The sequence below is a fragment of the Aureimonas fodinaquatilis genome (assembly GCF_008369445.1).
GTDB classification, from domain to species: Bacteria; Pseudomonadota; Alphaproteobacteria; order Rhizobiales; family Rhizobiaceae; genus Aureimonas; species Aureimonas fodinaquatilis.
Genome location: NZ_VTWH01000002.1, coordinates 802192 through 856569, shown reverse-complemented (window position 1 = coordinate 856569; position 54378 = coordinate 802192). Strand labels below are relative to the sequence as shown.

Sequence of the window (54378 nt, the reverse complement as noted above, 5' to 3'; positions counted from 1 at the left end):
TCGCTTTCCTCTTCTAATTGTTGAAATATGACTATCGGAATTTTGGGCTTATGCAAACCTTCAACCTCGCCGAGCTCGTTTCTGATCGTCGCCGGTCATCAGTCATTCTGCCGCCCATCGCCGACAGCCAAGGCGCACAGTTGGAGTATCTGAGGGAGCTCAGAACAATGCTTCGGGGCATTGCAGCAGAGGTGAAGCAAAACATTCTGCCGGCAGCAGAGACTGAGTTGGCCACAGCGCGCGATCGGTTGCAGCGGGATATGAACATTCGCGCATTTGACCTGCTGGCTGCTGTGGCTCGCGGACTGGCAAACATCGCTGAGCAGCTGGTTGAACGCATTTTGCGAGCGGAAACCCGGAGACATCGCCGCAAGTGGTTACAGTCTGTGCGCTCTGCACTGGGCATCGATATTGCTGCAGTGGTGCGAGAGGAAGATCTGGAGTGGTTTCTGGAAACTTCGGTAACCAGAAATGTCGGCCTGATCCGAAGGCTGGCAGACGACACCGTCGCCGCCGTGCAGACGGCAGTGACAAACGCAATCTTGCGGGGAAGAACAGCACCTCAACTTCGCAAGGATCTGACTGGCCTATTCGGGATCAGCGACCGGCGCGCCAAGACAATTGCGCGGGATCAGATTTCGAAGGTTACGTCTGATCTGAACCGCAAGCGGCATGAGCAGGCGGGCATCACAGAATATGTTTGGATGACCAGTCAGGATGAGAGGGTCAGATCACTGCATCTCTCGCTTGAAGGCAAGGAATACAAATACGCTGAGCCGACTGGGGCAGAGCAGGGGCTTCCACCAGGTCAGCCGATCAACTGCCGATGCATAGCCAAAGGCATCATACGCTTTAACGGGATCAGGATTTAAATCTGGCCAGAACGTTGCTGAGATCAGCCGGCGTATTGATCTCTTCGTAGTGCAGCGCTTCGAGAGATTGCTTGTAGCTGGACGGCGCGCACCATTCGTAAAGCAGCAACTGCCGTTGCGTGGCCGTGTCTTCATGCCGCTTCAATGTGCTTTCAACGGCCATGACGCGCATCATCAGGTCCAACTGATGCTGGCGGATATCGCGCAGCAACTTTTCAATGCGGTCGAGCTGATCGTTTGACATTGGCCTCATCATACAGAGAAGCGAGGGCTTCGGCCATGAATTTTATCGATGCGGCGCCGATCGATGGCGTCCGGCTGACCGGTGACGGCTACCTCGTGGCTGAAGCTCGTGCCGTGCGTACCGGCATCCAGATTTACACTGGTGCTGAGGTCGGGAAGCCTGAGCTTGATAGGGTGCGGGTGTATCGCCCGGAAGCCGAAGTCTTCTCAGACCGCAGCCTTGCCTCCTTCTCGCACATTCCGGTCACGGATGATCACCCGAGTGTGGCCGTCACGTCTGAAAACTGGAAAGATTTGGCGGTCGGTGAGACTGGTGGCGAAGTCCTTCGCGACGGTCACCGAATGCGTATCCCACTTATAGTCAAAGATGCCGGCGCAGTTCTCAAAGTCAAAGGCGGCAAGCGTGAGCTATCTGCCGGGTACACCTGCGACTTGGCCTTTGAAAGCGGCACCACGCCCTCAGGTGAGGCCTATGACGCGGTTCAAAGAAACATTCGAGCCAACCACCTCGCCATTGTCCATCGCGGGCGGGCGGGAATGGAATGCCGCATCGGAGACGGTGCGGTTGCATGGGGCATTGCCCCGATTTTTGACAATGCACCAAAGGAGGGCCGTATGGCCGATCTACGTAAGGTGATGGTCGACGGGCTCCAGGTCGAGACGACCGACGCGGGCGCTGCTGCCATCGACAAGCTCCAGAATGACAAGCAGGCTATCGAGGCCAAGCTGTTGGATGCGGAAATCAATCATGCTGCGGCACTCGCCAGCAAGGATGCCGAACTCGCGAAGGCGCACGCTGAGCGCGATGATGCCAAGGCTAAGATCGTTGACGCCAGCGCCCTCGACGCGCTCGTACAGGGGCGGGCTGACCTCATCGATGCCGCCAAGAAGGTCGCTCCCAACATTGAGATCAAGGGACTCTCCGACGCCGCAATTCGTCGCGCTGCCGTAGTTGCAGTACGTGGCGAAGACGCGATCAAGGACAAGTCCGAGGCTTACATCGACGCTGCTTTCGATCTTCTACGGGAAGTCGAGCCAGCAGACGGCATGCGTGATGCCCTGCGCGGCGGCGTGAAGACCACCGACAGCCTCACTGTCAACGACGCATATGCACAGATGCTGGAGCGTGATCGCAACGCCTGGCAGGGCAAGAAGGAGTCTGCATAATGGCCATCCCGCCTGTCTCTTACAGCCGCGACACGCCTAAGGGTTATCCCGGCATGATCGCAACGACCGAACCGCACCACATCATCTCGATGGTCGTGGCGCAGGCTTCGGCGAATATCCCCTTTGGCCGGGGTGTGCTGTTCGGCACTGTTGAAGACACCGTTGCGCTGCCGACTGCCATTGGCAAATTCGCTGGCGTTGCTGTCGTCGACCGGACTATCCCGCATGAGCAGGGCGAGGCCTACAAGCCGTTTGACCAGATCAGCGTGATGAAGAATGGCACCATCTGGGTCACGGCGCTCGTCGCAGTCGCTCAGGGTGACGACGTCTACATGACGCCGACCGGAACCTTCACCAACGTGTCGAACTCCGACGCCAACCAGCTCCTTGTCGGCGCTGAGTGGGCCACGGTTACGTCCGGCGCAAATCAGCTCGCTAAGCTCCGCCTCGGCGTGACCAAGTAAGGGAACATCATCATGTTCGTCAATGACGCGCCCGCACTGGCGCTTAACTTCCTGCGCACTGCGCAGAACTACATTGAGCCGGGCATTTACGCCCGCGCTTACCCGGATTTTCAGTACCGCGAACTGGTGCCGGTCGACAACTCGGCGCCAGAGTGGACCACGGCCATCGACTTTTTCTCCATGGGGGATGACGTCGGCGAGGCTCGTGAGTTCGCGCCGGACGGCGACGATATCAACTTTGTCGATTTCAAGCTCGACAAGGGCTCAAGCCGTGTCGTCATGGTCGGCATCGGTTATCGCTACAACCTTCAGGAACTCGCCCATGCACAGGCATACGGTATTCGCCTGAAGGACGAGCGCGCCGATGCTGCCCGCCGCAAGTATGAGCAGTTCATCGATAACCTCGCGTTCGTTGGTCGTCCAAAGCTCGGAATGGCGGGTCTGATTAACACAACGAGCATTACGGCGCTCACCGCGGCGAACGGTGCTGCCGGCACCGCGACGTGGCCGACCAAGACTCCGGATGAGGTCGTTGCCGATTTCAACCGTGTTCTCGGTGTGATCTTCACTGAATCGAACGGCATCGAGACGGCTGACACGGTCCTGATCAGTCAGGATCGCTATAATTACCTGATCGGCCGTCGCCTCGACCCAACATCCGAGACGAACCTCTTGGATTACATCCTGCGAGCCAACGTCTACACGGCGCGCACCGGTCGCCCGCTGACCATCCGAGCAGTGTTCGGGCTGGAAACGGCTGGCGCTGGCGGCACTCAGCGTATGATGGCGTACCGTCGCACGCCTGACGTCGTGAAGATGCACGTCCCCATGCCGCTACGCTGGCTTCAGGCAGAGCAGCGTCTCCTGAAATTCGAGGTTCCGGGCATCTTCCGCACCGGCGGCGTGGAAGTACGCCGTCCGGGCGCCGCTCGCTATCTCGACGGCATTTGAGGAGGGCAATATGTCCAAACAGGTCACTCTCGAAAACCTGCTGCCGGGAGGCTTCGGCCTTCCGACGGGGCAGGTCATCCCAGGGCGCGGTTCCATCGTCGTAGAGCCGGAAATCTGGGAGGCGTCCAAGGATCATCCTGTGGTCGCGGCTCAGGTGAAGGCCGGCGCCATCATCGTCGACGGCAAGGGCAGGAAGCAGCCTGAAGCATCGGACGTTAGGGATGAGAACGGCGACACGCCGGAAATGGCTGAGATGCGGAAGCGTTTTGACGCCTCATTCGCCGCGTTGACAACCGAGTTGCAGGCCGAGAAATCTAAGGTCGGCGATCTCGAAGCGCGGCTTGCTGTCGGCCAATCTGAGCAAGACGGTCCGAAAGCACCGGCCAACCAGGCTGGATGCGGCTACGCCATTGCCGAGAGAGGACCGGGCTGGTTCTCCATCACGTTTGACGGCAAGGAAGTCACCAAGGGCCTCCGCAAGGATGCCGTCGAACGCTTCGAAAAACTGTCTGACGCGGATAAGAAGGCCTTTGTTCAGGCGAACAAGGCGGAGGCCTGACCCATGGCAAACGTCAAAAACGGCACCGATCGACCTTTGGCGCTTCCAACCGGTGGGATCATTCCCGCCGGTCGCGCTGTGAAGGTCAAGAACTGGGACACGTTGAAGTCTCACCCGACCATCAAAGGCTGGCTTGCTGCCAAGGCTGTGGAAGTCGAGGTCGAACGGTTCACTCCTGAAACCAAGATTGAACGGCCTCGGAAAGGCTCTTGATCTATGCCTTATATCATCCCGACCTATGAGCAATTCCTCACGCGCTATCCACGATTTGCGACTGTCTGTCAGGATCAGATCGATGCCGTGATGGAAGAAGCGGTCGGGGTGATAGGCCAGCCGGATCATACTCGGTGGGTCGAACGCGATTATCAGCCGGCGATCATGCTCCTCACTGCTCACCTGTTGACGGTTGAAGGCATGTTGCCGGGCAATCCCGGCGCTGTGGGTGGCGAATATGCTGGCCCAATCACCAGAGAGAAGGTCGGCGAGGTCGAGACGACTTACGGCGGCGCTGGTGCCGGTAGCTCTGGTTCTGACCTATACGATCCATGGGGCTATTCCAGCACTGTTTATGGGCGGCGGTTTCTGCTGCTGATGCGAGCAAACTTCGCCGGGCCATTGGTGGTGTGACGTGTTCAATGTTCAAGTTGAGCGGCGAGAGCACCACAATATCTTGCACCGGGTGTTTGCACATTCGTTTCGTGGGTCGCATGTAAAGGTTGGATTTCCTGCCGGGGAGGCAGGAAATGACACCATTCAAAAAGCGATCTGGAATGAGTTTGGCACACGCGGTGGCGGGTGGGGCGGGCCGATTCCGGAACGACCGTTTCTGCGTAATGCTATGCGCGCCAACCAGAACCGATATCGCGAGGCTATGCGTCACGCTGCATATGAACTGCTGCATGGCGGCACCAGCCTGCATGCCATATTGGCGCGGCTTGGCGGCATGGCCCAAGGCGATATTCAGTCCGAGATCACTTCGCTATCCAGTCCGCCGAACAGCCCAGTCACGGTCAAGCTCAAGGGCTCCAGCAATCCGCTTATAGACACGGGCGCCATGCGTCAGGGAGTCACGTGGAAGGTCGACAATGCTTAATGTTCGGCGATCCATAAACCTGCGCACAGGCACTATGCTGGTTCACATACGCCGTTTCGGCGGCGGATATGTTGACGGTTACTTTGTGGACGGTCCCGAAGTCAGAGAAGAAATCATCGGCTCTCTGCAGCCGCTGTCCGGCGATGAGTTTCGCAATCTGCCTGAAGGGTTGCGAAACGAGGCAAAGGCCAAGATTTTCACAGAGGCAGGGCTGCAATCCGACGATGAGATTGTTGATGGAGTTCGCCGCTACAAGGTTTTGTCAGTCGATGACTGGCAAGCATTGGGCGGCTACACCAAGGCGATACTTGGTGAGCTGAGGGCATCCGCATGACGGAAAAAGAAGTCCGCGATGCTCTCCAGCGGTGGCTATTTTCAATCATGGGTGTCACCGTCATCCATACCTACCAAGGCGGGACGGAGCCGGCAGAACCATATGGGGTTCTAAATCTGACCATGAGCGATGCGCTTCATCCTCATGCGATTGTCGATGAGTTTCGACAGATTGATGATCAGGCCTATCAGGCGCCGGTGCGCGACTGGTACTGGCGCTTTTCCATCAACGTTTACGGCCCGGAAGCAGCCACCATCCTTCGCAGGGTGAAGACGGCCGAAAAGATCGAGACAGCGACCGCGCCCATACGCCCGCTTATCGTGCATGAAACAAGCCAAATCCGCGATGCCACAGAGCTTCTCAATGAAGAATGGCAAACGAGGGCTCAGATGGATATCGAGATCCGAGGCATCCATCGTGATGCCCTGCCGATCGATACGATCGAAGAATACAGCTTCAGCGTAGATCGCGCCTGAATTTCCAACCAGAACGCCCGCCGAGGGCACAACGTGAGAGGACAGCTCGCTCATGGCGAAGATCCCGTACTCGCGCGTCGTCAACGTGACCCTCACGCGGACCGACGCATTCCCCAGCCGCCGAGGGTTCGGGGTGCCATTGTTCCTGACCCGGGTAGCCAAGACTGGCAAAGTCGATGCCACCCATCGCACAAAGGTCTATGGCTCGATTGATGAAGTCGCGGCAGATTGGGATACCACGGACGAGTTCTATCAGGCCGCAACCTTTGCCTTCGCCCAGAACCCGCGTCCGATCCAGATCAAGGTTGGATATTACAGCCCCACGCCGGTGGCTCCTGCTGAAACATTTGATGCTGCAGCTCTTACAGCGCAGCTCAACCTCATCGAAGATGCTGACAACGGCTGGTACTGGCTCACTATCGATAAGGGCCTTCGTGATGTTCCGGCGATTGACGGTCTGATTTCCTGGACCGAAAGCCGCAGGAAGATGGCGATCATCGACAGCAACGATCCGCTGTTGCAGAACCCATCGAACACCACCAACGTCGCGGCTCGCCACAAAGGCACTGTGGAGCGCACGGCGGTCTTCTATCACACCGATGAAGATATTTATGGGGCCTTTGCTCTGGCAGCCTTGCTTGGCACATTCAACTTCGACAACAGCCAGTCGAACTACACAGGCAAATATAAGCGGCTTCGGGGAGTGCCGCCGGTCAATCTGCCATCATCTGCAATCCAGGCGATCTCCGGCTTCGTGCCTCAGCTTGGTCAGTCTGGGCCAGCCGGACACATGGCTAATGTGCAGATCGACATCGGCGACAAGATATTCGTGGTTGAAGGTTCGACCCTCACCGCCAACGTCTTCATCGACGAAATCCATGTCACAGACTGGATCATCGCTCGGACTGAAGAGGAAGTGCTCGGCATCTACCTCAATAATAATGCCGTTCCTTTCGATGATGGCGGTATGGAGCTTTTGGCCAGTGCACCGCGCATTGTAATGGGGCTGGCAGACCGGGCAGGTCTAATTGCAATCGATCTGGATCCGGAAACTGGTGAATATGCGCCGAACTACACGGTCGATGTGCCAAGTGCTTTCGATGTGCCAGCCAGCCAGCGTGTTGCCCGTGTTGCGCCGAATATTCCGGTAACGTTCCGCTATCGCGGCGCGGTGCACTACTCCACCATTAACTACACGATGAACTTCTAAGGAGGCCCATATGCCGCAGGTATCAAGCTACGGCTTTGGGGCCGTTGCAGCCACACTCGATGGTCAGCCAGTTTCGGGTTTCTGGGAGGGTGATGACGCCCTCGTCGTAACCCGCCGTGATGACATAGGCACGGAAGTTGTCGGCGCTGATGCATCGTTCCTGTTCAGTCAGAACATGAGCCGTGCAGCCACGATCACCCTTCGTCTTATGCACACCAGTCCAACGCACCGCATGCTGCTGCAGAAGGAAAAGCGTCAACGCGCTCTGGCCGGTGGCCGGGGCTTCCCGTTCGACTTTAAAGACAAGTCCAGCGGCGAAGGCGGGTCTACCCCACAGGCATACATCAAGACCGGTCCGGATAATTCCAAAGGCCGGAACGCTGCTGTGCGAGTGTGGGTGCTCGTTTGCGGCGACTGGAACGAAATGATCCCGAACGGCTGAGGCAATTATGGCTGAGAAGAAAATTGGCGACCGGACGTTTAAGGTCGATCCACCATTGGCAACTGTCGCCATCGTCATGCAGGCCCGCCTCATGAAAGCGGTGGGCCCAGCAATCGACAAACTGCCCGACATCTTTGCAGGCGCGCGCGCGTCGGAAGGAACGGCGGAGAAGGATCGTGGTAACGCTGCCGCTGTGCAAGCTCTGACAGGAATCCTTTCCGGGCTGAAGCCTGAAGACGTTGCAGGGCTCCTGAAAGACCTCACGGAAATGGCTCTCATAAAGCGTCCGTCCGGCCATTATGAGCCGGTGGACTTTGACGGGGATTTCTCCGGTCGCCTGGGTGAAGTCATTCCGGTCATCACCTTTGTAGTCCGCGAGGTATTTGGCGATTTTTTCTCCGGAGCCGTGGCGAGTGGGAGGGGTATGGGAACAGCCGCGGCTTAACCCACAGCGAACAACTTCGCGCCGCGCCTACATTGAACATGTATCTTTGGCGGCCAGTTCTCTCGGAGCCGCCAATATACAGCCAGCGTGATCTGAAAGAATGGGTCACGCTATCCGATGTGATGGACGCTCACGAGGCACTCAATCTTCGTGGAGCAATGCAAGCCCGGGCTGCCGAAAAGGATTAGCGTGTTGCTTTCTCCCTTACGCCCTTTACACATAGGGAATGGGTTGGAGAAAAATAATGCGGACTGGTCTGATATTCATTGCGTTTTTCGCTGTTGCCGGCGCTTCAACAGCGCAAGAGGTCCGGACCCTCTCAGGGTTGGATTTTATGATTATGGCTCCAGAGTTGGCGGGGCAACGAGTGCGGATTGAAGGCGGCAGAGTAGATGATGCTGCGTTTGACACCACTATGCTTAGATTGCCAGGCGGTGATGTTTTCCTCAGGCCACCATGGATAGATCGGTCAGATTTTAGGCACCTCATTCCTACTTGCGTTGAAAAGCACTATCGTGCGCCAGAACAGGATGATGCGTGTACGATAACGATTGAGGCTATGGTGACCGGCGAATCCGTCATGGAGCGACCGATCCTAACGGACGTCAAGTTTATCTTCGAATGATCACTCGGCCTGACGCGAAGTCCTCTGAGTAGTACGCTTGATCATAAGAAATCTATAGGCTGACCTCCAACGAGGTCGGCCTTTTTTGTGAGGCTACCATGATTGTCGATGAACTTGTTGCTGTTCTGGGGTTTGATCTTCGTGGTGAGGCCGATCTCAAGAGGTTCAATGACGGGCTGAAAAACGCTGAAGGCAACGCACGCGGCTTTGCATCAGCGGTTGCTCGTATAGGTGCCGGTGTGGCGGCTGCCTACGCCGCAATAGGTGGGGCCAATGCCATTGGTCGCGGGATCAGCAACTTCATAACCGGCATTACATCGACAGGCCGTGAGTTCGAGAATTTCGGCGTCCGCCTTCGTGCGCTTGAGGGATCATCCGAGGCTGCCGAAAAGGCAATGGGCTGGATCAAGCAGTTCGCTATTGAAACGCCACTTGAGCTTGATGAAGTGGTCAATGCCTTTGCGAACATGCGCTCGTTCGGGCTTGACCCCACGAATGGTTCGCTGCGTGCTATTGTCGATACCATGGCCGCTACCGGTGGTGGCGCAGACAAACTGAACGGCATTGTTCTTGCTCTTGGACAAGCTTGGACGAAAGGAAAGCTTCAAGGCGAGGAGGCTATGCAGCTCTTGGAGCGCGGTGTTCCAGTTTGGGAGTTGCTCTCAGAGGCGACTGGGCAGACTGCGGCTCAACTGCAAGAGTTGTCATCCAAGGGAAAACTGGGACGGGAAACCATCCAGCTCCTCATTGATGCTCTCGGAAAGAAATATCTCGGTGCCTCTGAGGAAGCTGCCAAGACCTTTGACGGCATTCTGTCAAACCTCTCAGACAACTGGAAAAACTTTCTCCTCACCATCTCAGATGCTGGGTACTACGACGATGTTAAGCGTAGGCTTCAGTCATTGCTTGAATGGGTGAATGGCCTGTGGGCAAATGGCTTTGCACAGCGTCTTGCGCGTAACATTTCCCGCGCTCTCGTCGGCTCCATGAACACCGCTTCACAACTTGCCACGCAAGCATACCGAATTGGCCGTGGATTTTATCAGGCTGCCGACGGTGTAGTTGCCTTGACCGCTAAAATGCTGGGATTGAGCAAAGGCATGACAGCCGCTGGTCTAGGCGTTGGTCTGCTTGCGTCTTCTGCTGTTGGCCGGGGAGCACTCATCGCCATGGCCCGGCGAGTGCCAATGATTGCAGCGCTTCTAGCATTCGAGGATGTTCTCGCTGCTCTTAATGGGGATGACAGCCTGATTGGATCTACGGATCAGGGCCAAAAGGCTATCGCCAACCTTCAGGCGAAGTTTAAGGAGTTGGAGCAATCCGCCAGCCGATTTGCAGATGCCATTGCACGCGCCAGAGAGTCTCTGTCCTCCGGCTGGTCTGAAGGAAGCGGAGATTTTGGTTGGCTAAAGGGACTCTCAGACAGTTGGCAGAACCTGAAGAAGGAGTGGGATCAGCCGATCACCATTGCCGGATTTGAGCAGGGGTCCATTTCCGACGCGATGACGGCAATGGAAGGATGGGCAAAGAACGCAGGAGAAAACTTTACTCGTCTTTTTACTGACCCAGTGGGTTTGGCCTTAAAGATTATAGCTGAATCCATTGACCGCATCACCGCCGCCATTCAGCGGACTATCGAAGTCATGAATTCGATCCGCGGTGTTGTAGGGGGCGCCAGTTTCGAGGCGAATGACACTGGTTCTGGCTCACCATCATCAGCGCCGGGCCGGACGAGACGCAATGCGCTGGAGTTTAGGAACAGCTTGGTTCCTCAAATGCTTGGGTTCAAACGTACTCCTGATGACCGTGTGCGCGGGGCCTTCTCCACAGCAGAGGGCATGCAGCTTGACCCTGACCCTATGATTCAGGGCCTTGAAAGAATTAAGGCGAACCTCGACAGCGGCATCCTCGACCCAGCTCGTGCGGCAAGAGAGGCCTTGAGTGATCTTGAGCGAAACATTGAGGCAAAGGCCGACCTTAATATCACACCATTCTTGCAGAAGGTGGAGCAGGCTAAGCAGGCTGCTCGGTCGCTTGAGAACATCAACATTGGCAAGGGTGGTCGCGTCGGCCCTGTTGTTACCCCGGCTCGTGAGATGGTGGCGGACTGATTATGACAGCCATTGCATTCAGTCGGCTGATTGGCCCGGTATCGCTCGACGTGATCATCCGTGAGCAACACGAGACTGAGCTTGAGATCACGCTGAACCCGGTTGAGGCTTCGGCTGACATCACAGATCATGCCTACATGCAGCCGCGTCGGTTGGTGATGGAAGTCGCTGACCGCAGCGCTGCAGCAACGTGGCAAGCATTACGCCGGCTGCAGGAAAGCCGTGTACCATTCACGATGGTATCCGGGCTTGATATCTACCGGAATTTGCTGATCCGCCGACTGACAGCCGAACGTGATGCGACTTACAGCCAAGTGTTTCGTGGAACGGTTGAACTACAGGAAGTCATTCTGGTCGATACCGCTCAGGCAGCAGCATCCGATTCCAGCGGACAGCGCAAAAGCGAGCGGGGCGGAAAAGCTGACCCGGGCGGCAAAGACAGCCGCCGGTCGGCCGCGCCAACGTCGGAACGATCAGGTGACAGGCAGACATCTGATCGGGCGTCGAGCACAGTACAAAGGGGCGATAGTGCCACTAAGCCGGTCGAAGCAAGCCGCGGTTCCTCGCTGCTCTACAGCATGTTCGGAGAATGACCATGCGAGAGTTTGTTGTTACCAATGATGCTGATCAGCAGTTCACCGTCGTCCTTAACGGCCGTCGCTGCACAATCCGCATTCGCTACAATGTCACTGCTGAACGCTGGATGATGGATCTGTCCATCGACGATACGCCAGTTCTGACAGGACGCCGCCTAGTGGTCGGAAGCGATCTACTGGCTGCCTATGATTTTGGCCTGGGCTCGATCTTCCTGCTTTCCGAGACAGGAGAAACCAACCCGGGCCGGGATGAACTGCCCGGCGGGATGGTGAGGATGTATCACGCTACTCCGGCGGAGATTGCGGCTGTGGTCGGTTGAGGAAACATGCTCCAGTATATTCGGAAAGTCAGAGCCACATTCCAAGGCTCCGGCGGAGGCTTCACGGTTAATCCTGGTGGTGAGAATGGGCCTCAGATGAGGGTCGCATTCAACATTGCCAAGGATATATCCGGAAACGCCAACACCGCGGAAATTGAGATCTGGAATTTGGCTGAGGGCAACCGGAACGCTGTCGGCAAAGAGCTCGATCTTGTCACCTTAGAAGCTGGTTACATGCCGCCCGCTGGCATAAGCGCAATGGGAACATTGCCGTTCACCTCCGGCGGGGCGCAGACAGAAGCTTCAGCTTCAAGCTCGAATGTCGGCATCATCTTCAAAGGGGTTTTGCGCGACGTTCGTCATCGCCGTGAGGGCGCTGATATCATCACAACTCTTTCGTGCGGCGATGGTGTGAAAGCACTGCGAAACGCATTCCTGAGCAAAACTTATCCCGCAGGCACGCGTGTCGGCACTGTAATCGATGACCTCTATAAAGAGTTCGAGAAAGATGGGATTGATCGGGGCGAGTGGAAGGGTCTGGACGACCTTCCTCCTTTCCGGAGGCCATATTCCGTTTGCAGTTCGTGCACACAGGAGATGGACCGTATTTCTCGACAGAACAAGCTCTATTGGTCGTTGCAGAATGAGGCATTGGAGATCGTGCCAGGCAATGGCTACATTGAAGCTGCTGCCTTTCTGAGCCCTTCCACAGGCCTGATCGGAACGCCAACCATCACGGACAATGGCGTCCAGGTTGAGGCACTGCTCAACCCGGAAATCCGGCCAAACCGAAAGGTTGTCATCGAAAGCCAAACTCTTTCGATGAATGCTGAAGGCGGCGCCTATCGAGTTTCGGAGGTCGTCTACACTGGCGATAATAAGGATGGTGACTTCCGAGTGATCGTCACGGGCGAGCGGATAGAGGGCGGCAAGGTTGATGAGGGGGTGAAAAACTGATGGGCGGACACATCGGCAAAACCACTTCAAGGTTGGAAGACATTATCGACAGCCGCATCGCCGCAGATCGGGCCGAGCAGTGGGGGGAGATGCCGGGTAGGGTGGTTGCATTCGACCCCTCGACGCAGACCGCCACGATCCAGCCTTTGATCAAGAAGCTGCACCGGGGCAAAGAACACGAAATACCGGCATTGCTCGAGGTGCCAATCCGCTTCCCGCGTGCTGGCGGCTTTGTCATAACGTCGCCGATCAAAGCGGGCGATAAGGTGACCTTGCGGCCCCAGATGAGATCAACTGAAGGCTACCAACAGGACGGCGAAGGTTACACCGCGGCAGACAGCCGCTCGTTCAGCCTGTCAGACTACGAGGCCCATCTTGAGGGTGGTGAAAGTCTCACTGCGCCAATCCAGAACTTCAATTCCCAGAACATGGAAATTCGCTCGGCCGATGGGCAATTCGCCATCGAAATGAGTGAGGACGGCAAGTTTCGCATGCGAGGCGCGGCAGGAAACTGGTTCACGCTTTTGGCTGAAGCTTTACGCTTGATCGGCTCTGATGAGCTTGTCATCGCTTATGGATCATCATCGGGGACAAACCACTCATTGGCCAACCGCGATAACATCCTCGCGATCGCTGACAAATTCGACGAAATGTCTCTCTGAGGTTTGCAATGGTAAAGCGAATTGGCCTCGCCCTGACCGGCGATCCAGCTGATCTGTATTTGGATCCCAACGGAAACCTCGTTTTGGTTCACGACGCGCAGGCAATTGGTCAGCACGCCAGGCAGCGGCTAATGACGCATGAAGGTGAATGGTTTCTCGATACGAGCGCCGGCGTGCCTTGGATACCTCAGATATTGGGTTCGCCCGAAAATTTGCCTCTGGCAGAGGCTGTGATCAAAGCTGAGATTCTGGATACGGATGGGGTGACTGGGATTACCGACTTTTCCATTCGCCATTTCCGTCAAACCCGGCGGCTGGATGTTCCCAATGCCTCTGTCTCAACAGTATACGATGAGGACACCGGGATATGAGCGAGTACGGTGTGAGGCCGACCGGCTTTGTGGTTAAGCCGCTGGGCCGGATACTTGATGAAATCGAGCAAAGCTTGGTTACCGAATTTGGGCCCGGAATTATCCAGACGCCGCAGTCTCCCATGGGGCAGATAAATGGGTTGTTTGCCGACATGACTTCCGGGATGTGGGAGCTGGCTGAGGACGTATATCAGTCAATTGACCCTGATCAGGCAGAAGGCGCAAATCTGGATCGTGTTGGGCGTATTCGTCTTACCGAGAGGGGCCCAGGGGAGCAGGATGGTTCCTATCGTCAGGCAATTACCAACGAGGGAACAGCCCGGGTAATCCTCGCCGATCTGGCCCGTGCAGTCCAGAATGTGGACGGGGTGCGCTATCGTCAGGTTTTCGTCAACGAAACTTCGACCAACGATGAAAACCAGATGCCCCCCAACACAATCGCTGTGGCTGTGTTGGGTGGTGACGACGCGGAAATCGCCACGGTCATCAACCGATACATTCCCATGGGTATTTCGACCTATGGCGGCCTCATCGTGAACATTATTGAAGAGGGCTATTGCCGGTCGGTGCGGCTCATACGGCCAGTTGAAATGGATGTCCGGCTGACCGTTCAGATTACGGCATCTGCCAATCGTCGTGGCTGTCCTGCACCATCTCCAAGCGTCGTTGCGGCAGCTTTGGCCGAATACCTAGTTTCTCCGGAAACTCGCCCGTGGAATGGCCAGAACATTGATGCCTATCTGATCCGGCAATTCATCGAATCCACCTTTGATGGCGTCGAGTTCGTCGGCCTTTTCGGATACAAGGACGAGTTTACGGACCCCTTCTACAACTCAATTCCCTTTGAATTCTTCGAGATCGCGAATGTGACCGAAGTCACTGTAGTGCCGGGGTGAAAATGGCCCAGTGTCCAGTAGACTTTCAGGCTGTCGATCAACGACTGGCCCGCATACTCACGCAATATCGCGAGAGCCCTAAACTCCTCCATTTGATCCGCTCGTATTTGCGGCAAGTCGAGGTGATCCAGCAGGCCATCTGTAATCTGGCCTCGTATTTTGATCTCGACACGGCTGTCGGCGACCAACTCACTATCCTCGGTAAGCACATGGGCTTTCCGCGGCGCCACTGCGTTTGCTCTACCCAGCCAGTGTTCGGCTTTGATTGTAATCCTGATGAAGCGCTAACGATCTTTGGGTTCTGTGCCGAGGCTAACTGGTTGGCGTGTTCAGATGTCGGCATTGCTTATGTCACCATCAACGATGACGAGCTTTACCGGAAGTTTCTTCGAGTGCGAAGATACCAAATACAGGCCTACTTCGATCGCAGCAGCCTCAACACTGCCATCAGGACGCTCTGGGGTGAGCAGGCAATGATTATGGAGCATGGTCGAGGCAGAGTGATCCTTGCGCCCGGTCGTCCACTAACGACAGCTGAACAGGCTGTGGTGCAGCTCTACCCGAGGGTGCTGCCGGTCCCCCTTGGTATTGCTGTCAGATTTCATTTCGGATCTCTCCGACCCTTCGGATTTGGAGAGGGATGGGGCGGGTTCTGCGATCGGCCATCACTCACCGGCAATGCGATTACCTCCGAAGATGATCAGGAAATTCTGTCGGAAGACGGGCAGCAGATTATGGCCGATGGCATGGGTGCCGATTCCGAGTGGATATGCCCAGTCGATGTCCGCGCTTACGATTGTTGAAAGGTTGAACCATGGCAGACTTTGACCCGCCCTTCGGGAACGTGGCGGATAAACGTTATCCAACAAGCGATGAGCAGCAACAGGGCTTCACCTGCGGTGGTGCTGACATCGAGCTGTTCCGGGGCATGTTCCATCGGATTGAGGCTGAGATTGGGGCCGTCATTACCGCTGCGGGTATTCCTCAGTCCAATACGGATCTCACACAGCTATATCAGGCTATTCTCGCTCATATTGCAGCGGCCAGTGGTGGCGGCGAGCCAAATGACTACATTCTCATTGCGCAGGCTCGAGGACGCCTACCAATCTTCCCTCACGTTCAGACCGTGGATGGTCGGATTACCGTCATAACGTCGGGTGGTTCATCTATACGTGTGCCCGGAGGTGTGGAGTTTCTTCACCGGGGGATATGGCCGGTAACCACCGTGCAGACGGATTTTGCCACCGCACCGAGTAAAATTTACCATGTACGCTGGCATTCAGTGGAGGGGATCGTTTTCCGCGATCTGGCGGACCCGATCTATAATCCCAGCGCGTTGGCCGAGACGCATCCAGTCTTCGACTCTGGCTACGATGACATGCTTATCGCGCGCGTTATCACCAGCAGCTCGAACATTGCTACAATTACCAATCTCGCCAATCTTGATCGGCTGTTTTTGACGCAAGCTTCAGGTGGTCCGGCAACACGAAACCCGGCCAACTTGGACGCGTATCTGTTCACCGGAACTGTGCAGCAAAATTGGTCCAGGACCCCGCGAATTTTTGCGGCGAGCGGGTTTCTCGGAGTCGCGGCAATCAACCCGGGCGGTGTCATGGATGGGATTGCAAATGCCATCGAGAATAAAACTCACTCCCGATACTCAGCTGCTGCGCGCATCACGACCGATTGGCATAACGTAATCTCGGTTGCCTCACCCACCGGCCATATTGAATTTACGCTTGCGGCGTAGGGGGTAATCTATGCCTAAAATTAGCGAATATCCCACGACAGACTTTCCTTCGCTGGAACATGAGTTTCCAGCGTCTCGGGCAGGCGAGACTCACAAGCTTCGGCTTCGACAAGTTCGCGATATAATGGAGTTTGATGCCTCTGAAATCTCATTCGAGCAAACGAATGTAGGTTCATCACTCCAAGCCTTACAAACCGGCAAAGCCAATCTTTCTGATTTTCTTCTACTGGCGAACGCATTCAACAATGCCAGATGGGATACCGCTCAGATTGCTGACAATGCCATAGAGACTCCCAAAATTCGCGATGGTGCGGTAACTGGGCCCAAAGTGCCTGATGGCGCTTTTAGCTTGGCAAAGCTGATTAACTTCACAGGGCCGATCATAGTTGGACGTTCATCGGGCACTGGCCCGCTGATGCCTCTATCTATGGATGCACTCTGGAACATGATTGCGGGGCAGTCAGGTGATTTTGGCCCGTCTGGCGCCATTGTGCTGCCTATCAACGTTCTGGGAATTAGGCGGAGCCTGATTTATCAATGGGGCACCTTGTTGGGAGCGACGGCTGATTATGTCGTCAATTTCCCGATGCAATTCCCCAACGGCCTTTTGAAACCGCAGACGCAGATGTTCAGTTCTGGCGCTGGGCTAAACGCAGTGACGTGTAACGTCGAGAGCGTCAGCACATCATCATTCACAGTTCGGCGGCGCTTGATCTCCAACGGCGGAACTGTGACCACGACGACTATCGGCGGTTATTGGGACGCAGTGGGGTTCTAAATGGAAGAATTTGTTTATCACGGCATGTTTGATGAGCAGGGCTTACCGATCACATATTTCAGAAGTGACGCATGGCCAATGGTGCCAGATGGCGCGGTAGAGCTTACCGAAGATCAATGGCGCGAATTCATCTATCACTCTGGCTTGCGTCGTTGGGACGGCGAGAAACCCGTAGAGTATGTGCCGCCTGCGCCAGAGCCAATACCCGTGACGGAAGTGACCATGCGGCAGGCCAAGATCCAGCTTAGCCGTGCTGGGATCCTGACACAGGCTGATGCGGCAATACAGTCAATGCCTGGGCAGCAGGGCGAGGAAGCGCGGATCGAATGGCAATATGCCACGACACTCCGCCGTGCTCATCCACTTGTGGATGCACTCGGTTCTCAGCTGGGTCTGTCTGTCGAGCAGATTGACGAACTATTTGAAGCAGCCGCTCTTATAGACTGATTATCCTCTAATTCTGCCAATGTCCGCCGCCCATCGAGGCGGCTTTTTTATTGGAGCCACCATGGCCAACGCACTTTATCCCAAATTCAAAGAAGCTCTTCTTGCGGGCGACATCGATATTCCGGAAGACAGCGTTCGCGCAGTTCTCATTGACGTGAGCGAATACACCTTCAGCGCCACCCATGATGCGCTGAACGATGTTTCGGCGGGTGCGCGTATTTCCGGCCCTCAACCATTGGCTTCGAAAACCATTTTGAATGGCACGCTCGATGCAGCCAATCTGACCTTTCCGGCAGTGCCTGGCGGTGCAGTTGTTGGCGCAGTCATCATCTACGTCGATACCGGCACCGAGAGCACATCTCCTCTCATCGCCTATATCGATACCGGCTCAAACCTGCCCATCACGCCAAATGGTGGCGATATCAATCTGAACTGGTCCGAAAGCGGCATCTTCTCCCTGTAAGGAAGCGCGTCATGGCTGTAACGACCCCTGCGCCTTCGGTTGTGCCTGGCTTTGAATATGCTGTGCGCGTGGCCGTATCGAGTGCAGAGCCGGTGTTCCCGGAAGCCTGCGAGTTGCGCGCCGATGTTCGGCGTTTTTCGTACTCCACCGACAGAATTGCAGATCTGACAACCGACAACGGCGGGCTGCTGCGGATCGATGATGAGACGGTGGAGATTCGGATTAGCGCAGTACAGACGGCCAGCATCAGCGGCTGCTCGGTCGTGTTGGATCTGGTTCGCACGGATGTTCAGCCTGAGAACTATCTCTACCTGAGGCTCAGCCTGCCGGTCATGTCGCCAATAACCAGGGGCCATCCATAATGGAGACGGTGCGCATCTCTCGCACGATGGGTCTGGCGACTGTCGTCATTTCGGCGGGCATCAGCGGTGTAGCCATCAGCGCCGCACCGGTTGAGGAAGGCAATCGCCAGACTATCCGGCTAGCCAGAATCCAATCCACTGCTGTAGTTTACGAACCAACCTTCGAGCTTGCGTCAAACCCAGCTCAGGATATGACGCCTGCGCACATCCCGGCCGCGGCTGTTGTTCACCCGGTAGCCGTTTCGGCTGGATCTGTCACGATTGCGCCGGCTGAGATTACCTCTTCGGTCGTGGTGCATGAGCCAACTGTCGAGGCCGGGCCCGTCGATGTGCTTCCCACTCACGTCTCATCCACGTCGCTTGTTCATCCGGTGACAATGAGCGCAGGACCGGTCAACGTTGCACCGATCCTGCTCGCGTCAACGGCCATCGTATACGCCCCGCATTTCTCAATCGCTGCGCCTTGGTATGACGATCCGCTATTTGATACCTGGGCAGCCGGTGTGGACTGGAACAATGACCGCGCCTTTATGCCCGTCGGGCCAAAGGTTGGCGGCAAGTATCCAAAACGCGAAGCCGCAATCAGCGAGATCATTACGATCGAAGGCCCAGCCGGTCGCAGCTACATACCCGTGAACGGTTTACCCTTCTCATATGATACACTTGAGAACGCGCCCCGCTATGATTGGCAGCGTGGCCGGCGGCAGTGGTGGATTGATCCCGTCCCGCGCTTCAATCGCATCTACAACGCTGCAATCTTCATCACGCCCGTAACCATTCACATGATCAATTACAGCTACCTGTTCAGCTTCTACGGAACTGGATATGTGGAATGCACCGGCGACACTGTGCCGGGCGGTTCATGGCGTCTTGATGGCACTGGCGCGGATGAAATGGTGTGGGCATTCTTGCCTCATCCCGATTCCGGAGATGTTACTGTCACACCGCATGGTGATGTCCGCTTCATCAACGTCGATACCCACGGCGTCACAGGCCTTGACCCGAACTATCCAACCAACTTCATTCCAACAGCAAGCGAGCGTGTTGATCGTGCACGTGAGCATGCCGTTCTGGCACCGGATATCGTTGCGATGCTGGGGCAGGCGGGATCAATGCTCATCCAGGGGCAGTTCACGACCGGCGTCAACAATCTCGTGCCTGGCGGCAACAACCGCCGCGTTATCGTCGGATGGGATCACGATGCCTATCTCGGCATAGATGGTTCCGGGAACGTGGTTAATAACACCGGCCATGGCAATCTTCTCTCAACGCCGATGGGTTCTGGCGACAGCTACGACCCATTCCGCTTGGTGTTCAGTTTCCTTGAGCGTGACTTGGCAGGTGGCGATGGCATAAGGCGCGTGGCGGCCAACGGTGGAGCCGTGGCTCAACATGCTCATCCATGGCAGGGCGGGCCTGGAGATCATACGGGCTTTACGCTCGCCCGTGTTCCAAACTGGTTCCAGGCACAGGATGCCGGCGCGGGCGGCTACGATCTGATGCTGTTCTCGCCTGAGCTCATGGCCGCTTCGGACGTGCAGCAAACTTCGCGATTCATTTGATTGCCGCTTACTCTCGTGATCTGGGCAACACGGCCAAATCAATGGCCTTCAGACGATTTAAGATTTCGACGTAGTTCTCACCAATTTCTCTTTGCGCGAGCTCATTCTCAATAGCAAGGAAATCAGCTTTTGCTGCGCTTCTCATCCACGCACCTGTTGCGAAGAGTGCCCATATCCAAGGCACATATTCCATAAGTAAACCGTTCATATCCATCTCCTTACACCACACATCAATCAAAGTAGGGCGCATCCATGAAAATGAGCAATCGCGGTCTGGCCGAATTGGCCGGGCACGAAGGAATTGTCACGTCCCGGTACAAGGACAGTGTCGGTGTCTGGACCGTAGGCGTAGGCCATACCAAACCTGCTGGACCGCCCGATCCTGCAAAGGACACGCGAACATATGAAGTCCAAGAGTTGATCGAACTATTCCGGAAGGATGTGGCGAAATACGAGTCGGATGTGCTCCGGGCTGTGAAAGTGCACCTGACACAGACGCAGTTCGATGCGCTGGTTTCCTTCCACTACAACACCGGCGGCATCGCGAATGCACAGCTCACCAAGTCGCTAAACGCCAAGAATTTCAAGTTGGCCGGTGAGCAGTTCATGGGCTGGTCCAAGCCGGCTGAGATAATCCCTCGCCGACAGAAAGAGCAGAAGCTGTTTCAGAGCGGCGTCTATTCGAACAATGGAATGGCAAACGTCTATCCTGCTTCGTCATCTGGCGCGGTCCAGTGGGGCAAGGGCACGCGCATCGATGTATTGAAGATGCTGGAGACTAATGCTTCCACGTCACCACCTTCTAACCCCGACAATTCAGGTGTTTCAGGGCCAAATGACGGCGTTTCGTCACCACCCCGCACCCCGTCCATCATCCTCGCAGAAATCCGGGCTCTCCATGAAGAGCTTGAAGAAGCCATTCGCTGACATCTCCAAAGGAAACATCGTTATGAAACGTGTACTCATTGCCGCTGCTGCGGCGCTGGCTCTCACCGGCTGCGCAAATATGGACGGACTCATCCAGTCAAAGCAGGATGAACTTGCACAGATCTGCCGCACCGAGCCGATCATTCACGCCGCCTTTGTCGCAATCGCTGCTGACGGCAGCATCTCAAAACGCATTGTCCAGGCTGAGCTTGAAGCGCACACCACGATTGCAGCGATCTGCGCCAATCCTCCGACTGATACCGCTACGGCTCTGGCTACCGCGGCCGAAGCCTATGCGCGGGTATTGTCTGCTCGTGCCAAAGCCGCTGAGCAGGAGAGCTGATATGTCCAGTTTGAAAACTGCAGTCATCAAGGCTGCCGTCTCAGGTGCTGCGAGCGCGGCGGCCAGCCCGAATATCGCAATTGACCGTTCGGCCATTCAGCCTGTAGCCGAAACCATTGCGGCTCGTATGGAGCCCATTATCCAGCACGTCACTAACACTGAGCCTTGGTGGCGCTCACGCGTCACGCTTGGCGCGCTGCTGGCTTTGTTCTCAGGCGTCGCCGGAACGATGGGCTACGTGATGCCAGATGAACTTCGCGGGGAAGTCCTCGAACTGTTGGTTGCTGCTGGGCCGGTGATCGGCGGAATTGTGGCCCTGTGGGGAAGGTGGGTTGCCAAGCAACCACTCGGCACCTGAACCCATGCGCAGCAAGGAATACTGTACCCATGGATTTGAACGGCGACCTCTTCGGAAAAAACACGCAATTGGTGGTCGCCGGTATTGCCGGGGGCCTTGTTCGTTGGCTGACGCTTAGGGAGAGCTGGCGGAGCCTTCTGCCAACTCTTCTGGTTGGCGCTCTGACCTCAGTCTATCTCGGCCCGCACTTCACAAACTGGCTGTCTCCGATCCTTGGAGCCATCACGCCAACGGGAACCAGTGAAGACACTCTGGGCGGGTTTCTGGCTGGTGTGGTGGGCATAGGACTGACCGGCCTCATCATCGACTTCTGGAATGTGAGGCGTGGCAAGATCGTACCATCGGAAACCGACAAGGGGCCGACGACATGAGGAACAAGGCAAAGGTAGCGGCCAAGTTCGCGATAGGGCGGGCTCTCTCTGTCATGTATGGGGCGATGGTCGGTATAGGCTTCTGGGCTGTCATCCTGATGGTCGGCCCGGTAATCGAAGCGCGCTTCTACCCAGTGATCAAGGATTTTACGATTGAGGATGTGGTGCGAACTCCGACAGGCGTGCTGTTCACTCCGCACTTCTACAAGCAGCGCACGGCGTTTTATCAGGGCTCATCGTGGGAAGTTGTGAACGAGGACGGATCCAACGTCCGCGTGCAGGCTCAGTTGCCCGTTGTCTTCACCGCACCTGAGACTGGCCCAGTTGGCCCGCGTGTTGGCCGGCAGATATTCCTGCCATTGCCGGAAGGTCCTCAGTGCTTCATCGGCACATACTTCCACGACACCGGCTTCTTCTGGCAAGCCGCCACAAAGTTCGGGCCGTTCTGTGTTCACGAGAAGAAAATACAGCTACCGCCGAGTTAAGTAGTTGGAACCCAATCCAATATCACAAATACGATTATGAGATTGAACGAATTATGCCTAAAATTGAACCTAGATAAAATGCTAGGCCGACGGTAAGTGCATATAGAATGTAACGCAATAGTGTTGCTATCTCCATTAAATGGAAATTCACATCGTATAATTGTTCAGGTGTGGCGGTGGGCTGGTTCAGGTACCGATCGAAAGCAACTTCATTTTCTTTCAGTCGCCTCCACTTTCGAATGTTAAGAGCCACCTCATACCTCCACAGACCAGATCCAATTCAGTCTGGCTCAAGTATGATACGCGGAAAAGGTCTAAATCAACCTTTGGACTGAATAGGCACATTCTTGGCTGAATAGTTTTCTTCATCGCTCTCGCGAGCGCTTAGCACCGGCTGCGCGGGGCTTTATTTTTGTTCGGGCTATGCCAAGTATCTGGAATGAGCGATGAGGAAGTAAATTCTCGAAACTGTGACAAACTTGAGAGGTGGCTGCTAAAGCCTTGCGCCCACTTGTGCATTGACATGCAACTGATGTTCGCGCTCGATACCGACTGGAATACACCTTGGATGAGCCGGGTGTTGCCATTCGTGTCAATTCTGGCCTCCCATGCGCCCACCCATACTATCTTCACCAAATTCATGCCACCTGCTGATGCGAGTAAGGCCTCCGGCGCTTGGCAATCCTATTTTGAGCGATGGTCGCAGTTTACCCAAAACGTTATAGACCCTCAACTCCTTGAGTTGGTGCCGGAACTTGCTCATCTGGTTCCGCCTGCACAAGTTCTTTGCAAACCACGTTACTCGCCTTTCAAAGGCACAGCCTTGCTCGCAGACCTTCACGAACGGGGAATAAAAACACTGATCATCAGTGGGGCTGAGACAGATGTCTGCGTATTGGCTGCGGTAATAGACGCAGTTGATGCTGGGTTTTGGGTAGTACTACCTGAGGATGCGCTCTGCAGTTCGGCGGATTCAACTCATGACGCGTTGATGGAGCTTTATCGAACCCGCTTTTCTCAGCAAATCTTACTGACAGACGTTGAGTCTATAGTGCGCGAGTGGAAGCCTACGCAATAGGAGATTTTTACGAATAGAACAGCAAACGGGGGCTTCACTTCTGGCGGTATTTGGTCTGGAGACGCGCGGTATGCTATTCGACGACGGCGTCGAATTCGAAGCAGTTTCGCCGCCTATCGAGCGTAATTCTAGGGCTCACAGCTATCTATATGGTCTGTTTAGGCTGCCGATTAGGGCCCTTGGGAGCTCTTATCAATCCCTCGGGAAGATCGTCTTCTGCAAACTTCGGCGATCCGCTTGACCCTTCTGCCGCAACAATCTCTGCGGTTGCTTGATCCCAGTGAACATTCGCCTGACCTTCAGGGCATCCCGCATCTTCCCATATTTCATGCGCCCTCTGACGAATGAGTTCTTCTCTGCTTCCCATTATAACCTCCTGATTATTAAGCCTCACTTGGAGCACTGGAACACCGGACCCGGCTATGGTTGTTCATGAGCATAATGGGCCAGCATCGAAATGGGCCAACTACCATTATCACAGCGCTCGGTCCCTGCTGACCATACGGGGCGCGCTATGTATACGTTCTCTCATTATTGTTGATCCTTACCAGCAGACTTTTTTGCCTCTTCCAGGCGCGCTGCTCGCAAACGTTCTGTCTTCAATGCCTTCTTCTCTCTTTCAACCGCTATAATCGAGTTTGCAGCGAGATCCGTATTTTGTGCACGTTCGCGACGAAACTCTTGCGTATTGCCCTTTCTCATCATCTTGTTCCCTCAACTATTTGAAATGGTGTCAGCGATCACTGCCGAAAAGAACTCTCCGTTTGTCAAACGAGTTCCCCCGCTTAAGACGAAATCCAAAAACTCAGAGTGATCCTGTGACGGGCCTTCTGTCTCACTCGCATTCCGACCAAGGCTTCAAGTGACGCCCCGCCAACACAAATCAGGTCGGTTATTTCGGGCTCTTTAGAAACGTCCTTGCCCGTGCAATGCTCGGCCCTCGCTCGTTAGGCGAACGAAAATGTCCTGATCAGGGATCTGACGACACTCAACCAAACCTCGAACCTCAAGCACTTGGACAAATGAAATCTCTTCAGAAGAAAAGGATCTCATGGAAAGCTCGCCTGGGGTAAGGCGGTTTAAGATCAGGCGCATTGAAGGCGCCAGATCATTTACGGGAGAAGCCACAGCTCTCTCAACAACACCAGATCGTTTTAGGTCCGTCGGGTGCTTCTTTCAATATTTAGCATATCCCCAAAAACGAAATACTCCAAATGGTTAGGCCTCATTGCGTTTAACGCCGTATTTAATCGTGCGAGGACTGGTTATTCCTTCAAAGAAGCCGTGATCTAATCCTTTGCTGCGGCTTTACGGATTGGGAACGTTGCGTCGCCATCCTTCTTTCCGGATATTACTCGGGGGTCAGCGCTTATAACGCCGTCATTGTCCCCACCGTGTTGCGTGCCAACGAATTGGCCTTCCGCATCGTCCTTTGGTCCCTTGCGGGTGCCATCTTTTTTATTCGGCATCATCGTTTTCTCCTTCACACTGGCAACGCGAAGCTGCAGCCCCTGGTTGCAGGGCTCATTGTCTTCGGCAGATGGGTTCCAGATGCTTACCGTGATGCCAAAGAGGGCGACATTGAAGGGAGCCATCTCGCGCTTCTGGGTGTGACGTTACTGGCGGCAGGCTCTTCCTACTCAGGCACGTTTGGCCTGGCGTGGGCGCTGGCTGGTCAGCCGTCAGAATGGACGGGAACGCCATTCAGCTCGTTAGGCCGCGCATTATCCACTGCCGGGTTTGTGCTGTTGATCATCAGCCCAGACGCAACCAAGGAAGGCATCCGGCCCCCCGCGCTGGTATGTGATTGCTTCGGGCGTCGTTGCTGCTTCCCCGCTCGGCTTTGGCTGGGCTGGGCTGGGCTATTTTTGTAGCCTCCACAAATTAAGGTGCTGTGGGATGCTTGTTCGCGTAGGCCGCGTATTCACCGGTGGGGTTTTGTCTGTGGAGTGATAGCCCCGCGTGTTGGGAGCATAGATGTATGTGATGTCTCGCGAACTGCAAGCCGCACACCTGACCCGGAACTTTGCCTTGTGGGTGGTGGCATCTAAGCCAAAATGCTCTGCAAGATCGAACACATCCATATCCAGAGTACGGTTGCATTCGCGATTGCCGCAGTACGCGGTGATGCTCCCGCCCGACTCTATAACGTCGCGAAGCGTGTCAACAGAATAGCCGCCGTCAGGAAGTCTGCCCATTGTGTTCTCCTTCTGTTCCATTTCGGGCAGAGAAAGAGATTCGACAAGTGGCTATTTCAGCAGCCGCGAAAATGGGATTTATTTCGTCGTCCAATCAGCATCGCCAGTTTCGCTGACAAGCTCGATTTATACCGTGGAAACTTCACGCGCGGGATGCCGTGTCTCATTATCAACCTCAGGCATGACCGCTGCCGCGATCGAATTTCGTTTCGCTTATGTTCTTATTCCGTTTGTTCCACGTAAGTATCTGTGGCTATAAGGAAGGAAGATGACAGGCAGGGGTAAGGGCAATTCGCATCATTGGCATTGATCCAGGTTTGCGGCGCACTGGTTGGGGCGTGGTGGAGAGCGTGGGCAACAGCCTGCGTTTCGTCGCATCTGGCACGGTGACTTCCGACAGCAAGGCGGAACTGGCCTTACGGTTGCGGCAGCTACATGATGGTTTAGCCGAGGTCTTTGCGCAGTTTTCCCCAGGTGAGGCAGCGGTTGAACAGACCTTTGTAAACAAGGATGCTGTTGCGACTTTGAAGCTGGGACAGGCGCGAGGCATTGCTATGCTTGTTCCTGCACTTGCGGGTTTGCCCGTAGCGGAATACGCGCCTAATGCCGTAAAAAAAGCAGTCATTGGAGTCGGGCACGGCGAAAAGACCCAGATCCATATGATGGTAAAGGTGCTGATGCCGCTGGCCAGTTTTAATACAGACGATGCGGCTGATGCGTTGGCAATAGCGATTTGCCATTCGCACCACCGGCAATCGGCGCGCGTGCGCGCTATGATGTCTTCTTTATAGCGGCAGTTGGAGTCGTGGTTTGATTGGCAAGTTAAAGGGCACAGTGGATACGCTGGGCGAAGACCATATCGTGCTTGATGTGCATGGCGTTGGCTACATTGCCTTTTGCGGCGCACGCACTTTGATGAATGCACCCGCGGTGGGTGAGGCCATGGTGCTGTTCATTGAAACGTATGTGCGGGAGGACATGATCCGTCTTTATGGGTTTGCCACGGATGGCGAGCGAGGATGGTTTCGTCTGTTGCAAAATGTTCAGGGGGTCGGAGCAAAGGTAGCTCTGGCAGTGATGAGCACACTCTCGGCCTCGGAACTGGCCAATGCGGTGGCCTTGCAGGACAAGGCTATGGTTGCGCGCGCCCCTGGCGTTGGCCCAAAGGTAGCCGCCCGCATCGTGAGTGAATTGAAGGACAAAGTGCCTGCCTTGACCGGCGCCAGCGATGCGGCTGCCTTTGCCCTGAAGCGAGACGTAGGGGATGGCGTTGCAGGTGGTGCGGTGTTGGATGCAATTTCAGCGCTTGTGAACCTTGGCTATGGGCGCGACCAGGCAGCCAGTGCGGTTGCCGCTGCCGTAAGTGAAGCGGGAGACAATGCTGATTCTGCCAAGCTTATTCGACTTGGATTGAAGGCTCTGAGCCGATGAGCGATGCGGAGAGACTGATTTCTGCGGAAAAGCGGGGCGAGGATGATGTGACCTTGCGTCCGCAACGGCTGGACGATTTCATTGGCCAGGCTGCCGCACGCGCAAACCTGAAAGTGTTTATTCATGCTGCAAAGGCGCGGCAGGAAGCACTCGATCATGTGCTGTTTGTTGGTCCGCCGGGCTTGGGCAAAACCACATTGGCGCAAATTATGGCCAAGGAACTTGGCGTTAATTTCCGCTCGACCAGCGGGCCGGTGATTGCCAAGGCCGGAGACTTGGCGGCGCTGCTGACCAATCTGGAAGACCGGGACGTCTTGTTCATCGACGAAATTCACCGGCTTAACCCGGCGGTGGAGGAAATTCTTTATCCGGCGATGGAGGATTTTCAGCTGGATCTTATTATCGGAGAAGGGCCAGCCGCCCGCTCGGTGAAGATTGATCTGGCCAAATTTACGCTGGTGGCTGCCACCACGCGCATTGGCCTTTTGACCACGCCATTGCGTGACCGTTTTGGCATTCCGGTTCGTTTGAACTTTTACACAGTTGAAGAGCTTGAGCTGATTGTCAAACGCGGGGCGCGGTTGATGCAGTTGCCCATGAGTGAAGATGGCGCACGTGAAGTTGCCCGCCGTGCGCGTGGCACGCCGCGTATTGCCGGCAGGTTGCTGCGCCGTGTGCGCGACTTTGCCACCATGGCTAATGCGGAGATTGTGGACCGGAAGATTGCAGATGAGGCATTAATTCGACTGGAAGTTGATAGTCTTGGGCTGGACCAGCTGGATCGCCGATATCTGGACCTGATCTCACTTAATTTCGGCGGTGGGCCTGTTGGCATTGAAACCATAGCCGCCGCCCTTTCCGAGCCGCGAGATGCGATTGAGGATATTGTCGAGCCTTATCTCTTACAGCAGGGCTTTTTGCAGCGCACGCCCCGGGGTCGGGTTTTGACTGCGGTGGCGTTTCGCCATCTCGGGCTTGCTGTTCCTACTTTGCCCGGCGTGCAAACCGGTTTGTTTGACGGACCGGGCGAGGAGTAAACAGCCATGGCTGGCGATGAGTTCGTGAATTATGCCGCAAATCTGGCAGGTTATTTGACGCCGGAAGGGCACTGCCTTCCAGTACGGGTGTATTTCGAGGATACTGACTTTTCTGGCGTGGTGTACCATGCCCGTTATCTGCATTTCCTGGAACGTGGCCGAACAGATTATCTGCGCCAGCATGGTATTGGGCATCGCGAGCTGCTGGACGGCACTTTTGGCGAACCCATGGCATTCGCTGTGCGCCATATGGATATAGATTTTTTGCGCCCCGCTAGAATTGATGACGTCCTTTTGGTGAAAACTCAGACTTCACTCCTAGGCGGAGCAAGGATTATGCTCGAACAGTCGATTCTCTTGGATGATGTGCTTTTGATAAAGGCAAAGGTCAAAGTCGCAGTAATTTCTCCTGGAGGAAAACCGCGGCGAATGCCTGCCCTCGTTGCCGAACGCTTAGGAGCTACAGCGCAATAAAATGCCCGCAGCTGAGGTCTAATTCTGCTGCGGGCGGGCACCAATCAGTGAACGAATCCACCGATGTAGCCATTCTAAACTACACCAAACTCCGCGTTTGTAAAAGTGCTTGATAGAGGGTGCGTACGGCGCTCTGGAAGCTCGCAGTATGTTCTAAGAGGGTTATTCTCGGATCAGTCGGTCCACTATTTGTTTTGCAACGCTGGCGTATTTTTCCTTGGGTAGCGCACGCAGTTCTGCACCATGTGTAAACTGTCTGAAGGCTGCAGCCAGTTCTTCCTGAGTCCATCCCACTGCCAATGCCTCGTGTTCTAGCACAGACATCGCTTCCGAGATGGCCTTGGCGCATTCTTGTTTTCGGTCAGGCCTAAAAGGTGAGGGAGGTTGAATAGACATGTCGGCGCCTAGTCATTTGCGATACGGCAAACTACCAGCCTCATAATGAAGAGTCATCATCGATCAGATTGGTATTCACTTGGCTCGATCTCCGACTCGCTGTCGTGCGATAAATCTGCCGTCGGTATGTGGAGCTGAGGCCGGATCTGCAGTAAAGTAGGTGCGGGGGTCGCTCAAAATTATCGTTTGATATCAATGGTCCACACTTCCCCGCACTTTTAGACAAGCCTCTGAATTGATTGACATCTGGCACAATTCTCGACCGCACCAGTTGTGTTTTTCCCCTCGAAAGGCATTGGTTTGTCAGCATCTTATGGAAAAGGTGCGGGGGAATTATCAACGTTTCGGTGACGAAGGCTCCCTTTTGCACTTTACCAATGCGGGCTTTCCGGGTGCGAAACGGTGCTAGTATCAAAAATGCTTTGGATCACATGGACATGATGCATCTGGGTTGAAGCCAGCCCTGATTAGCGAAGCATTACCTCCAGTGCAGATTTCATGTTCCGCAGATGGAAATGTCTCCAAACATAAAATCAACACAATGGCCTGTCATCAGAGCGTCATCGCGCGTCGCTATGAAGCTGATGCGCAGTTTGATCTTGGCATTTTTTCCGACCACGGATGTACTGGCGAGTTTAGATGCAAGGTCATTCCTCTACCAAGAGGAGCCGGAGCCGTTGGGTGAGATCCCCAGCGGCTTTTTCTTTTGTTCGCTATCAACCTGTTCTGTTCCACAGTCCGTCAGTTGGTCTTGCCTCACTGAGGTGCTGCGAGAGGAAGTTGGGCCGGGTATCGGACAGCGGGTCGAGATGCACCACCAGTATCCAGAAACCGGCCAGACACGCGATTGAGTAAATCGCAATTGCGCTGTAACCCGCAACGGGCTTGTCCAGATGCACCAGAGCAATGGTGATCATCGTCAGAAAACTCAGCGAGAACATCAGATACCATTTGGATGCGTCGATCGCGCTTTTGTTGACGGCCAGCCGCTGGCTTCGTGCTTCATGCAAATCGTCCAACGCACCCACAAGCTTCAATTCAGCAATCGAAGAAACGATCATTGGCGGGTGAATTGCGATCTGGAGTATGTTCTGAAGCGTTTGGTCGACTTCTTCATGGCCCGCGTCCAGATCCGACCGCGCATGCTCATGCTTTTCAACCGCACCCACATAATTGCTGATTTCATCGCGAAGTTCAGCCCAGTTCAAGGCGCCGGGCGAGGCAAGGTCGGCCAGGCGAATGATCGCAGACCGTTCGGTGGTCAGAGCCTGATCTGCCTTGTTGGCAAGAACCCAAAGGTCAGATGCAGCAAAGCCCAGCGCCAACGCCCACATGGTGGCAATCACTCCGATGAATGGGGGAGCAGGAATTAACAGGTAACGGTAGGCGGGCAGCCTCTGTCCGACTGCAAGGATCAGCAAGGCTACGCCCGCCATGGTTGCTACAAACACAAATATCGCGATGATCAGCGCAGTTTGAGGTAGGCTTAAAAGTGTCAGCATGAATTCAGACTGTTCCTGCACTGATGATTGTGTCGGCACGCCCGCGCTCATCAATCAATTGCAGGCTGCAATTATCTGATAGACGCAACGAGCAGTGGCGGCCAGTCTAAACAGCTCTGCCGGTTCGGGTCGAGCGATCCCGCCCGATATCGGATATTTCAACAGCAACACTCTTGCCCAGTACGGTCAGGGCCTCCTCCAGTGTCTGAACCTTGGTCCAGTGCATTGGATCAAGAATACGCCGTGCCTCTGTTTCCTGCTTTCCCAAAAGCAACGCAAGCTCGGTTTTGCTGATGCCTGCTTCATTGAAGGCCGCGATGGTGGCCAGCTTGAGTGTGTCGAACACGGCAGTCGCCACAGGCACGCCTGACCTTGCAATTGGCGACGGCATGGGATCGCCGGAACGAACCCGGCCGCGGAGTGCAAGTCCCAGGGCTTCCCTTGCAGAGGCCAAAGCCTCTGCCTCATCTTTTCCACATGTGATCGCTTCAGGAACATCCTCAAATGTAACCAGAAAGCCATCTTCGTCAGAAACTAATGTTGCAAGAAAAACTTGGGTCATTTGTGCATCGGCCATTTTGTTTATAGTCTGGAGACTGGTTCAGTTATTAAGGCTGTTCAGCTTGAACGCTCGATAACCTCGAAGCAGCTTTTTTTCCTGGGCAGCCCAGGAGTAGTTTTTCATCAGAGAAGCGCCGGCCACGGCATCGGGAGTGTAAGCTGCTCTGTTGTGATAAACATGCTCAATAGCGGCTGCTATGGCTGAAGGGTCAGTCTGGTCCATGCTGACGCCAAGGCGGTTTCGCTCAACGAAACGCTTCATTTCCGGAAGGTCTGAAACGCAGAGCGGAATGCCGGACAGAGCCATTTCAAAAAGCTTGTTGGGCATGGAAAGGCGATAGCTGAGCGATGCATCCTGTATCGGGCAGATGCCGATATCAGCGGTCCGGGTGGCCATTACCACCGCATGCGGTGCCACGGGCGCGAGAAGATGCACACGTTCCGCAACGCCATGCTCCGCGGCTTTTTCCATCAACCACGCATCATTGGCCGCGTGGCGCGGGCCAAGAATGGCCAGATGATATTCCGGCAGGCTTCTGAGAGCTTCTGTTACGAGGTGAAGGCCGCGACCTTCCCGTCCCACATTGCCAGTATAGGCAATCAGCGGTGTGTGCGGATGAATTCCGGCGAGAGAGCGAATATCCGGCCCATCATGATTTTTCTGGCGAAGATCAGGCGCATTGTGGATCACGAGCGGCGTGCCATTTGTGAATTTCCCCGCATAGATCCGTGCGATACCATCAGAAACGGTGATCAAACCGTCGGTCTTTTTCAGAAGATGGCGCTCTATCCGGTCAACGAAACTCGCATTCTCGTCCGAGAGTTGCGGCATACGCGCTGTCTCAAGTTCATGCGCATCAAACACCACGGCAGCACTGTTCTCTTCCGCCCAGCATGTGGCAATTGCCAGTGGGTAGAGATCATGGGAATGGATGATTGAGGGCTTCTCCCGAAGCCCGTAGGTCATAAGGTTCAGCGTAAAAAGATAGAATTTCAGTTGCGGAAAGGCTGCCCTGCGCTCGCTGTCGTATAATTGATATGCAGTTTGCCATTCGCTTCGTTTGCGTTGAAAAGCTTCTGACGCGGCGTCACGTTCGGGCGTGCCGGAGGGACAATTCTTGATACGCCTTTTGAACGCCGGCAAAGCGCGCTCAAGCTGTTCTGCGGAAAGTTTCAGGCCTATGACCCGCATATACAGCGATCGCAAGCCGCACGCCTCTTCTCCGAAGAGTTCGAATGCCCGTTCTCTCAAACTGGTCGTCGTCGGTGGATCGAAGTCAAACATCGGCAGACGCTCAAATCGTATCCCATCAACCACTTCGCGGTCTGGCACGTCACTTGCAGAACGAGCATAAACCAGCACGTCATATCCGCCGGTCACAAGACTTGCTGCCTGCTTCAGAACCCGACTGTCATGTGTTCCCGGGTTGCTGACAATACACAGGGCCAGAGGCTTTTTTCTGGCTGATACATCTGCTTCCGGCTCCCGCGTTGGGACTGGTACCTGTGCAGTGACAAGAGGTTTGACAGAACGCAGCAGTTTAAAAAAATGGCCACTGATCATGAGCGCTCCGCTGTGAAAACCTTTTGCGTGAACATACAGGCAGTTTTCAGCAGCGAAACTAAAAAATAAACAATGAATAATAGATCTTTGGTCTTGCCTTGTGCCTGCCGGTTACAAAACCTGAAAGCCGTGTGCAAACGGGTCTCTGTCGTCAATGAAAATCGTGTTGTAACCTGTCATGCGAGCCCATCCCGCAATGGATGGGACAATTGCCGGTATGCCAGCCACCTCGGCCGCAGCCTCCACCCTGCCTTTGAACAATGATCCAATAATACTTTCATGCACAAACGGATCTCCAACCTGCAATTTTCCCCGCGAAGCCCAATGCGCAATACGGGCGGATGTGCCTGTGCCGCACGGAGAGCGGTCGATGGCCTTGTCCCCGTAAAAAACTGCATTGCGCGCATGGGATTCAGGGTTGGTTGGCGCACCGGTCCAGAGAATATGTGACAGGCCGCTGATCTCTGGCTTTTCCGGGTGAACAAAACTGTATTTTTCATTCAGCGCGCGGCGCAGAGGGCCGGAAAACTGCACCAGTTGAGACGCTGTGTAATCAGCCATATCGCGGAAACCGGGTTGCGCCTCGACAATTGCGTAAAAGTTTCCGCCAAAGGCGACATCCACAGTCAGGCTGCCAAGGCCGGGACATTCGACTTCCAGACCTGTGGAATGCACAAAAGCCGGCACATTGACCAACCGGACTTCCTCAACATACTGGCCTTCCTGCCGATAGGTCGCCACAACCAGACCGGCAGGGGTGTCGAGGCGAAGCACTCCGGGTTCTTTCGGAGTCACCAGTCCATGTTCCAGCGCCATGGTTACCGTGCCGATAGTGCCATGCCCGCACATTGGCAGGCAGCCGGATGTTTCAATGAACAATATCGCGACATCGCAATCATCACGCGTGGGCGGGTACAGCATAGAGCCTGACATCATGTCATGGCCACGTGGCTCAAACATCAAGCCGGTGCGAATCCAGTCATATTCCGCCAGAAAATGCGCCCGCTTTTCCAGCATGTTCGCGCCTGAAAGGTTGGGGCCACCACCCGCCACCAGACGCACGGGATTGCCGCATGTGTGACCGTCTATGCAGAAAAATGAATGCCGCGCCATATGTTCTTTACTCGTGATGTTTGAAACGTGCAGGTGAGTAGGCAGCCATCGGAATAGCCGGCTCACTGCCCAGAACCAGATCTCGCACCAGACGCGCCGTACCGGCTGACTGCGTCAGGCCAAGGTGGCCGTGGCCGAATGCGTAAACAATGGAGCGGCTGGCGCTGGAATGGCCAATAACGGCCAGCGTATCTGCCATGGATGGGCGGAAACCCATCCACTGCGTACCGCCAGCCGGATTCAGCCCCGGCAGAAATTCCTGCGCTTTTGCCAGCATTGCAGCGGAGCGCGCATAGTTGGGGGCTAAAAACAGGCCGCCCAGCTCCACCGCGCCACCAATTCTTACGCCTCCTTCAACGGGCGTGGCGACAAAGCCGTGGCCGTTGAAATAGAGCTGACATTTCAGATCAAAGGCGCCCGGAGGCAGTGTGGTGTTGTATCCGCGCTCGGTTTCAAGCGGCAATTTGTCTCCAAGCGCAGCGGCCAGCTTTCCCGACCACGCACCGGCGGCAAGAACCACGCAATTGGCTGTCAGCACGCGGCCGCCAGGACAGATGACACGCGCGCCTGTGCCTTGTGGCTCAATCTTCAGCACCTCATCGCGCACAATCGAGCCACCTTGCGCGGTGAACTGGCTGGCCAGGGCCATGGTGAAATCATAGGGGCTTTTGACCTGCTGACCCGTTGGATCGTAAACCGCATGGCTCAGAAACCGCTTGGCCAGTCCGGGCTGCAGCGTTTCAATTTCGCTTCCGGAAATCACTTGAAAGCCAATCCCGGCCTTTTCCTTGGCTGTCCAGTCCCGCCTTGCGGCGTTAAAGGCTGCCTCGCCATCGTAAAGGTCCAGAGTGCCGGTGGTTTCAATGTGCTGGCCAAGCTCTGCACTGGCACTGGCACGCTGCATTTCCTGCCGGGAAAGCTGCATCAAAGCGGCCTGCGCCTGCATGATTTTGCCATAGGCCTGGGGCCTGCTGGCTTGCCAGAAGCGCCACAACCAGGGGGCAATTCTGTGTGCGTAGGAGGGGCGGATGCTCAGAGGGCCAAGCGGATCCAGCAGCCATTTCGGTGCCTGACGAATGATGCCGGGTGAGGCGAGGGGCATGATCTCGGAAAATGCCAGGATTCCGGCATTGCCAAAACTGGCACCGCGCGCCGGAGCATTTTTTTCAACAATCGTGACCGTCCGACCGGTGGCAGACAGTGCCAGCGCCGCCATCAGGCCAACGACGCCAGCGCCGATAACGACAATATCGGCCCTGGCTTCCTGCGTCATTGGGTTGCCCTGTTTTCAGGAAAGGGAGGGAAGAGCTGGCCGAGTGGCAAGCGCCTGAGAAATGATTTTCTCGACCCGTGCACGCTCTTCGCCCGCCAGTGGCTGACGTGGTGCGCGAACCCGGTCATTGGAGCCTATGGCCATAACTTCCGCCAGCTTGATATTTTGCACAAGATAGCTGGAAACATCTAGGTCCAGCAATGGGCGGAACCAGCGATAAATGGCCAGTGCCTCCTGCGTGCGGCCCTGCTGAAGCAACTGGTAAATGGCAACCGTTTCCTTCGGAAAGGCCACCACAAGCCCGGCAACCCAGCCAACTGCACCCACCGACAGGGCTTCGAATGCCAGATTGTCAACGCCGGTCAGAACGGCGTAACGGTCACCCAGCCGGCTGAAGATTTCCGAGGTGCGGCGAATATCGTCGGATGATTCCTTGATGGCGACGAAGCGACTGTCTTCAGCCAGCTCTTCCATGATGTCCGGCGTGATATCGACCTTATAGGCAACGCGGTTGGAATAGATCATGACGGGCAGGTCACCTGCCGCTGCCACCGCGCGCATGCTGTCCAGCGTTTCCTGCCGGTTTGTGTGGTAAATCAGGCTTGGCACAACCATCAGTCCGTCAGCGCCAGCCTTGGCGGCAGCTTTGGCAATCTCGCAGCTTTCCGCTGTCGACGCCGCGGCAACTGTCATCAGCACCGGCTTGCCATTGCTGACAGATCTGGCGGTTTTCAACAGCTCGATCTTTTCGCTCAGGGTTAGCATTGGCCCTTCGCCCAAAGAGCCGCAGACGATCAGCCCGTCACAGCCTGCATCCATTTGCAGGCCCCAGCAACGAACATTCTCGTCATTGTCCAGACCGCCGTTTTCCAGAAACTTGGTTGTAACGGCGGGGATGACGCCCTTCCACATGGCAAAAAACTCCTATCGAGAACCAATGATTGGATTGATTATTGCAGATTGGATCCAATTTGCAATATCGGATATCTTTCTTTTTTCGCTCTTTTGCGGCATCATGTGTACGAGGTTTAAGTCTCTAAGCGTCATTGTGAGAATGCGATGCTCAATATCAAGGCAAAAAACATCGGCACCATGGCGTCAGCCGCCGATCTGATTTTTGAGGCATTGCGTGAATCCATCGTCGATGGTGATTTGCAGGATGGTGATCTGTTGCGCCAGGACCAGCTTGCCACCATGTTCAATGTCAGCCGCATTCCAGTGCGCGAGGCGCTTGCAAGGCTGGAAGAGCAGGGGCTTGTGACCAACCAGCGCTACAAGGGCGCCGTCGTCTCCTCGCTGTCGCTGGCAGAAATTGCTGAAACATTTGAATTTCGGGCGCTTCTGGAATCCGAAGTCATTCGACACTCGGTGCGCAATCTGCGCCCGGAATCGCTGCGTGAGGCGACATTGTTTCACAAGCAGTTTGCAGCGGAAAAAAACAGCGCGAACTGGGCCACGCTGAATCGGCGATTCCATGAAACGCTGTATCAGGATGCGGGCAGACCCTATTTTTTACAGGTGGCAGGGGCCGCTTTGGACAAGGTGGGGCGATATTTGCGCGCGCAACTGGTGCTGACTGATGGCATGGCCCGTGCGCGCGCCGAACATGCTGAAATCCTGCAGGCCTGCAAGGATGCGGATGCGGATCTGGCGGCGCGCCTGACCCATGATCACATCATGGGCGCGTGCACAGGACTGGTTGAATTTCTGAAAGTCCAGCGTAGCTGATTGGCTAATAAGCCGCACAATGCGTAAAATGCTTTTCGTCAATGGGCTGGAAGGACGCGTCAGGTGCAGGCAGGTCAGGGTTACGAAGAGCAGGAGGCAGCCTGGCGGTCACGGGTAGCCAAAGTCTTGAAAGATGCAGACTTTGAAACGCTCTGTTCGCAAACCCTGGAAGGTTTTGCGCTGCAACCACTTTATCGGGCTGTTGAGGTTGAAACGGCCCGTTCCACAAGGCAAAGGCCAGATTTGCCATGGAAAATCTTTCAACGGTTGGACCATCCCGAGCCGCTTGCGGCTGCGGATCTAGCCTTGGCCGATCTTGCCGGAGGTGCAACGGGTCTGGAAATCTGCTTTGACGGCGCACCGGCGGCTTACGGCTTCGGCATTGCTGCGCGTGATTTGGCAGAAGCACTTCGCCCGGTGGAACTGGACCGTATTTCGCTTGCGCTTGCTTTGCCGGATGGTGATGAGGCGGCCTGCGTTGAGGCGGTATTGGCCGTAATGGCCAACCAGCGCCTGACACCAGACCTTGTCCATATCAGTTTCGGCCTCAACCCGCTGGCTGCCAATGCCAACCTTGCACAAAAGCTTTTGGCGTGTGGATTTGGCGGGCCGATCTGGCGGGCAGATGGCCGCGTGCACCACAATGCCGGAGCGTCGGCCGCGCAGGAACTGGCAGCAGTTCTATCAACGTCAGTTGCTGCCTTGCGATGCCTGGAAACGTTGGGCGAGTCTCTGGAAAATGCTTCGGATCTGATTTCGCTGCATCTTTCAGCCGATGCGGATGAATTTATTGGCGTGGCAAAGTTTCGCGCCTTGCGGCAATTGTGGGGGGAGGTTGCCGCCGCATGCAACATGCCCGCTCAACAGCCACTGATTGGCGCAGAAACCTCTTTGCGCATGGTAACGCGGCAGGACGCGGCAACAAATCTTCTGCGCAATATGCTTGGTGCTTTTTCGGCGGCGATTGGCGGCGCAGACAGCATTTCCATTTTGCCGCACACAATTGCCGTGGGGCTGGGTGATGCCATGTCCCGGCGCACCGCCCGCAATCTGCAAATTCTGTTGCTGGAAGAAAGCCATCTGGCAGCAGTTGCGGACCCCGCCGCAGGCTCGGGTGCTTTTGAAAGCATCACGGCCTCTCTTGTGGGCGAAGCATGGGCGCTGTTTCAGGAACTGGAAGCGCAGGGCGGCATAGTGGCCGCAATGGGTTCTGGCGCCTGGCAGGCAGAACTGGCCAACACAAGGGCTGCGCGGCTGGCGGCTATTGAATCCGGCCAGCAGCCAATTCTGGGTACCACCAGATTTATCAACCCTGACGATCGTCAACCGTCCGTTCTGTTGCCAGGGCCCAGGTTCACCTCTCCATTGGGTGTGTATCGTGACGCGCAGTCATTTGAGAGCGAAAGCGAGGTGGTGGCATGAGCGCGATCCCTGATTTTTCCACTCTGGCGCGCAAGGGAGTTGCCATGCCGGCCAAAGCCCGGATGGCGGAACCGTGGGAAACACCCGAAGGAATTGCCGTTGCCTCCTGTTACGGGCCGCAGGATTGCCGGGGCCTGAACTTTGCCAGTTCTTTTCCTGGCGTGCCGCCGTTCGTTCGCGGGCCTTATCCTACGATGTATGTGAACCAGCCATGGACAATCCGGCAATATGCCGGTTTTTCAACCGCCGAGGAATCCAACGCCTTTTACCGGCGCAACCTTGCCGCGGGTCAGAAGGGGCTGTCAGTGGCCTTTGATCTGGCAACGCATCGTGGTTACGACAGCGACCACCCGCGCGTTGCGGGCGATGTCGGCATGGCGGGCGTTGCCATTGATTCCATCTATGACATGCAGACGCTGTTCGATGGCATCCCGCTGGATCAGATGAGCGTATCCATGACCATGAATGGCGCTGTGTTGCCCATTCTTGCTTTGTACATTGTTGCGGGTGAAGAACAGGGTGTATCTGCGGACAAGCTGTCCGGGACCATTCAGAACGATATTCTCAAAGAGTTTATGGTGCGCAACACCTATATTTACCCGCCGGCCGGGTCGATGCGCATTGTCTCCGATATTTTTGCCTACACATCGCAGCATATGCCGCGTTTCAACTCCATTTCCATTTCCGGCTACCATATGCAGGAAGCGGGAGCGACCGCCGATCTGGAACTGGCCTATACGCTGGCGGATGGTGTCGAATATATGCGCGCCGGGGTCGATGCAGGCCTGCCGATTGACAGTTTTGCGCCGCGCCTTTCCTTCTTCTGGGCAGTTGGCATGAACTTTTTCATGGAAGTGGCCAAGCTGCGCGCAGGCAGGCTGCTGTGGACCGAGCTGGTTTCAAGGTTTAACCCGCAAAGTGAAAAATCGCTGGCATTGCGGGCCCATTGCCAGACCTCTGGCTGGTCGCTGACCGCGCAGGATGTGTTCAACAATGTCGGACGCACGGCCATTGAGGCCATGGCGGCAACCCAAGGCCACACACAGTCGCTGCACACCAACTCGCTGGATGAGGCACTGGCGCTTCCAACCGATTTTTCCGCACGCATTGCCCGCAACACGCAATTGCTGCTGCAACTGGAAAGTGGCACCAGCCGGATCATCGATCCGTGGGGTGGCTCCTGGTATGTCGAGCGCCTGACGGCAGATCTGGCGTCTCGCGCCATGGCGCATATTGACGAGGTGGAAACTCTGGGCGGCATGGCAAAAGCCATTGAGGCAGGCGTGCCGAAGCTGAGAATTGAAGAGGCGGCAGCGCGCACCCAGGCTCGAATTGATGCCGGCCTGCAAACCGTGGTCGGGGTGAACCGCTACAGGGTGAGTGATGAGCAGCCGATTGACGTGCTGAAAGTTGACAATTCGGCAGTGCGCGCCCGGCAGATTGAAAAGCTGGAACGGCTGCGTGGCTCCCGCAATCAGGCGGAGGTGGATGCGGCCCTGCAGGCTTTGACCCGAAGCGCGACATCAGGGCAGGGCAATTTGCTGGCACTGGCGGTGGATGCGGCACGGGCGCGGGCGACAGTCGGTGAAATTTCCCTGGCGCTGGAAACCGCGTGGAACCGGCACAAGGCCGACATCAAAATCAACAAGGGCGTTTACAAGCGCGAATTCGGAACCCCCGATGAGGCAACCCGGCGTGTGCAGTCCCTTGTTGAGGATTTTCGCAATGTTGAGGGCATGCTGCCCAAAATTCTTGTCGCGAAAATGGGGCAGGATGGCCATGATCGCGGCCAGAAGGTTGTCGCCTCCGCCTTTGGTGACCTTGGTTTCGACGTGGTGATTGGTGCACTCTTTGCCACGCCCGGCGAAGTGGCTGAACAGGCGCTGGCAGAAGATGTGCACGTGATTGGCGTTTCGTCACTGGCCGCCGGGCATCTGACGCTGGTGCCGGAGCTTCGCGAGGAATTGCGCAAGCTTGGGCGGCCAGACATTCTGGTCGTTGTTGGTGGTGTCATTCCCCCGCAGGATTTTGATGAATTGCGCTCTGCCGGGGCAGCGGCGATTTTTCCGCCCGGAACGCCGATTGCGCAAGCCGCGCTGGAACTGATGGACAAGCTAAATGCACATCTTGGCTACCGACAGAAAAAACCGGAAGCCTATTACTAGAGAGTTTCGCTTTAACTCTCGGTATTGTCTCATGAAATTGCCGTTGAAGTAACGCGGCTTAAATGGCAGGATGTTTAAGCCGTTTTGGCAAGAAGGTCGGTTTCAGGCTGCCAATTGCCTGGTTGCACTGCCAGACATTGCGCAAAAACCTGGCCCACCCCGATCAGAATTGGTCGATCAAGGCCCACAGCCGCAACCAGCTCGGGCAGTTGCGCCAATGTGCCAACATTGCGGGCCTCATCCTCACGGGAAATGTTGGCAGCTATGGCAACCGGAGTGCTGGCCGCCATTCCTTCCTGCTGCAACTGCGCGGAAATCTGCGCGGCCATTCGCCCGCCCATGTAAAAGATTGTCGTGGCGTTGCTGCCTGCCAATGCCTTCCAATCCACGTCTTGCGGCAACCCGCCCTTGCGGGAGTGGCCGGTGACAAGGCGCACCTGCTGGGCATGGTCGCGGTGGGTCAGCGAAACGCCAAATCCGGCGGCCATGGCTGATGCGGCGGTGATGCCCGGCACAATGCTGACCGGAATTCCACGCTGCTTCAACTCGGCAATTTCTTCGCCAGAGCGACCAAAAACGGAGACATCGCCGCCCTTCAGCCGCACGACGTGTTTGCCCGCCAGAGCAAGCTGCACCATTGTCCGGTTGATGTCTTCCTGTCTGCAGGAGTCGCGTCCGGCCCGCTTTCCCACCAGCATGCGACGAGCCTCCCGCCGCGCCAGTTCCAGAACCTCATCCGAAACCAGATCATCAAACAGAATGACATCCGCCGCCTGCAAGGCGCGAACGGCTTTCAGTGTCAGAAGTTCTGCATCGCCGGGGCCAGCGCCAACCAGCGTCACACGGCCTTGCGCAGCTTGCGTATGGTGAAGACTTTCAACCAGATCGTGCAACTCGGCTTCCTGCTGGGCATTGGGCACCCGCCGGGTGAACGCCATGTCTGACAGTTTTTCCCAGAATGCACGGCGTTGCGGGCCGGGCTGCAAACGGGCCATAACTTCGCCCCGCAGCCGGGCTGCCAGGGCCGCCCAGTCACTCAACGCGTGCGGCAGCAGGGTCTCAATCCGGCGGCGAATGGCTTGTCCCAAAATTGGCGCTGCGCCATCGGTCGCAATGCCGATCACCACCGGGGAACGGTTGACGATGGTGCCAAAGCGGAACTGACAGAATTCCGGTTTGTCGATAATGTTGACCGGCACACCCGCCTGCGTTGCGGCTTTGACAAAGCGTTCCGCTTCGCCATTCGTTTCAAAGTCTGCCACCGCCATGGCCGCGCCTTCGAATTCGGCATCCCGCCAGTCTCGTGAGCGATGCTGAATACTGCCTGCGTAATCATTGGATAGAACGGTGTGCATTTCCACCGAAAGCTCGGCCGGTGCAGCATACAGCTCAACCTTGGCGCCGGCCGCAGCCAGAAGTTCGGCTTTCCAGGCGGAAGCATTGGCTCCGCCCACCACTATTGCCCGCTTTCCCGTAAGATCGAAGAACACCGGCAGGCTGGCCAGATTGCCCATGCGCATCGGTTGTCTTGTGCGGCCATCGAAAGTGTCTGTGTCAGCCATTGCCATGTCCGTTACAAATCGTACCGGTAATTTCAAGCACTTGAGGCAGACAAACAAGAAACAGCCATCCCTATGCCCGGGGCAGCATGGTCAAAAGCTCTCCAACCAGAGCCTGAGGCGCAAAATCCTTTCTTCCGGACCCAAGCGGCCCTTAAAAAGCAACAGGGGCGGTAGACCGCCCCTGCTTCATTTCCGATCAGGCCATGGCCTTTTGCAGATTTTCGTCGACTTTATCGAGGAAGCCGCTGGTGGACAGCCATGGCTGATCCGGGCCAATCAGCAAAGCCAGATCCTTGGTCATGTGGCCGGACTCGACGGTCTGAATGCAAACGGATTCAAGCGTCTGGGCAAACTTTGCCAGTTCCGGATTGTTGTCCAGCTTGGCGCGGTGTGAAAGGCCACGTGTCCAGGCAAAAATCGAGGCGATGGAATTGGTGGACGTTTCCTGCCCCTTCTGATGCTGGCGATAGTGGCGCGTCACGGTGCCGTGCGCAGCTTCGGCTTCCACTGTCTTGCCATCCGGCGTCATCAGAACCGAGGTCATCAGGCCCAGTGAGCCGAAGCCCTGCGCCACGATATCGGACTGCACGTCACCATCATAGTTTTTGCACGCCCAGACATAACCGCCGGACCATTTCAGCGCAGAAGCAACCATGTCATCGATCAGGCGGTGTTCGTATGTCAGCTTGCGCTTTTCAAACTCAGCCTTGAACTCGTTGTCATAAACTTCCTGGAAAATGTCCTTGAAGCGTCCGTCATACACTTTCAGAATGGTGTTCTTGGTCGAAAGGTAAACGGGGAAGTTGCGCTGCAGACCATAGTTCAGCGAGGCCCTGGCAAAATCGCGAATTGAATCGTCCAGGTTGTACATGGCCATGGCAACACCAGCGCTGGGTGCCTGATAAACCTCATGTTCAATCGTCTGGCCGTCTTCGCCAACAAACTTGATCGACAAGGTGCCCTTGCCGGGAAATTTGAAATCCGTTGCACGATACTGATCGCCAAAAGCATGGCGGCCAACCACAATCGGCTGGGTCCAGCCCGGTACGAGACGTGGAACGTTCTGCATGATGATGGGCTCACGGAAGATGACGCCGCCCAGAATGTTGCGGATTGTGCCGTTAGGCGACTTCCACATCTTTTTCAGATCAAATTCTTCAACGCGCGCTTCATCCGGGGTGATGGTTGCGCATTTTACACCCACGCCGTGCTTTTTAATGGCGTTTGCGGCATCAATCGTCACCTGATCATCCGTCGCATCGCGATTTTCGACCGAGAGATCGTAGTACTCAAGATCGATATCGAGATAGGGGTGAATCAACTTGTCTTTGATAAAATGCCAGATGATACGGGTCATTTCGTCGCCGTCGAGTTCAACGACTGGGTTTGCGACCTTAATTTTCGCCATCTATGCCTTCCCTCCGGGAGTTGAAGCCCCGCCGCGCGGTTGTGGCCGGACTGACTGTCTGGTTGGGCTATAGCAAAGACCTTCGCAGGTGCAAAGTAAGGATAGGCCTCAATCACGCCCTTTCGCACAAGCGGCAGAGGGGCTATCACCCGAAAATTGACAGGCAGAGAGGACAGCGTGGCCGGAACTGATAGAAATAGCACCATGATCACCGGTGGGCCGGCGATCGTTCTGGTAGAGCCGCAACTGGGCGAAAACATCGGCATGGTGGCGCGCGCCATGGCCAATTTTGGCCTTTCGGATTTGCGCCTTGTTGCCCCGCGTGATGGCTGGCCCAATGAAAAGGCCATTGCGGCGGCTTCCCGCGCCGACCATGTTATTGCTGCGGCGCAGGTGTTTGACACTGTGGAGCAGTCAATTGCGGACTTGAATTATGTGGCGGCAACAACAGCACGGCCACGCTATTCAACAAAACCGGTGATAGGGCCGGACGTTGCCAGCGGTAAAATGCGTGAGCGGATGGAAGCGCAGCATGGCTGCGGCATATTGTTCGGCCGCGAGCGGTTCGGCCTTTCCAACGAAGAGGTCGATCTGGCCGACGAGATTGTGACGTTTCCGGTGAACCCGGCGTTTGCTTCACTGAATATTGCGCAGGCCGTGTTGTTGATGAGCTATGAGTGGATGAAGTCCGGTACCTTGTTTGAGGGCAGGCCACGTTTCTATGCCCCGGTCATCAACACAGCGGGCAAGGAAGACCTGTTTCGGCTTTTTGACCATCTTGAATCTGCGCTTGACGAAACCGGCTACTTTTTTCCGCCGGAAAAGCGTGATGTGATGGTGCACAATTTGCGCAACATGCTCACCCGGGCGAGTTTTTCCGATACCGAGGTGCGCGCATTGCGCGGCGTTATTCGTGCGTTTGAAAAAAGGTCGGGCAAAGATGAGTGACAGGCCGGTTCTGGTATTTGACTCTGGCCTGGGTGGCCTGTCTGTGCTGCGCGAGTTGCGGGTCAGAATGCCGGACCGACGCTATCTGTACATAGTAGATGATGCTGGCTTTCCTTACGGAGACTGGCAGGAAGAGGCTCTTGCAACGCGGATTCTGGACCTGTTTGCAGGGCTGCTCGAAACGCATCAGCCGCAACTGGTGGTTATTGCCTGCAACACGGCTTCCACATTGGTTCTCAGCCAGCTTCGCGAACGGTTTGCCGTTCCTTTCGTCGGCACGGTACCGGCGATCAAGCCCGCGGCGGAACAAACCCGATCGCGACTGGTCAGCGTGTTGGCAACGCCTGGCACTGTGCAGCGGCAATACACGCGCGGCCTGATCGAAAGCTTCGCTGCGGATTGTGAGGTGCAACTGGTCGGCTCTGTGCGGCTTGCTGCCATGGCAGAAGCCTATTTGCGCGGGGGTGCGCTGGATGAGGCGGCAATCCACCAGGAGATCGCCCCGGCATTTGTGGAGAAGGACGGGCGGCGAACAGACATTGTGGTTCTGGCGTGCACGCATTACCCGTTTTTGACCAATGCGTTTCGAAAAGTGGCGCCCTGGCCGGTGGACTGGCTTGACCCGGCAGAGGCCATTGCCCGTCAGGCGGGGAAGCTGATGACGGGCGCGCCATCAACACTTCCGGAGGGTTTTGATCTTGCAGTGTTCACCGCAGGGCATCCGGACTACACCACGCGCCGCCTCATTCACGGCTTTGGTCTGCACTGCTGACTTTGCCTTATTTTTGTAAGGAAATGGCAGACGTTTGTGTGGTCTGGCCGTTGATCTGGTCGGTTACGATCATCGACAGTTTCCCATCGCCGGCATTGTTGATCTTCATGGTGGCATTGCGGTCACCATAGACAGCCTTGGCATAGGTCAGATCAAACACGAGCTGATTGTTTTGCAGCCGCCCATTGGAAAGCTGGGCAGGGCCGGTGGTTGAGCCTGTATAAATGCCGGAAAAACTGTTGCTGGCCGGGTCGAAGCGAATATCTGCACCGATGCGCCGGGTAAAGATGACCGCCGCACGGCAGGTTCCCTGAATTGCCAGAGCATTTGCTCCCTGCAACTGCCCATCGAGAGTGCACGTCACGCGGCGCGGGCTTGGGTCCACATCGCGCTGGACTGTGCCGCCACCGCGAAACTGCCCTTCAAACCGTTGCAGATAGGAATTGTTTGCCTGCGCGTAGGCCGTTCCAGCCAAGGCGGCAAACGTGACCAGTGCAATTGTGCATTTGTACGCCATCCGCTGCTCCATTTGTGGCTTCAACTCTTGGAAAGCTGTGCTTTGTACCCATATCTGGGTCAGTATCGAATAACTTCCATGGCAGGAACAAAATGGACCTTTTGCGTATCGTCATCGCCATCTTCATTCCGCCGCTTGCGGTTTTCCTGACCACCGGGCTTGGCAAGCACTTCTGGATCAATCTGCTTCTGACGCTGCTTGGCTACATCCCGGGTGTCGTGCACGCTGTCTGGTTCATTTCGCGCCGGCAGGGGCAGCGCACCCTGTCTGGTTGACATGGGCAGGCCATTCTTCTAGAGAAACGCTGCATCGGCGGGCTTCAAAATCCGCCGGTTTTTTACGTGTCCCGTGAGCAGCCTTGGTGCTGGTCTGTCAGCCCCTTAAACAAGGGCAAAGGAGGGCGCGTTTCCTTACCCGGTCAAAATGGTTTGTCCGGGTGGTTCATCATAAGGAAATGCGATGAGCAAGCGCGAATCGTCGAAATACAAAATCGACCGCCGCCTGGGCGAAAACATCTGGGGTCGCCCGAAATCTCCGGTTAACCGTCGCCAATACGGTCCTGGCCAGCATGGTCAGCGCCGCAAGTCCAAGCTTTCCGACTTTGGTACGCAGTTGCGCGCCAAGCAGAAGCTCAAGGGCTATTATGGTGATGTGTCGGAAAAGCAGTTCCGCCGCACCTACGAAGAGGCGGCTCGCCGTCGTGGTGATACGTCGGAAAACCTGATCGGCCTGCTGGAATCGCGTCTGGACGCGATTGTCTACCGTGCCAAGTTCGTGCCAACGGTTTTTGCTGCACGTCAGTTCATCAACCACGGCCACGTTAACGTAAATGGCGTTCGCACCAATATCGGTTCATACCGCTGCAAGGCGGGTGACGTGATTGAAGTGCGTCAGAAGTCGAAGCAGCTGACCATTGTTATGGATTCTGTGCAACTCGCCGAGCGTGATGTGCCGGATTATATCGAAGCTGATCATAACAAGATGGTCGCTACATATAACCGCATTCCTGGCCTGGGCGATGTGCCGTATCCGGTGCAGATGGAACCAAACCTGGTGGTCGAATTCTACTCGCGTTAAAGCATTTCCGGTTGAAACAGAATTGTTTCAGCCAGGGGTAATGCGGCAAACAGAGAGTTGGAGGCTTGCGGCGATCGAAAGATCATCAATGGCTCTCATCACCAGAGTTGCTACATGGTTTCGCGAAAGGCTGCCTTCGGGTGGCCTTTTGTTTTTGTATTGAGAGCTTTGTCCTCTCAAACGCAAATTGTTCCAACAGCGGGACAATGCGACAAATCAGGTTAGAGCGCTCCGGGAGATCGAAAGATCAGCGGACATGCTTTAAAAGCCGCATGAAACAGAATGCCGGAGGCGCGAAGCATGTTGGATGATGCATTGGCGGAAAATCCGTTGGCGGATGAGGCAGAGGTTGACGGCGGACCATCACTTTTTGCGCAGGCACCGACCAGTGTTGCATTCAAAAAGCTGAGAAAACGCCTTCTGCGGGAAGTGCGGGAAAGCATCTCCAGATATGCGATGGCTCGGCCCGGTGCGCGCTGGCTGGTGGGCATTTCTGGCGGCAAGGATTCCTACAGCCTTCTGGCGCTGCTGATGGATATGAAATGGCGCGGTCTTCTGCCTGTGGATATTCTGGCCTGCAACCTTGACCAGGGGCAGCCGGGTTTTCCCAAACATATCTTGCCGGAATTTCTGACCCGGCACGGCATTGCGCATCGCATAGAGTATCGCGATACCTATAGCGTAGTGAAAGAAAAAATGCCCGCAGGGGCGACCTATTGCTCGTTATGTTCCCGCTTGCGACGAGGCAATCTCTACCGGGTGGCAAGGGAAGAGGGATGCGAGGCGCTGGTCCTTGGCCACCATCTCGATGACAGCCTGGAGACATTTTTTCTCAATCTGTTCCATGGCGGCAAAATGGCGGCCATGCCAGCAAAGCTTTTGAACGATGAGGGCGATATTCTGGTGCTTCGCCCGCTCATCCACTCGACAGAAGCGGACCTCGCGAAATTTTCGCAGGCGATGGCCTTTCCAATCATTCCTTGCGACCTTTGCGGCAGTCAGGATGGCTTGCAGCGCAACGCGCTGAAAGCCTTTCTAAGTAACATGGAAAGGCAGTTTCCCGGCCGAAAGGAAACGATCGGCAAGGCGTTGGCCCATGTGAACCCGAGCCATTTGCTGGATCCGCGACTGTTCGATTTCCAGTCGCTTTCTCCCCGTTCCGAGGAATAGCTGTGTCTGAGTTTGATATTGTTCGTCTGGCAGAAATTTTGCGCAGTGCTGCCAAGGCGGAGATCATGCCTCGTTTTCGCCGTCTGGCGGCGGGCGACATTCGTGAAAAAACCTCTGCTGTGGATCTGGTTACCGAGGCTGACGAGCGCGCGGAACTGCTGATCAGTCGGGAATGTGCATCGGCTTTTCCACAGGCAGTCTTCATAGGCGAAGAGGGAGTTTCGGCCACACCGGAACTGATTGAGAAAGTTGCGGAATGCGATCTGGCAATTGTCGTGGACCCGATCGATGGCACCGCCAATTTTGCTGCGGGGTCTCCGGTCTTCGGTGTCATGGCGGCGGTGGTGCGCAGGGGTGAGTTGGTCGGTGGTATAATCTACGACCCGATGGGCGATGATTTTATCATGGCCGAGCGCGGTGCAGGCACATATGTCTGGCAAACAGGTGGAGCGTCGGTGCGACAGCATTATGCGTCGCCGGTGCCGGTTGCCGAAATGGTCGGCGCTGCATCCACCAGCCAGTTTTCACTGACTGAACGGCGCAAGCTTCTGGCCGGTTTCGCCGAAACCAGAATCCTGTGCAGCTACCGGGCGGCGGCTCAGGAATACCGTTTGGCTGCGTCTGGCGCGCTGCATTATCTGTTCTACTGGCGGCTGATGCCGTGGGATCATCTGGCAGGCGCACTGATGGTTGAGGAGTCGGGTGGCTATGTGCGGCGGCTGGATGGCTCTCGCTACCTGCCCACGCACATCAGCGGCGGGGTGCTGTGCGCACCGGATGCCCAAAGCTGGCAGGAATTGCGGAACTGCCTGCCAATCTAGCAGTCCAGCCTGCCGCACGCGGAATTCCGCTTCCGGCAGACTTGTTAACTGGGTCAAATATCTCTGATAAGGATTTGTTTTAAAAACAATCTAGAGACAGATCTAGACCTTGACGATCAAATCCCGCGGGCAACTTTCAGTCCAGCATTCCACTCCATTTTCCGTTAACAGAAATGTCTCTTCGGTGTGGTGCCGGCAACCATCATGGTAGTAGCTGTACTCGATGCAATACACCGTGCCTGGTTCCAGAACGGTCCGGTTAACGGCGTTCATCCGCGGCGGTTCATGAGCGCCGATGCCGATGCCATGGCCAACAAACTCTCTCGGAAATTTCGGAAGATATTTGTCGATCATCGCATATCCACGGTCAAATGCCTCGCCGCCGGTCATGCCTGCGCGCAGGCTCATGCCCAGTTCCATCTGAACTTCGTTCAGCCATTTCCATATGTCTTTATGGCGCTGGGTGGTGTCGCCAACAAAGTAGGAACGGACAAAATCCGCGCCATAGCCGTAGTAAAATGCGCCCATATCGACTTTGACAAAGTCGCCATGTTCAATGATTTTCTCCACCGGAAATGGTGCGTGTGCGGCGTAGGAGGTTTCAGGGCCGCAGCCGACATTGATGAATTTTACGCCGTGGGCGCCGTTTTCCATCATTGAGCCAGAGGCGGCGCGCAACAGATCCGAATCTTTGGATCCAATGCGAATAGCGTCGCGGAAAGCGGCGTGAGCGGTGATGGTAACGTCGGTGGCAAACTTGATGCGCCGTATTTCTTCCGGCGTTTTCACCATGCGAACGATTTCCATCATCTGGCTGACATCAACAATTCTGTTGCCGGCCAAAAGGCTTTCAAGCTGCAGTTTGAAGCCGGCGGGCAGGCTGTCACCTTCGGTGCCGATGGTCATTTTGTTAACGCCGCGTTCCTGAAGAATGGCGCGGGCCGCCTCGGCAAAATCGGCGTAGAAATGAGTGTCAATGTCGGTGAAAAACTCGGCCATTGCATAGGCGCGAACATCTTCTATCCAGGTCGAGTCCATGGCCAGGTGAAGATCAACTGCCGGCACAACAAAAGCCGGTTTGATTGCTGGGTCCCGGAAATAGAATACGCAGAACGGTCGATATGCCAGGTGGCCGCCATTGTGAAAAAATCCTGAAAGGTATTTTGAATTCTCGTTTCCACGCAGGATCAGCATGTCGATGCCGTCCGCATCCATCCTGGCGTGAAGTCGAGCCTCGTTCAAAATTCGGGTTTCCGGTCGCATGGTCGGGTTCCTTTCCTTCCTGATCAGTGTTGATGTCGCTTTATGCAGAGAGAACCGAAGCGTGGTCGGAGGCAAAGCGGGCCACGACAGCATCACCTTTGGAAAAGCCCAAAGGTGATGGACTGGTGAATGACCGCAATTCCTTGCCCTCATGGCTGGTGAACAGCACGATGAGTCGATGGCCCTGAAAAATGATGTCGCTGATGGTTCCGGCGATGCCGTTGCCCTCACGGGTGATCAGCAGGTTTTCCGGACGGACGGCTATCTGCACCTCGTCGCCGGGATTAACAGCGCCGGTGTCAGAAACTTGCGCTGCCCAGCCGTCGATCATGACAGTGACTTCCGATCCGGCAGATGAAAGAACCTTGCTCTGCATCAGATTTGTCGTACCCAGAAAGGTCGCAACAAACTTGTTGGATGGCTGCAGATACACCTCGTTGGGAGTGCCGATCTGTTGAACGCGACCGCCTTGCATCACAGCAACCCGGTTGGAAAGCGTCATGGCTTCTTCCTGATCATGGGTGACGAAAATAGTGGTGACGCCGATGCGCTGCTGAAGCAGCCGCAATTCAACCTGCATGTCCTCACGCAGATGCTTGTCCAATGCGGAGAGTGGCTCATCGAGCAGCAGAATTTTTGGTTCGATGACCAGGGCACGGGCCAGCGCCACGCGCTGCTGCATGCCACCGGAAAGTTGTGAAGGGTAGCGCCCGCCCGCATTTTGAAGGCCGACCCGATCCAGTGCGCGGGTGATGCGCTCTTGCGCGCTGGCACGGGGCACACGCCGAATTTTAAGCCCGTAACCGACATTTTCCGCAGCCGTCATATGAGGGAAAAGCGCGTAATTCTGAAACACGACGCCCAGATTCCGGGAATAGGGCGGCAGCTCGGTGATGTCGTCACCGCCACAATGGATCCTGCCGTGATCAGGTTGGATAAAGCCGGCAATCAGCCGCAGAAGTGAGGTTTTGCCGCAGCCGCTTGGACCTAGCAGGCTTAGAAACTCACCATTGCCGACAAACAGGTCAACACCATCCACCGCCTTGTGCGAGCCATAAGTCTTCGTAAGTGAAGTCAGGGTCAGCGTAGAAGAATCTGTCATTGATCAATGTCCGGGGCCGGATGAAGGGAAGGGCGCATGGAAGCTCTGCTATTTGGCAGAGCCGTGCGCCTCGATTGTGCTGCCGGTCAGATGGCCAAGGCCGATGAAGCGCTCGATCAGCAGAATAACCGCCACCATGAAAAGGATGAGGAGGGTGGAAACCACGGCAAGCGTCGTGTTGAGCCCGCTTTCCGCCGCCTGGTTGTAAAGAAGCGCGGGAAGTGGTGTGGAGCCGGGCGTCGCCAGAAACATGGAGATGGTGACGTTGTCAAAAGAGGTGACGAAAGCCATGATTGCGCCGGTGGCGATGCCGGGCATTACCAGAGGTATAGTCACATCGCGCAGAACCTGGAACGGCCGGGCGCCAAGGCTGAAAGCGCTGTGTTCCAGATTGCGATCCAGCCGGTATGTCGTGGCCTGAATGGTACGCACGGCGTATGGAGCACAAATAACCGTGTGTGCAAGCACGATCGGGATAAGGCCGCGCAGGAACCCCATCTGGCTGAAATATTGCAGCAGGCCCAAAGCCAGTGCCAATTCCGGCAAGATTATCGGAGAGAGAAAAAACGCCTGAAGCGCGTTTTTGCCACGAAAATCCGTGCGTGCCAGCGCCAGGGCAATGACCAGTGCCAGCGCAACCGACAGCACTGTCGTCAAGGAAGCGACAATCAGGCTGAAGCGGAAAGCATCGATATACTGGCTGAGCAATATGATGTCGCTGTACCATTGCAGGGTAAAACCCGCTGGTGGAAAGACAAGATATGGCGTTTTGGAGAAGCTGGCCACGACGACCACAAGAATGGGCGCAAGAATGAAGATCAGAATTGCGACAACCAGCAGATTGGCAAAGAGCCGTTGCAGACCGGGGCGTTTCATCTCTGCACTCCTTTGTTGAGGCTTGAGCGCACAAGACGCTCAAAGGTGAGTGTAATGATGAGCACAAAGGCCAGCAGAAGGACGACATAGGCCGAACCCAGGGCCCAGTTGAAGGTTGCGTTGAACTGCTGCAGCGCAAGAACCGGGAGGGTGAGCACCAATTGCCCACCTAGAAGAACCGGCGTGATGAATGACCCGACTGCAAGAATGAAAACCAGCACCAGCCCGGTAACAACACCCGGCAGGACCAGCGGAAAAATCACATCCAGACTGACGCGGGAAGGCCGGGCGCCCAGGCTGGCGGCTGCGTATTCCAGTGATTTGTCTATGGATTGCAGCGTGCTGAGGATTGGCAGAACCATGAATGGCAGCAAAACATGCGTAGTGCCGATGATGACGCCCGTTTCGTTGAAGATCAGCGATATCGGGCGGTCGATAAGTCCCATGTTCATCAATGCGGAATTGACCACACCGCGATTGGACAAGAGCACCATCCAGCCATAGGCCCGTACAATGACGCTGATGAACAAGGGTGCAAGGGTTATAAGCAGCACAACATTGCGCAAACCTGAGCGCGAACGCCAGATGAAGACAGCGAGCGGAAACGCCAGCAGCAGGGTAAAAAATGCGACCAGAGCGCCAATGCGTGCTGTTGTGATCAGACTGTTGAGAAAGACCTGATTGAAGAAAATTTCTATATAGTTCTCAACAGAAAAACCGTCTCCAAACACTCTTCCCGTTTCTGGCCTGGAAAAGCTCATCCGCGCCAGTATGTAGAGCGGATAGGCAACCAGAAGCAGAAAATATGCTGTGGGCAGTACGAGCAGTGCACGCCCTACCCATTGCTTTTCACCGGCACGCATCAGGCTTATCCCCTGGCATTGAAATGGCTCTGAAAATCCACGCAAAAGCGAAGTTTGATTTTGCGTAAAGAACTGAACTCAGGGTTTTGAACTGGAATTAGGATTTAATCAGAGGTGTAATTTCCGCATTCCAGCGGTTCAGCCATTCGCCTTCGTTGGCGTTGATGAAATCGAAGTCCCAGCTGTTGCTTTCCATGACCTGATCAATGGTTGGGATGAACTGCCGCAACTCACCCTCGATAACCGCATTGGGATTGCCGGGAATATAGCCATCAGTCTGCGCATAGGCAGACGCGATTTCCGGATCAAAGAAAGTGCTGATCAGGCCCTCGACCAGATCAACATTCTCTGTGCCTTTGATGGCATGATAGGCTTGCGGATAAATCCACGCGCCCTCTTCAGGGAAGGCAAATTCCAGCGGTATTCCGGAGTTGCGAACGCGGTGCGCATGGTGGCTGTACCAACTGGCAATGGAAGCCCAACCCTGCTGAAATTTTGACTGCGTATCCGAATTGAGGCCGTAATATCCGGCAAGGCGCGGTGCAAGTTCCTTCAGCTTGTCAAAGGCAGCATCGATATTGTGCTGGTCTCCTGTCCAGGCATGAGCAAAGGCGGCAAGGTGGATCTGGTGGTGGTTCAAGCCACCGATCATGATCTGCCGTGCGTATTGCTCGTCCCAAAGCTCTTTGAAGGATTTGGGCGGGGCGGAGACCATGCTGCCATCATAAACGATGCCCCACACGCCGAAATTGATGAAAGGCGCATAGCCGTCCTTGTCGTGCATGAAATCATAAATTTCATCCACGCGCTCGATCTTGTCATAATTGACCTTTTCAAAAACGCCCTCCGCTTTGCCCACATCCCAATCGCCAATATAGGTTGTTACGCAATCCAGCGTTGGCTGCGCCCGTTCCGCCAGGACCCGGTTCAGCAATTCTGTGCCGCTGCCGAAAACCGGAACAACCTTTGCATTGTAGCGCTGTTCAAAATGCTGAAGAACGCCGCGATAGAAACCTTCATAAGCGGTGCCGCCATTTGTACCGATGACAAATGTACGGGGAGCCCCGCGGGCAATGGACGGCATAGCCAAAGCGCCTATTGTTGCGGCACCGCCAGCCAATACCATGCGACGATTGATGCTTCCGGTCATTCCCAACTCCTTTGGTGCAGGTGTGCAGGGTCTGCCACAGGCCATGCTTGGCTGTGTTGCAGCCAGTGTGGCCACCAGCTTTTTTCGAGTGTGATTCAGATGGACACGATCCGCTATCGCGGGGCGTATTGCATGCAAAATTAGGGGATGCACTGTATGAATGGTATTCGTACCACCCATGATGAATAATTCAACTACTAAATTTTATGATGATTTTTTAAGCAATATTTCTGATGGCCGCTTAAAATCTGCGCGACGTTTTGATTG

67 protein-coding genes are annotated in these 54378 nt (G+C 55.6%); 47 read left to right on the top strand and 20 right to left on the bottom strand.

Annotated elements, in window-relative coordinates; all coding sequences use genetic code 11:
* Positions 1 to 50 precede the first annotated feature (50 nt).
* On the top strand, positions 51 to 872 hold the full coding sequence (locus FPY71_RS10135; RefSeq protein WP_149300134.1) for a phage head morphogenesis protein: 822 nt from the start codon (positions 51 to 53) through the stop codon (positions 870 to 872).
* On the opposite strand, the gene FPY71_RS10130 is transcribed toward FPY71_RS10135, so the two are convergent.
* On the bottom strand, positions 862 to 1116 hold the full coding sequence (locus tag FPY71_RS10130; protein WP_149300133.1) for a hypothetical protein: 255 nt from the start codon (positions 1114 to 1116) through the stop codon (positions 862 to 864). The two genes, FPY71_RS10135 and FPY71_RS10130, sit on opposite strands and share 11 nt — an antisense overlap.
* 35 nt (positions 1117 to 1151) lie before the next feature.
* On the opposite strand from FPY71_RS10130, the gene FPY71_RS10125 reads away from it, so the two are divergent.
* The 27 genes from FPY71_RS10125 to FPY71_RS09995 all read left to right on the top strand — a co-directional run bounded on the left by FPY71_RS10125 (position 1152) and on the right by FPY71_RS09995 (position 20156).
* Positions 1152 to 2282, top strand: coding sequence for a DUF2213 domain-containing protein (locus FPY71_RS10125; protein WP_149300132.1), 1131 nt, complete (start codon positions 1152 to 1154; stop codon positions 2280 to 2282).
* Positions 2282 to 2746: a structural cement protein Gp24 gene (locus FPY71_RS10120; RefSeq protein ID WP_149300131.1), complete on the top strand. Its 465-nt coding sequence runs from the start codon at positions 2282 to 2284 to the stop codon at positions 2744 to 2746. The genes FPY71_RS10125 and FPY71_RS10120 overlap by 1 nt, the downstream gene beginning before the upstream one ends.
* 12 nt (positions 2747 to 2758) lie before the next feature.
* The gene (locus FPY71_RS10115) at positions 2759 to 3697 is read left to right on the top strand and encodes a DUF2184 domain-containing protein (RefSeq protein WP_149300130.1); all 939 of its coding nucleotides are present in this window, start codon (positions 2759 to 2761) and stop codon (positions 3695 to 3697) included.
* A gap of 10 nt (positions 3698 to 3707) precedes the next feature.
* Positions 3708 to 4256 (top strand): hypothetical protein, encoded by a 549-nt coding sequence (locus FPY71_RS10110; protein ID WP_149300129.1) that lies wholly within the window; start codon positions 3708 to 3710, stop codon positions 4254 to 4256.
* Between the two features lie 3 nt (positions 4257 to 4259).
* Entirely contained in the window at positions 4260 to 4469 is a 210-nt protein-coding gene (locus FPY71_RS10105) for a hypothetical protein (protein ID WP_149300128.1), read from the top strand.
* A gap of 3 nt (positions 4470 to 4472) precedes the next feature.
* The gene (locus tag FPY71_RS10100) at positions 4473 to 4883 is read left to right on the top strand and encodes a DUF4054 domain-containing protein (RefSeq protein WP_149300127.1); all 411 of its coding nucleotides are present in this window, start codon (positions 4473 to 4475) and stop codon (positions 4881 to 4883) included.
* A 1-nt stretch (position 4884) separates the two neighbouring features.
* Entirely contained in the window at positions 4885 to 5349 is a 465-nt protein-coding gene (locus FPY71_RS10095) for a hypothetical protein (RefSeq protein WP_149300126.1), read from the top strand.
* Positions 5342 to 5683, top strand: a complete 342-nt coding sequence (locus FPY71_RS10090; protein ID WP_149300125.1) for a phage head completion protein — start codon at positions 5342 to 5344, stop codon at positions 5681 to 5683. Before FPY71_RS10095 ends, FPY71_RS10090 begins: the two co-directional genes overlap by 8 nt.
* The gene (locus FPY71_RS10085; RefSeq protein ID WP_149300124.1) at positions 5680 to 6159 is read left to right on the top strand and encodes a phage neck terminator protein; all 480 of its coding nucleotides are present in this window, start codon (positions 5680 to 5682) and stop codon (positions 6157 to 6159) included. Before FPY71_RS10090 ends, FPY71_RS10085 begins: the two co-directional genes overlap by 4 nt.
* Positions 6160 to 6211: 52 nt before the next feature.
* Complete coding sequence (locus FPY71_RS10080; RefSeq protein ID WP_149300123.1) at positions 6212 to 7369, top strand: DUF3383 family protein; 1158 nt, start codon at positions 6212 to 6214, stop codon at positions 7367 to 7369.
* A 10-nt stretch (positions 7370 to 7379) separates the two neighbouring features.
* A complete protein-coding gene (locus FPY71_RS10075; RefSeq protein ID WP_149300122.1) occupies positions 7380 to 7811 on the top strand; it encodes a phage structural protein in 432 nt (143 codons plus the stop codon).
* A 7-nt stretch (positions 7812 to 7818) separates the two neighbouring features.
* Complete coding sequence (locus FPY71_RS10070) at positions 7819 to 8256, top strand: phage tail assembly chaperone (RefSeq protein WP_149300121.1); 438 nt, start codon at positions 7819 to 7821, stop codon at positions 8254 to 8256.
* Positions 8257 to 8500: 244 nt separating this feature from the next.
* Entirely contained in the window at positions 8501 to 8881 is a 381-nt protein-coding gene (locus tag FPY71_RS10065) for a hypothetical protein (protein WP_149300120.1), read from the top strand.
* Positions 8882 to 8979: 98 nt separating this feature from the next.
* Entirely contained in the window at positions 8980 to 10992 is a 2013-nt protein-coding gene (locus tag FPY71_RS10060; protein WP_149300119.1) for a tape measure protein, read from the top strand.
* Positions 10993 to 10994: 2 nt separating this feature from the next.
* On the top strand, positions 10995 to 11585 hold the full coding sequence (locus FPY71_RS10055) for a phage baseplate protein (RefSeq protein WP_149300118.1): 591 nt from the start codon (positions 10995 to 10997) through the stop codon (positions 11583 to 11585).
* A gap of 2 nt (positions 11586 to 11587) precedes the next feature.
* The gene (locus tag FPY71_RS10050; protein WP_149300117.1) at positions 11588 to 11908 is read left to right on the top strand and encodes a phage baseplate plug family protein; all 321 of its coding nucleotides are present in this window, start codon (positions 11588 to 11590) and stop codon (positions 11906 to 11908) included.
* Between the two features lie 96 nt (positions 11909 to 12004).
* Positions 12005 to 12865: a baseplate hub protein gene (locus FPY71_RS10045; RefSeq protein WP_246160289.1), complete on the top strand. Its 861-nt coding sequence runs from the start codon at positions 12005 to 12007 to the stop codon at positions 12863 to 12865.
* Positions 12865 to 13527, top strand: coding sequence for a Gp138 family membrane-puncturing spike protein (locus FPY71_RS10040; protein ID WP_149300115.1), 663 nt, complete (start codon positions 12865 to 12867; stop codon positions 13525 to 13527). Before FPY71_RS10045 ends, FPY71_RS10040 begins: the two co-directional genes overlap by 1 nt.
* An 8-nt stretch (positions 13528 to 13535) precedes the next feature.
* Positions 13536 to 13898 carry a contractile injection system sheath initiator gene (locus FPY71_RS10035; RefSeq protein ID WP_483964274.1) on the top strand — a complete coding sequence of 121 codons (363 nt, stop codon included), beginning with the start codon at positions 13536 to 13538 and terminating at the stop codon, positions 13896 to 13898.
* A complete protein-coding gene (locus FPY71_RS10030; RefSeq protein ID WP_149300111.1) occupies positions 13895 to 14794 on the top strand; it encodes a hypothetical protein in 900 nt (299 codons plus the stop codon). Before FPY71_RS10035 ends, FPY71_RS10030 begins: the two co-directional genes overlap by 4 nt.
* Positions 14795 to 14796: 2 nt before the next feature.
* Positions 14797 to 15597: a baseplate wedge 1 family protein gene (locus tag FPY71_RS10025; RefSeq protein WP_149300109.1), complete on the top strand. Its 801-nt coding sequence runs from the start codon at positions 14797 to 14799 to the stop codon at positions 15595 to 15597.
* A gap of 11 nt (positions 15598 to 15608) precedes the next feature.
* Positions 15609 to 16544 (top strand): hypothetical protein, encoded by a 936-nt coding sequence (locus FPY71_RS10020; protein ID WP_149300107.1) that lies wholly within the window; start codon positions 15609 to 15611, stop codon positions 16542 to 16544.
* Between the two features lie 10 nt (positions 16545 to 16554).
* Complete coding sequence (locus FPY71_RS10015; protein WP_188052294.1) at positions 16555 to 17322, top strand: gp53-like domain-containing protein; 768 nt, start codon at positions 16555 to 16557, stop codon at positions 17320 to 17322.
* Complete coding sequence (locus tag FPY71_RS10010) at positions 17323 to 17769, top strand: hypothetical protein (RefSeq protein ID WP_149300103.1); 447 nt, start codon at positions 17323 to 17325, stop codon at positions 17767 to 17769.
* Between the two features lie 61 nt (positions 17770 to 17830).
* Complete coding sequence (locus FPY71_RS10005) at positions 17831 to 18232, top strand: hypothetical protein (RefSeq protein ID WP_149300101.1); 402 nt, start codon at positions 17831 to 17833, stop codon at positions 18230 to 18232.
* Positions 18233 to 18243: 11 nt separating this feature from the next.
* Positions 18244 to 18594 carry a hypothetical protein gene (locus tag FPY71_RS10000; RefSeq protein ID WP_149300099.1) on the top strand — a complete coding sequence of 117 codons (351 nt, stop codon included), beginning with the start codon at positions 18244 to 18246 and terminating at the stop codon, positions 18592 to 18594.
* Complete coding sequence (locus tag FPY71_RS09995) at positions 18594 to 20156, top strand: hypothetical protein (RefSeq protein ID WP_149300097.1); 1563 nt, start codon at positions 18594 to 18596, stop codon at positions 20154 to 20156. The genes FPY71_RS10000 and FPY71_RS09995 overlap by 1 nt, the downstream gene beginning before the upstream one ends.
* Before the next feature lie 7 nt (positions 20157 to 20163).
* On the opposite strand, the gene FPY71_RS09990 is transcribed toward FPY71_RS09995, so the two are convergent.
* Entirely contained in the window at positions 20164 to 20364 is a 201-nt protein-coding gene (locus FPY71_RS09990) for a hypothetical protein (protein ID WP_149300096.1), read from the bottom strand.
* Between the two features lie 50 nt (positions 20365 to 20414).
* On the opposite strand from FPY71_RS09990, the gene FPY71_RS09985 reads away from it, so the two are divergent.
* From FPY71_RS09985 to FPY71_RS09960, 6 genes are all read left to right on the top strand, one after another.
* Positions 20415 to 21083: a lysozyme gene (locus FPY71_RS09985; protein ID WP_210246271.1), complete on the top strand. Its 669-nt coding sequence runs from the start codon at positions 20415 to 20417 to the stop codon at positions 21081 to 21083.
* Between the two features lie 22 nt (positions 21084 to 21105).
* On the top strand, positions 21106 to 21426 hold the full coding sequence (locus FPY71_RS09980; RefSeq protein WP_149300092.1) for a cell wall anchor protein: 321 nt from the start codon (positions 21106 to 21108) through the stop codon (positions 21424 to 21426).
* 1 nt (position 21427) lies between these two features.
* Complete coding sequence (locus FPY71_RS09975; RefSeq protein WP_149300090.1) at positions 21428 to 21784, top strand: hypothetical protein; 357 nt, start codon at positions 21428 to 21430, stop codon at positions 21782 to 21784.
* A gap of 29 nt (positions 21785 to 21813) precedes the next feature.
* The gene (locus FPY71_RS09970) at positions 21814 to 22155 is read left to right on the top strand and encodes a hypothetical protein (RefSeq protein WP_149299200.1); all 342 of its coding nucleotides are present in this window, start codon (positions 21814 to 21816) and stop codon (positions 22153 to 22155) included.
* Positions 22152 to 22640, top strand: a complete 489-nt coding sequence (locus FPY71_RS09965; RefSeq protein WP_149300088.1) for a hypothetical protein — start codon at positions 22152 to 22154, stop codon at positions 22638 to 22640. The genes FPY71_RS09970 and FPY71_RS09965 overlap by 4 nt, the downstream gene beginning before the upstream one ends.
* A 439-nt stretch (positions 22641 to 23079) precedes the next feature.
* Positions 23080 to 23718 (top strand): cysteine hydrolase family protein, encoded by a 639-nt coding sequence (locus FPY71_RS09960; protein WP_149300086.1) that lies wholly within the window; start codon positions 23080 to 23082, stop codon positions 23716 to 23718.
* Positions 23719 to 23863: 145 nt separating this feature from the next.
* Here the strand turns inward: FPY71_RS09960 and FPY71_RS09955 are convergent, their stop codons facing one another.
* The 3 genes from FPY71_RS09955 to FPY71_RS09950 form a co-directional block, all read right to left on the bottom strand.
* Complete coding sequence (locus tag FPY71_RS09955; RefSeq protein WP_246160285.1) at positions 23864 to 24085, bottom strand: DUF2934 domain-containing protein; 222 nt, start codon at positions 24083 to 24085, stop codon at positions 23864 to 23866.
* A 164-nt stretch (positions 24086 to 24249) separates the two neighbouring features.
* Complete coding sequence (locus FPY71_RS18485) at positions 24250 to 24423, bottom strand: hypothetical protein (RefSeq protein WP_210246270.1); 174 nt, start codon at positions 24421 to 24423, stop codon at positions 24250 to 24252.
* A gap of 584 nt (positions 24424 to 25007) precedes the next feature.
* Complete coding sequence (locus tag FPY71_RS09950; protein WP_149300085.1) at positions 25008 to 25313, bottom strand: hypothetical protein; 306 nt, start codon at positions 25311 to 25313, stop codon at positions 25008 to 25010.
* A gap of 893 nt (positions 25314 to 26206) precedes the next feature.
* On the opposite strand from FPY71_RS09950, the gene ruvC reads away from it, so the two are divergent.
* Genes ruvC through ybgC form a run of 4 tightly spaced genes read left to right on the top strand, consistent with a single transcriptional unit; the run spans position 26207 to position 28858 of the window.
* On the top strand, positions 26207 to 26707 hold the full coding sequence (gene ruvC / locus FPY71_RS09945; protein ID WP_149300083.1) for a crossover junction endodeoxyribonuclease RuvC: 501 nt from the start codon (positions 26207 to 26209) through the stop codon (positions 26705 to 26707).
* Positions 26708 to 26726: 19 nt separating this feature from the next.
* Positions 26727 to 27347: a Holliday junction branch migration protein RuvA gene (ruvA, locus tag FPY71_RS09940; protein ID WP_149300081.1), complete on the top strand. Its 621-nt coding sequence runs from the start codon at positions 26727 to 26729 to the stop codon at positions 27345 to 27347.
* A complete protein-coding gene (gene ruvB, locus FPY71_RS09935; RefSeq protein ID WP_149300079.1) occupies positions 27344 to 28384 on the top strand; it encodes a Holliday junction branch migration DNA helicase RuvB in 1041 nt (346 codons plus the stop codon). The genes ruvA and ruvB overlap by 4 nt, the downstream gene beginning before the upstream one ends.
* Positions 28385 to 28390: 6 nt before the next feature.
* Positions 28391 to 28858 carry a tol-pal system-associated acyl-CoA thioesterase gene (gene ybgC / locus FPY71_RS09930; RefSeq protein ID WP_149300077.1) on the top strand — a complete coding sequence of 156 codons (468 nt, stop codon included), beginning with the start codon at positions 28391 to 28393 and terminating at the stop codon, positions 28856 to 28858.
* Positions 28859 to 29020: 162 nt separating this feature from the next.
* On the opposite strand, the gene FPY71_RS09925 is transcribed toward ybgC, so the two are convergent.
* The 7 genes from FPY71_RS09925 to FPY71_RS09895 all read right to left on the bottom strand — a co-directional run bounded on the left by FPY71_RS09925 (position 29021) and on the right by FPY71_RS09895 (position 36179).
* A complete protein-coding gene (locus FPY71_RS09925) occupies positions 29021 to 29254 on the bottom strand; it encodes a hypothetical protein (RefSeq protein ID WP_149300075.1) in 234 nt (77 codons plus the stop codon).
* A gap of 716 nt (positions 29255 to 29970) precedes the next feature.
* On the bottom strand, positions 29971 to 30807 hold the full coding sequence (locus tag FPY71_RS09920; RefSeq protein WP_149300073.1) for a bestrophin-like domain: 837 nt from the start codon (positions 30805 to 30807) through the stop codon (positions 29971 to 29973).
* Positions 30808 to 30862: 55 nt separating this feature from the next.
* Complete coding sequence (locus tag FPY71_RS09915; RefSeq protein WP_149300071.1) at positions 30863 to 31318, bottom strand: type II toxin-antitoxin system HicB family antitoxin; 456 nt, start codon at positions 31316 to 31318, stop codon at positions 30863 to 30865.
* A gap of 39 nt (positions 31319 to 31357) precedes the next feature.
* Positions 31358 to 32881 carry a glycosyltransferase family 4 protein gene (locus FPY71_RS09910; RefSeq protein ID WP_149300069.1) on the bottom strand — a complete coding sequence of 508 codons (1524 nt, stop codon included), beginning with the start codon at positions 32879 to 32881 and terminating at the stop codon, positions 31358 to 31360.
* A 111-nt stretch (positions 32882 to 32992) separates the two neighbouring features.
* The gene (locus FPY71_RS09905; RefSeq protein WP_149300067.1) at positions 32993 to 33994 is read right to left on the bottom strand and encodes a 4-hydroxyproline epimerase; all 1002 of its coding nucleotides are present in this window, start codon (positions 33992 to 33994) and stop codon (positions 32993 to 32995) included.
* Between the two features lie 7 nt (positions 33995 to 34001).
* The gene (locus FPY71_RS09900; RefSeq protein ID WP_149300065.1) at positions 34002 to 35267 is read right to left on the bottom strand and encodes an NAD(P)/FAD-dependent oxidoreductase; all 1266 of its coding nucleotides are present in this window, start codon (positions 35265 to 35267) and stop codon (positions 34002 to 34004) included.
* Between the two features lie 15 nt (positions 35268 to 35282).
* The gene (locus tag FPY71_RS09895) at positions 35283 to 36179 is read right to left on the bottom strand and encodes a dihydrodipicolinate synthase family protein (RefSeq protein ID WP_149300063.1); all 897 of its coding nucleotides are present in this window, start codon (positions 36177 to 36179) and stop codon (positions 35283 to 35285) included.
* Positions 36180 to 36326: 147 nt separating this feature from the next.
* On the opposite strand from FPY71_RS09895, the gene FPY71_RS09890 reads away from it, so the two are divergent.
* From FPY71_RS09890 to scpA, 3 genes are all read left to right on the top strand, one after another.
* Positions 36327 to 36995 (top strand): GntR family transcriptional regulator, encoded by a 669-nt coding sequence (locus FPY71_RS09890; protein WP_149300060.1) that lies wholly within the window; start codon positions 36327 to 36329, stop codon positions 36993 to 36995.
* 63 nt (positions 36996 to 37058) lie between these two features.
* The gene (locus FPY71_RS09885; protein WP_149300058.1) at positions 37059 to 38417 is read left to right on the top strand and encodes a methylmalonyl-CoA mutase family protein; all 1359 of its coding nucleotides are present in this window, start codon (positions 37059 to 37061) and stop codon (positions 38415 to 38417) included.
* Positions 38414 to 40582 carry a methylmalonyl-CoA mutase gene (gene scpA, locus FPY71_RS09880; protein WP_149300056.1) on the top strand — a complete coding sequence of 723 codons (2169 nt, stop codon included), beginning with the start codon at positions 38414 to 38416 and terminating at the stop codon, positions 40580 to 40582. The genes FPY71_RS09885 and scpA overlap by 4 nt, the downstream gene beginning before the upstream one ends.
* 74 nt (positions 40583 to 40656) lie before the next feature.
* On the opposite strand, the gene cysG is transcribed toward scpA, so the two are convergent.
* Entirely contained in the window at positions 40657 to 42144 is a 1488-nt protein-coding gene (gene cysG, locus FPY71_RS09875) for a siroheme synthase CysG (RefSeq protein ID WP_246160282.1), read from the bottom strand.
* A gap of 196 nt (positions 42145 to 42340) precedes the next feature.
* On the bottom strand, positions 42341 to 43552 hold the full coding sequence (locus FPY71_RS09870; protein WP_149300054.1) for an NADP-dependent isocitrate dehydrogenase: 1212 nt from the start codon (positions 43550 to 43552) through the stop codon (positions 42341 to 42343).
* Between the two features lie 177 nt (positions 43553 to 43729).
* Between FPY71_RS09870 and FPY71_RS09865 the strand changes: the two genes are divergently transcribed.
* Positions 43730 to 44500 (top strand): RNA methyltransferase, encoded by a 771-nt coding sequence (locus FPY71_RS09865; RefSeq protein WP_425457876.1) that lies wholly within the window; start codon positions 43730 to 43732, stop codon positions 44498 to 44500.
* Entirely contained in the window at positions 44493 to 45272 is a 780-nt protein-coding gene (murI, locus tag FPY71_RS09860; protein ID WP_149300052.1) for a glutamate racemase, read from the top strand. Before FPY71_RS09865 ends, murI begins: the two co-directional genes overlap by 8 nt.
* A 7-nt stretch (positions 45273 to 45279) precedes the next feature.
* Here murI and FPY71_RS09855 read toward each other — a convergent pair whose 3' ends face one another.
* Positions 45280 to 45789, bottom strand: a complete 510-nt coding sequence (locus FPY71_RS09855) for a hypothetical protein (RefSeq protein WP_149300050.1) — start codon at positions 45787 to 45789, stop codon at positions 45280 to 45282.
* A 92-nt stretch (positions 45790 to 45881) separates the two neighbouring features.
* On the opposite strand from FPY71_RS09855, the gene FPY71_RS09850 reads away from it, so the two are divergent.
* The 4 genes from FPY71_RS09850 to FPY71_RS09835 all read left to right on the top strand — a co-directional run bounded on the left by FPY71_RS09850 (position 45882) and on the right by FPY71_RS09835 (position 48857).
* A complete protein-coding gene (locus FPY71_RS09850) occupies positions 45882 to 46064 on the top strand; it encodes a YqaE/Pmp3 family membrane protein (RefSeq protein WP_149300048.1) in 183 nt (60 codons plus the stop codon).
* Between the two features lie 184 nt (positions 46065 to 46248).
* Entirely contained in the window at positions 46249 to 46866 is a 618-nt protein-coding gene (gene rpsD, locus FPY71_RS09845) for a 30S ribosomal protein S4 (protein ID WP_149300046.1), read from the top strand.
* Between the two features lie 282 nt (positions 46867 to 47148).
* Entirely contained in the window at positions 47149 to 48036 is an 888-nt protein-coding gene (gene ttcA, locus FPY71_RS09840) for a tRNA 2-thiocytidine(32) synthetase TtcA (protein WP_149300044.1), read from the top strand.
* Between the two features lie 2 nt (positions 48037 to 48038).
* A complete protein-coding gene (locus FPY71_RS09835) occupies positions 48039 to 48857 on the top strand; it encodes an inositol monophosphatase family protein (protein ID WP_281287493.1) in 819 nt (272 codons plus the stop codon).
* Positions 48858 to 48959: 102 nt separating this feature from the next.
* Here FPY71_RS09835 and FPY71_RS09830 read toward each other — a convergent pair whose 3' ends face one another.
* The 5 genes from FPY71_RS09830 to FPY71_RS09810 form a co-directional block, all read right to left on the bottom strand.
* Positions 48960 to 50120: a M24 family metallopeptidase gene (locus FPY71_RS09830; RefSeq protein ID WP_188052292.1), complete on the bottom strand. Its 1161-nt coding sequence runs from the start codon at positions 50118 to 50120 to the stop codon at positions 48960 to 48962.
* 40 nt (positions 50121 to 50160) lie between these two features.
* Complete coding sequence (locus FPY71_RS09825; RefSeq protein WP_149300041.1) at positions 50161 to 51222, bottom strand: ABC transporter ATP-binding protein; 1062 nt, start codon at positions 51220 to 51222, stop codon at positions 50161 to 50163.
* Between the two features lie 48 nt (positions 51223 to 51270).
* Positions 51271 to 52098 (bottom strand): ABC transporter permease, encoded by an 828-nt coding sequence (locus tag FPY71_RS09820; RefSeq protein WP_149300039.1) that lies wholly within the window; start codon positions 52096 to 52098, stop codon positions 51271 to 51273.
* Positions 52095 to 52961, bottom strand: a complete 867-nt coding sequence (locus FPY71_RS09815; RefSeq protein WP_149300037.1) for an ABC transporter permease — start codon at positions 52959 to 52961, stop codon at positions 52095 to 52097. Before FPY71_RS09815 ends, FPY71_RS09820 begins: the two co-directional genes overlap by 4 nt.
* 97 nt (positions 52962 to 53058) lie before the next feature.
* Positions 53059 to 54111, bottom strand: a complete 1053-nt coding sequence (locus tag FPY71_RS09810) for an extracellular solute-binding protein (RefSeq protein WP_188052291.1) — start codon at positions 54109 to 54111, stop codon at positions 53059 to 53061.
* Positions 54112 to 54378 lie beyond the last annotated feature (267 nt).

Coding starts and splice junctions, on each gene's coding strand:
- FPY71_RS10135 (WP_149300134.1), top strand. CDS start 51: ATGCAAACCTTCAACCTCGCCGAGCTCGTTTCTGATCGTCGCCGGTCA.
- FPY71_RS10130 (WP_149300133.1), bottom strand. CDS start 1,116: ATGTCAAACGATCAGCTCGACCGCATTGAAAAGTTGCTGCGCGATATC.
- FPY71_RS10125 (WP_149300132.1), top strand. CDS start 1,152: ATGAATTTTATCGATGCGGCGCCGATCGATGGCGTCCGGCTGACCGGT.
- FPY71_RS10120 (WP_149300131.1), top strand. CDS start 2,282: ATGGCCATCCCGCCTGTCTCTTACAGCCGCGACACGCCTAAGGGTTAT.
- FPY71_RS10115 (WP_149300130.1), top strand. CDS start 2,759: ATGTTCGTCAATGACGCGCCCGCACTGGCGCTTAACTTCCTGCGCACT.
- FPY71_RS10110 (WP_149300129.1), top strand. CDS start 3,708: ATGTCCAAACAGGTCACTCTCGAAAACCTGCTGCCGGGAGGCTTCGGC.
- FPY71_RS10105 (WP_149300128.1), top strand. CDS start 4,260: ATGGCAAACGTCAAAAACGGCACCGATCGACCTTTGGCGCTTCCAACC.
- FPY71_RS10100 (WP_149300127.1), top strand. CDS start 4,473: ATGCCTTATATCATCCCGACCTATGAGCAATTCCTCACGCGCTATCCA.
- FPY71_RS10090 (WP_149300125.1), top strand. CDS start 5,342: ATGCTTAATGTTCGGCGATCCATAAACCTGCGCACAGGCACTATGCTG.
- FPY71_RS10085 (WP_149300124.1), top strand. CDS start 5,680: ATGACGGAAAAAGAAGTCCGCGATGCTCTCCAGCGGTGGCTATTTTCA.
- FPY71_RS10080 (WP_149300123.1), top strand. CDS start 6,212: ATGGCGAAGATCCCGTACTCGCGCGTCGTCAACGTGACCCTCACGCGG.
- FPY71_RS10075 (WP_149300122.1), top strand. CDS start 7,380: ATGCCGCAGGTATCAAGCTACGGCTTTGGGGCCGTTGCAGCCACACTC.
- FPY71_RS10070 (WP_149300121.1), top strand. CDS start 7,819: ATGGCTGAGAAGAAAATTGGCGACCGGACGTTTAAGGTCGATCCACCA.
- FPY71_RS10065 (WP_149300120.1), top strand. CDS start 8,501: ATGCGGACTGGTCTGATATTCATTGCGTTTTTCGCTGTTGCCGGCGCT.
- FPY71_RS10060 (WP_149300119.1), top strand. CDS start 8,980: ATGATTGTCGATGAACTTGTTGCTGTTCTGGGGTTTGATCTTCGTGGT.
- FPY71_RS10055 (WP_149300118.1), top strand. CDS start 10,995: ATGACAGCCATTGCATTCAGTCGGCTGATTGGCCCGGTATCGCTCGAC.
- FPY71_RS10050 (WP_149300117.1), top strand. CDS start 11,588: ATGCGAGAGTTTGTTGTTACCAATGATGCTGATCAGCAGTTCACCGTC.
- FPY71_RS10045 (WP_246160289.1), top strand. CDS start 12,005: ATGAGGGTCGCATTCAACATTGCCAAGGATATATCCGGAAACGCCAAC.
- FPY71_RS10040 (WP_149300115.1), top strand. CDS start 12,865: ATGGGCGGACACATCGGCAAAACCACTTCAAGGTTGGAAGACATTATC.
- FPY71_RS10035 (WP_483964274.1), top strand. CDS start 13,536: ATGGTAAAGCGAATTGGCCTCGCCCTGACCGGCGATCCAGCTGATCTG.
- FPY71_RS10030 (WP_149300111.1), top strand. CDS start 13,895: ATGAGCGAGTACGGTGTGAGGCCGACCGGCTTTGTGGTTAAGCCGCTG.
- FPY71_RS10025 (WP_149300109.1), top strand. CDS start 14,797: ATGGCCCAGTGTCCAGTAGACTTTCAGGCTGTCGATCAACGACTGGCC.
- FPY71_RS10020 (WP_149300107.1), top strand. CDS start 15,609: ATGGCAGACTTTGACCCGCCCTTCGGGAACGTGGCGGATAAACGTTAT.
- FPY71_RS10015 (WP_188052294.1), top strand. CDS start 16,555: ATGCCTAAAATTAGCGAATATCCCACGACAGACTTTCCTTCGCTGGAA.
- FPY71_RS10010 (WP_149300103.1), top strand. CDS start 17,323: ATGGAAGAATTTGTTTATCACGGCATGTTTGATGAGCAGGGCTTACCG.
- FPY71_RS10005 (WP_149300101.1), top strand. CDS start 17,831: ATGGCCAACGCACTTTATCCCAAATTCAAAGAAGCTCTTCTTGCGGGC.
- FPY71_RS10000 (WP_149300099.1), top strand. CDS start 18,244: ATGGCTGTAACGACCCCTGCGCCTTCGGTTGTGCCTGGCTTTGAATAT.
- FPY71_RS09995 (WP_149300097.1), top strand. CDS start 18,594: ATGGAGACGGTGCGCATCTCTCGCACGATGGGTCTGGCGACTGTCGTC.
- FPY71_RS09990 (WP_149300096.1), bottom strand. CDS start 20,364: ATGAACGGTTTACTTATGGAATATGTGCCTTGGATATGGGCACTCTTC.
- FPY71_RS09985 (WP_210246271.1), top strand. CDS start 20,415: ATGAGCAATCGCGGTCTGGCCGAATTGGCCGGGCACGAAGGAATTGTC.
- FPY71_RS09980 (WP_149300092.1), top strand. CDS start 21,106: ATGAAACGTGTACTCATTGCCGCTGCTGCGGCGCTGGCTCTCACCGGC.
- FPY71_RS09975 (WP_149300090.1), top strand. CDS start 21,428: ATGTCCAGTTTGAAAACTGCAGTCATCAAGGCTGCCGTCTCAGGTGCT.
- FPY71_RS09970 (WP_149299200.1), top strand. CDS start 21,814: ATGGATTTGAACGGCGACCTCTTCGGAAAAAACACGCAATTGGTGGTC.
- FPY71_RS09965 (WP_149300088.1), top strand. CDS start 22,152: ATGAGGAACAAGGCAAAGGTAGCGGCCAAGTTCGCGATAGGGCGGGCT.
- FPY71_RS09960 (WP_149300086.1), top strand. CDS start 23,080: ATGAGCGATGAGGAAGTAAATTCTCGAAACTGTGACAAACTTGAGAGG.
- FPY71_RS09955 (WP_246160285.1), bottom strand. CDS start 24,085: ATGGGAAGCAGAGAAGAACTCATTCGTCAGAGGGCGCATGAAATATGG.
- FPY71_RS18485 (WP_210246270.1), bottom strand. CDS start 24,423: ATGATGAGAAAGGGCAATACGCAAGAGTTTCGTCGCGAACGTGCACAA.
- FPY71_RS09950 (WP_149300085.1), bottom strand. CDS start 25,313: ATGGCTCCCTTCAATGTCGCCCTCTTTGGCATCACGGTAAGCATCTGG.
- ruvB (WP_149300079.1), top strand. CDS start 27,344: ATGAGCGATGCGGAGAGACTGATTTCTGCGGAAAAGCGGGGCGAGGAT.
- ybgC (WP_149300077.1), top strand. CDS start 28,391: ATGGCTGGCGATGAGTTCGTGAATTATGCCGCAAATCTGGCAGGTTAT.
- FPY71_RS09925 (WP_149300075.1), bottom strand. CDS start 29,254: ATGTCTATTCAACCTCCCTCACCTTTTAGGCCTGACCGAAAACAAGAA.
- FPY71_RS09920 (WP_149300073.1), bottom strand. CDS start 30,807: ATGAGCGCGGGCGTGCCGACACAATCATCAGTGCAGGAACAGTCTGAA.
- FPY71_RS09915 (WP_149300071.1), bottom strand. CDS start 31,318: ATGACCCAAGTTTTTCTTGCAACATTAGTTTCTGACGAAGATGGCTTT.
- FPY71_RS09910 (WP_149300069.1), bottom strand. CDS start 32,881: ATGATCAGTGGCCATTTTTTTAAACTGCTGCGTTCTGTCAAACCTCTT.
- FPY71_RS09905 (WP_149300067.1), bottom strand. CDS start 33,994: ATGGCGCGGCATTCATTTTTCTGCATAGACGGTCACACATGCGGCAAT.
- FPY71_RS09900 (WP_149300065.1), bottom strand. CDS start 35,267: ATGACGCAGGAAGCCAGGGCCGATATTGTCGTTATCGGCGCTGGCGTC.
- FPY71_RS09895 (WP_149300063.1), bottom strand. CDS start 36,179: ATGTGGAAGGGCGTCATCCCCGCCGTTACAACCAAGTTTCTGGAAAAC.
- FPY71_RS09890 (WP_149300060.1), top strand. CDS start 36,327: ATGCTCAATATCAAGGCAAAAAACATCGGCACCATGGCGTCAGCCGCC.
- scpA (WP_149300056.1), top strand. CDS start 38,414: ATGAGCGCGATCCCTGATTTTTCCACTCTGGCGCGCAAGGGAGTTGCC.
- cysG (WP_246160282.1), bottom strand. CDS start 42,144: ATGGCTGACACAGACACTTTCGATGGCCGCACAAGACAACCGATGCGC.
- FPY71_RS09870 (WP_149300054.1), bottom strand. CDS start 43,552: ATGGCGAAAATTAAGGTCGCAAACCCAGTCGTTGAACTCGACGGCGAC.
- murI (WP_149300052.1), top strand. CDS start 44,493: ATGAGTGACAGGCCGGTTCTGGTATTTGACTCTGGCCTGGGTGGCCTG.
- FPY71_RS09855 (WP_149300050.1), bottom strand. CDS start 45,789: ATGGCGTACAAATGCACAATTGCACTGGTCACGTTTGCCGCCTTGGCT.
- FPY71_RS09850 (WP_149300048.1), top strand. CDS start 45,882: ATGGACCTTTTGCGTATCGTCATCGCCATCTTCATTCCGCCGCTTGCG.
- rpsD (WP_149300046.1), top strand. CDS start 46,249: ATGAGCAAGCGCGAATCGTCGAAATACAAAATCGACCGCCGCCTGGGC.
- ttcA (WP_149300044.1), top strand. CDS start 47,149: ATGCCGGAGGCGCGAAGCATGTTGGATGATGCATTGGCGGAAAATCCG.
- FPY71_RS09830 (WP_188052292.1), bottom strand. CDS start 50,120: ATGCGACCGGAAACCCGAATTTTGAACGAGGCTCGACTTCACGCCAGG.
- FPY71_RS09825 (WP_149300041.1), bottom strand. CDS start 51,222: ATGACAGATTCTTCTACGCTGACCCTGACTTCACTTACGAAGACTTAT.
- FPY71_RS09820 (WP_149300039.1), bottom strand. CDS start 52,098: ATGAAACGCCCCGGTCTGCAACGGCTCTTTGCCAATCTGCTGGTTGTC.
- FPY71_RS09815 (WP_149300037.1), bottom strand. CDS start 52,961: ATGCGTGCCGGTGAAAAGCAATGGGTAGGGCGTGCACTGCTCGTACTG.
- FPY71_RS09810 (WP_188052291.1), bottom strand. CDS start 54,111: ATGACCGGAAGCATCAATCGTCGCATGGTATTGGCTGGCGGTGCCGCA.